We start from the raw sequence: 57,671 nt of genomic DNA, 5'->3' as shown, positions 1-57,671 counted from the left end.
ATCTGCTGGCGATGGAAATATGGATGCAGGCAATATCCTCAAACCTGCCCTTGCCCGTGGTGAATTGCAATTGGTTGGCGCTACTACTCTCAATGAATACCGTATCATTGAAAAAGATGCTGCTCTAGAGCGCCGTATGCAGCCTGTCAAGGTAGATGAACCAACTGTCGAAGAAACCATTACCATCCTCAAAGGGATTCAAAAGAAATACGAAGACTACCATCACGTCAAGTACACAGACGCTGCTATTGAAGCTGCTGCAAATCTTTCCAACCGCTACATCCAAGACCGTTTCTTACCTGACAAGGCTATTGACCTTTTAGACGAAGCCGGTTCAAAGATGAATTTGACGCTGAACTTTGTTGATCCTAAAGTGATTGATCAACGTTTAATTGAAGCTGAGAATCTCAAGGCTCAGGCTACACGAGAGGAAGACTTTGAAAAAGCTGCCTACTTCCGTGACCAGATTGCCAAGTACAAGGAAATGCAAAAGAACAAGGTGACCGATCAGGATACTCCAATCATCAGCGAGAAAACCATTGAACATATCATTGAGCAGAAAACCAATATCCCTGTTGGTGAGCTCAAAGAAAAGGAACAATCTCAGCTTATCCATCTAGCAGACGACCTCAAAGCTCATGTCATTGGTCAAGATGAAGCTGTCGATAAGATTGCCAAAGCCATCCGTCGTAATCGTGTTGGACTTGGTACTCCCAACCGCCCAATCGGAAGTTTCCTCTTTGTCGGACCAACTGGTGTCGGTAAGACAGAACTTTCCAAACAACTAGCCATTGAACTTTTTGGTTCTGCTGAGAGCATGATTCGCTTTGATATGAGTGAATACATGGAAAAACACAGCGTGGCTAAGTTAGTCGGAGCCCCTCCAGGCTATGTCGGCTACGATGAAGCTGGTCAGTTAACGGAAAAAGTTCGTCGCAATCCCTACTCTCTCATCCTTCTCGATGAAGTTGAAAAAGCCCACCCAGATGTGATGCACATGTTCCTCCAAGTCTTGGACGATGGTCGTTTGACTGATGGGCAAGGACGAACAGTTAGCTTTAAGGATGCCATCATTATCATGACCTCAAATGCGGGTACTGGTAAGGCCGAAGCCAGCGTTGGTTTTGGAGCTGCTCGTGAAGGTCGAACGAACTCTGTTCTCGGTGAACTCGGCAACTTCTTTAGTCCTGAGTTTATGAACCGTTTTGACGGCATCATCGAATTTAAACCTCTCAGCAAGGACAACCTTCTCCAAATCGTCGAACTCATGCTAGCGGATGTCAACAAACGCCTCTCTAGCAACAACATCCATCTCGATGTGACAGACAAGGTCAAGGAAAAGTTAGTTGATTTGGGATACGATCCAAAAATGGGAGCACGCCCACTCCGTCGTACCATTCAAGACCATATCGAGGACGCCATCACTGACTACTACCTTGAAAATCCAAGCGAGAAAGCCCTCAAAGCAGTCATGACAAGCAATGGTAAGATTCAAATCAAATCTGCCAAAAAAACTGAAAAAACAGAAGAGATTGCTTCTGAAAAAGAAGAATAAAACGATCTAACAGGTGCAGGAAGTCCATCAATTTCTGCACCTTTTTTTACTAAAATAACTGTTTATTCTTGACAGCTCGCCCCTCGTCCATTATGATAATAATAAAGATACTAGAGAATGAGGAAAATGCGATGGCAAACCCAACTTTTGGTGAAAAAAGAGAGAATGTGACCTACCTGCCCCGCTACGGCGTTTACGTAGTTATTCCTGATCCAGAAAAAAAACAAATTGTCTTAGTTCAAGCTCCCAATGGGGCTTGGTTCTTGCCAGGTGGAGAGATTGAAGCGGGTGAAGACCATCAAGAAGCACTGAAGAGAGAACTAATCGAAGAACTTGGCTTTACAGCTGAAATCGGAACCTATTACGGACAAGCTGATGAGTATTTTTACTCTCGCCACCGTGACACCTACTACTACAACCCAGCCTACCTCTACGAAGCCACTTCTTTCCAAGAAGTACAAAAACCATTGGAAGATTTTAATCATATTGCTTGGTTTCCTATTGATGAAGCAATTGAAAAACTCAAACGTGGTAGCCATAAATGGGGAATTAAATCCTGGAAAATACAGCATGGAATTGACTAAAATACACGATTTTATCCAAAAAGTGCTATAATAGAGTTAGAAAATCGGAGGAACTATTATGAAGCTTATCAACACGACTAATTCACACTCGCAACTTGTTAAAAGCCAATTAGAAAGTACTGACGCAACTCTTGTTGAGGTCTATTCTGCTGGAAACACAGATGTGATTTTCACACAAGCTCCGCTTCACTATGAAATCCTCATTTCCAACAAACACCGCGCTATTCGTGAACCAGAAATCGAAACCATTCAAGATTTCTTCATGAAACGCAAGATTGATAAACAAAAAATTGATGAAGCTAATATCAAGACACTTTATTCAGATAAACTGATTGAAATTTCTATTCCTACAAAATAAGAAAGCCAGCCTAGAGCTGGTTTTCTTTTGCAAAAAGCTTGGTAATATTACCAAGCTTTTTCATTTTATTTCACAGCTTCTTTCAAAGCATCTACCTTATCCAAACGTTCCCACGGAAGGTCAATATCTGTACGTCCCATGTGTCCATAAGCCGCTGTTTGACGGTAAATTGGACGTTTGAGGTCCAGCATTTGGATAATTCCTGCTGGGCGAAGGTCAAAGATTTGACGGGCTGCTTTTTCAAGTTTGCTTTCAGCTACTGTTCCTGTACCGAAGGTATCGATACGGACAGAAACAGGCTGCGCAACACCAATAGCATAGGCCAATTGAACTTCTGCTTTCTTGGCAAGACCCGCTGCAACGATATTTTTAGCAATATAACGTGCCGCATATGAGGCTGAGCGGTCCACCTTCGTCGCATCCTTACCAGAGAAGGCACCACCACCGTGACGAGAGTAGCCACCATAAGTATCCACGATGATCTTACGACCAGTCAAACCGGAGTCTCCTTGAGGTCCACCGATGACAAAGCGACCAGTTGGATTGATGAAGAATTTGGTTTGTTCATCCAAGTAAGAGGCTGGAATCACCTCTTTGATAACCTTGTTAATCACATCATTGTGAATTTGTCCATTGCTGACTTCTGGGTCGTGCTGAGTTGAAATAACGACTGTGTCCACACGTACTGGACGGTCATTTTCATCATACTCAACAGTAACTTGTGATTTAGCATCTGGGCGAAGATAGCTGATTTCACCAGACTTACGAAGTTCTGCCAAGCGACGAACCAGTTTGTGGCTGAGTGAAATTGGCAATGGCATGAGTTCTTCTGTTTCATCCACTGCGAATCCAAACATAAGACCCTGGTCACCTGCTCCAATCAAGTCAAGTGGATCTTGATCTGCATTTCCACGAACCTCCAAGGCTTCGTTGACCCCTTGGGCGATATCCGGTGACTGCTCAACAAGCGATGGATGAACTCCAACTGTTTCCGCAGAAAAACCATACTCTGTATTGGTGTAACCAATCTCTGCAATGGTATTACGAACCACACGGTTAATATCCACATAGGCATTTGTAGAAATTTCACCAAAAACGTGGACAGAACCAGTGTATACAGCTGTCTCAGCAGCAACGTGCGCTTCTGGATCCTCTGTTAAAATAGCATCCAAAATCGCATCTGAAATTTGGTCTGCAATCTTATCCGGATGCCCCTCAGATACAGATTCAGACGTGAATAATTTACGTTCTGACATAAAAATGTCCCCCCTTAAAAAATATTGTTATAGAGTTACAAAGTACTGATAGAAATTTCTACCATCTTATCGGGACTATATAACCTTATCATTATACCACTTTTTACTTTTTTTTGCAGTATTTTTGAAAATTCATAAAACGAAGTTAGAAAAAGGAGCCATTCAGCTCCAATTTTATCCTTAAAATGTTTGGCGTTTGGCTTTACGCTCGGCACGGCCACGTGCACGATTTTCAGCACGCTTGGTTTTGCGGCGTTTTTCATCCACCGCCCATTGAATCTTCTTCTTATAGCCCGGTTTGACTTTTTTCTTTTTCTTTTTAACCAAGCCAATCATTTCAATATCAAGCTTATCCTGCTTCTTTTCACGATTGGCACGACGATCACGGTCATAGGTATCTTGAAACTCTCCGTCTTTGACCATCTTAGGAGTAAACTTGATGCCTAATTTTTCCAACTCACGGATATCCGAGTCATCACTTGGCTGGTAAAGGGTAATAGCTGTACCAGGTAGACCGTTGCGTCCAGTTCGTCCAACACGGTGTACAAAGAAGGACAAGTCTTGAGGAATGGCATCATTGATGACATGACTAACACCTTCAATGTCAATTCCACGCGCTGCCAAGTCCGTTGCGACAATGTACTCAAAATCCAGATTTTTCACCTGGTTCATGATCCGCTTGCGTTCACGAGGGGCAATATCTCCATGAATCTTTGCTACCTTCAATCCTTGGGCAGTCAAGTAGGCATGCAATTCATCAGCACGCGTTTTTGTGTTAACAAAGATCATTGCCAAATAAGGCTGCATCAACTGAGTCAACTGATAAATTTGAGCGTTCTTGTCACGGCCCTTGGTCGAAACCAACCAGTTTTCAATGGTATCAGAGATGACTGTTTTTGTTTTGATTTTCTCCATGACAGGATTTGACAAATATTTTTTCAAGAAGGGCTGCAACTTCTGTGGAATAGTTGCTGAAAAGACCATGAATTGCAAGTCTTTTGGAAGACTTCCAGCAATCTTATCAACGGTTTCCAAGAATCCCATATCTAAGGTCATATCGGCTTCATCGACAACAAAGGTCTTGGCCTTGTGAATGGCTAAATCGCCAGATTTGACCAAGTCATAGATACGCCCTGGAGTCCCGATGACAATATGGGGTTGGCTACTGGCAAGTTTTTCAATCTGACGCGCCTTATCCGTACCACCCACATAATTAACCACACGGACTTCGACATCTGAGTGAGCTGCAATCTGACGAGCTGCTTGATAAATCTGAGTAGCTAACTCACGACTTGGAGCAGTGATTACAGCTTGCACACTATCGCTAGTTTCATCCAATTGCTGGAAAATGGGTAGCAAGAAAGTGTGGGTCTTCCCTGAACCTGTTTTTGACTCACCGACCAAGTCACGACCTGCCAAGACAATAGGAATTAACTTATCTTGAACCTCTGTCGGAGTTGTAAATTTCAACTCCTCCAAAGCCTTTTCTATGTAGTTTTTAAACTGAAATTTCGTAAATGACATATTATCCTCAATTCTATTCTTCCAACCATTATACCATATTTTGTTCTTTTTCTGTAGCCACACTTATCTGACCGATCATAAGGCTCTCAACTTCTCCAAATACCAATCTTAGACTTGAGATCACACATTTGCTTTCTATCCAAAATGCAAAAAGAGAAGACCAAATTGGTCTTCTCTCAGCCTTTAGCTTGCGACTCAGATAGATTTGTCGAACAGTCAAACAGTTGTTGTAAAAGTCGAAAGCTTCTAGATAAAATTAGTACTTAATCATCTTCACGCTTGCGACCAAGAAGCAACGCTGCTAGACCTGCAAGAAGAGAGCTAGTCATTAGACCAGTGAGTGAAAGTGGTGCAGTGCTACCTGTATTTGGCAATGTAGCTTGTTTTTCCTTTTCTCCTGCTGGACTTTGAGCTGGTGGATTCTCTTCAGGTTTTCTTGGTTGTTCTGGTTGATGTCTATCTGCCTGATTATTATCAGCCCCCTGCTCTCCCCCTGGATTCACTGGTGGAACTGGATTTGGTTGAGGTGCTGGTTGTGGCGTTGGTGCTGGTTGTGACGTTGGTGCCGGCTGTGGTTGTGGACTAGGATCTTGCTTAGCTTCAAAGACCCACTTACCGACGAAGGTTAGAGTTGCCCCCTCTTCCACTTTTTCGTAGCCCACGAATTTCCAAGTACCATTTGCAACAGCAACTCCTACAGGCATCGGTGCTTCTGGAACGAAAGCAATCGCTGCAGAAGAACTTGTAGTATATGTTCCACTTTGTGGAAGTAAGCTCAATACTTCTGCTGGCAAGTTGTTGTCTGCGGTTGCACTTTCGAAACGATAAGTCACTTGATAGGTTTCAGTTACCGGTGCAGGTAAAACATTAACTGGTACAGGAACTTCAGTAGAAGAACCATCTGGATAGTCAACTCGTACCTTACCTGTGTAAGTTCCTGGTTTTGTTGTGTCAATTTGACCTGCAGGTGTAATATCCACTACTTTAGTGCCAGCTGGAAGGCTTGACAAGTTCGTCACATTATCGGTCAAGTCAGGTGTTTGTCCAACCTTGATAGTTTCTTCCGTTACTTGAGGCGTATAAGTTTCAGCATTTGTCGGATTCGCCTTGAATTCCCACTTACCGACGAAGACTACATTAGCCTTGTTGACAACGGCGCTAGCTGCGTCGTAACCCTTGAAGGTCCATGTGCCGTCGTTCACTGCGTCGGTGTATGTAGTTTGGGATGGTTGCTTAGCGGAAACAGAGGCACCATTCACATACGAATCACTGTCGCTTGGGGTCAATGCTGCAATGGCTGCTGGAAGAGCCTTACCTGATGTCTCGCTCTCGAAGCGGTAACTTGCTTGGTACTTGTTAGCTTCAAAGGCCCATTTCCCTACAAACTCAACATCGGACTTATTGACTACAGCGCTAGCTGCGTCATAACCCTTGAAGGTCCAAGTGCCGTCGTTGACAGTATCTGTGTATGTAGTTTGGGATGGTTGTTGAGCGGAAACAGTATCACCATTCACATATCTTGCACTGTCACTTGGAGTCAAGGCTGCGATGGCTGCTGGAAGTGCTTTTCCTGCTGTCTCACTCTCGAAGCGATAAGTAGCTTGGTACTTCTTAGCTTCAAAGGCCCATTTCCCTACAAACTCTACATTTGCCTTGTTGACAACGGCGCTAGCTGCGTCATAGCCCTTGAAGGTCCAAGTACCATCGTTCACACTATCTGTATAAGTGGTTTGGGATGGTTGCTGAGCAGAAACAGTGTCACCATTCTCATATGTTGCACTGTCACTTGGAGTCAAGGCTGTGATGGCTGCTGGAAGAGACTTACCTGCTGTCTCGCTCTCGAAGCGATAAGTAGCTTGGTACTTGTTAGCTTCAAAGGTCCATTTACCTACAAACTCTACATTTGCCTTGTTGACAACGGCGCTAGCTGCGTCATAGCCCTTGAAGGTCCATGTGCCGTCGTTCACTGCGTCGGTGTAAGTGGTTTGGGATGGCTGTTGAGCGGAAACAGAGGCACCATTCACATAAGTTGCACTGTCGCTTGGAGTCAAGGCTGCGATGGCTGCTGGAAGTGCTTTTCCTGCTGTCTCACTCTCGAAGCGATAAGTAGCTTGGTACTTCTTAGCTTCAAAGGCCCATTTCCCTACAAACTCTACATTTGACTTGTTGACCACAGCGCTAACTGCGTCGTAACCCTTGAAGGTCCATGTGCCGTCGTTCACTGCGTCGGTGTAAGTGGTTTGGGATGGTTGTTGAGCGGAAACAGAGGCACCATTCACATAAGTTGCACTGTCACTTGGAGTCAAGGCTGCGATGGCTGCTGGAAGAGTCTTACCTGCTGTCTCACTCTCGAAGCGGTAACTTGCTTGGTACTTGTTAGCTTCAAAGGTCCATTTTCCTACAAACTCCACATTTGCCTTGTTCACGACTGCATTGGCTGCGTCGTAACCCTTGAAGGTCCAAGTGCCGTCGTTCACTGCGTCGGTGTAAGTAGTTTGAGATGGTTGCTGAGCGGAAACAGAGGCACCATTCACATATCTTGCACTGTCGCTTGGGGTTAATGCTGCGATGGCTGCTGGAAGAGCTTTTCCTGCTGTCTCGCTCTCGAAGCGGTAACTTGCTTGGTACTTGTTAGCTTCAAAGGTCCATTTACCGACGAAGGATACATCAGCCTTGTTGACAACGGCGCTAGCTGCGTCGTAACCCTTGAAGGTCCATGTGCCGTCGTTCACTGCGTCTGTGTAAGTGGTTTGGGATGGTTGCTGAGCGGAAACAGAGGCACCATTCACATATCTTGCACTGTCGCTTGGAGTCAAGGCTGCGATGGCTGCTGGAAGAGCTTTTCCTGATGTTGCGCTCTCGAAGCGGTAACTTGCTTGATACTTGTTAGCTTCAAAAGCCCATTTACCTACAAACTCTACATTGGATTTGTTGACAACGGCGCTAGTTGCATCGTAACCCTTGAAGGTCCATGTGCCGTCGTTCACTGCGTCTGTGTAAGTGGTTTGGGATGGTTGCTGAGCGGAAACAGAGGCACCATTCACATAAGTTGCACTGTCGCTTGGAGTCAAGGCTGCGATGGCTGCTGGAAGAGCTTTTCCTGATGTTGCGCTCTCGAAGCGGTAACTTGCTTGATACTTGTTAGCTTCAAAAGCCCATTTACCTACAAACTCTACATTTGACTTGTTGACCACAGCGCTAGCTGCGTCGTAACCCTTGAAGGTCCAAGTGCCGTCGTTGACAGTATCTGTGTATGTAGTTTGGGATGGTTGTTGAGCGGAAACAGAGGCACCATTCACATAAGTTGCACTGTCACTTGGAGTCAAGGCTGCGATAGCTGCTGGAAGAGCTTTACCTGATGTTGCGCTCTCGAAGCGGTAAGTAGCTTGATACTTGTTAGCTTCAAAGGCCCATTTCCCTACAAACTCTACATTTGACTTGTTGACCACAGCGCTAACTGCGTCATAGCCCTTGAAGGTCCAAGTGCCGTCGTTGACAGTATCTGTGTATGTAGTTTGGGATGGTTGTTGAGTGGAAACAGAGGCACCATTCACATATCTTGCACTGTCACTTGGAGTCAAGGCTGCGATAGCTGCTGGAAGAGCTTTTCCTGCTGTCTCACTCTCGAAGCGATAAGTAGTTTGGTACTTGTTAGCTTCAAAGGTCCACTTACCTGTGAAAGTCAAATCAGCTTTTTTCACAATCTTACTTTTGGCATCGTAACCAACGAAAGTCCATGTACCATCGTTCATATCATCTTTGTAAGTCGTTTTAGTCAACTCTTCTGGTACAACTTTTTGCATGTTGTAATAGCTTGAGCTATCTTTTGGTGCTTTCTTCTGGATAAATTCAGGCAAATCAACACCAGCCGTAACACTTACAAAAGTATAGCTTACATGATGCGGTCTAGGCGTTACTTCCCAGATACCCGTAAATGTCACACGCTTGCCATTATACGTCGCATTCTTCTGATCATAACCTTTGAAGGTCCAGACATAATCTTTTTCTTCGTCAACTACCGATTCTTTAGCAGGTTGTTTGGCTACAATGGTGTCTCCAACCTTATAAGAAGCCTCATCATTTGGAAGCATTCCCAAAACACTTTGTGGCAATGGAACACCTGCTTTAGATGATTTGAATACATATTCTGGATTTGGAGTAGGTACCCAGCTTCCAAGGAAAGTCTGTCTGCCTTTTCCTACAACGATTTTTTCTTTATCGTATCCTGCAAATGTCCAAGTTACCTTGTTTGCTGTATCAACATAAGTCGTCTCACTTGGTTGCTCAGCATCTACTTCTGTAAGGAACAGACCGCCCATCTTATAATCAATTGGGTTTTTCGGAGTCAACTTGGTGATATGATCTGGTAATACGAAATCAGGATTGGTTGATTGGAACTGATAGTCTATACCATTTGGCGTAAAGCTCCAAGTTCCTGTGATGGTCTTCACTTTCGTACCTGCAATAGCTTTTCCGTATTTATCTGCATCAAAACCATGGAAGGTCCATGTACCTGTCGGAACAGTTACTGTGGTGGTGTCAAGTTTGCTTGCATCTTTGTAATCATCAGCTCGTGCAACGAAATCAGTGCCAGCTGGAAGCATCTCGCGAATCTTATTTGGAAGAGGGTAGGCAGGAGTCGAGTTAGTAAATTTATACTCCACTCTGTAGATCGTATCAGACTGATTGGTAGGAACCAAAATCCATTTCCCTCTAAAGATAACGTCTCCTGCCTCGACTGTTTTCACACGTGGAGAAATAGTCGTATTATCATCTTCATAGTAGTCATCAAAGACCCAAGTTCCTCTGCCATCAGGATCCTCAAATCTTGTTTTAGATGGCATTTTAACGCGAGCTTTTTCACCCTTGACAAATTCTCTTTCGTAAGTGATTAGATTATACAAAGTTGATGGCGGATAGATCGTTTGACCAGAATCATCTTTTGAATCTGTATAGAAGTCATAGTAAACACTATGCTTGGTCGGTAAAAATTTCCAATGAACAGTGTAGGTAGAATCCTCATCGTCAGCTGGCTTCTCAACTTCCTCCTTTTGCTGAGGAATCTGCTGAGCAACCCATGTACCATCATTTTCATTATCGACGTATGAACTGAGATATTGAATTTCATTAAAGACATTGGCAGAATAATCTGATGGAGAAGTCGTGATAGGAGCAGGGATTTGGGCCTTCAAATCATCAGGAATGGTCTTCCCTGGAGTATCACTGACAAAGTCAAAGGAAACTGTCTTATCTCTGTGTGGTGTGAAGGACCAACTACCTGTAAAGAGGACGCCAGCTTTATTGACTACCTTTTTATCCTTGTCATAGCCTTCAAATTTCCAAGTACCTTTATTCTCAAAGTCCATGTAAGTCGTCTTCTCAGGTTTTTTTGCCTGAACAGTAGCACCATCAACATATGTCTCTGTGCTGATTGGCGGGAAGGTTCTGAGTCCATCTGGTAGAGCTAGGCTAGGGTCTTTGCTGACATACTCATAGTTTTCTGGGTACTTTTTCTCTTCAAATGTCCAAGTACCTGTGAACTTGAGATTCCATCCATCGTGCTCCCAGTCGCTCACTGGTTTTTTAGTAAAATCGTAGCCTTTAAAATGCCAAGTCCCCTTCTTATCCTTATCTTCATAGGTTTCTTGAATTGGTCTAACAGACTGAACTATATCCTTGCCTTTCGGGTATTTCTTTCTATCTGCATACGCCCACTCATCCATATAAACAGGCTTCAGATTATTAATCTCAGCAGGTAGTTCTTTGCCAGCCGTTCCACTGACAAACTCATAAGTCGGTTTCCGAGGAACTGGTGTAAATTTAAACATCAATGGTATTGTAACTTTTGGTATTTCCCCATATGTAGCCGCCCGCTCTAGTTCACGACTGAAGGTTAAATCTACTACATCTTCCTCAAAGGTCCAATTTCCTTCATTTTCCGCATCATAAAAGGGTTTGTAGACACCTTGAACTTCATCGTAGCGAAGCAAGGCTGCTCGCGTATCCAGTATATCTTTAGGTAAATACTCATCACGTTTATCAAACTGATTGAGAGAAAGCTTGTAATCGTATAGCTTACTTTCTAGATCCTTTATCTCCTTAGGAAGAGGTAATTTATATTCGTCACGTGAGGTCTTAGGACTACTTGGTAAATGATAAAAATTCTCAAAATCGTGCTGGTTCATAGGTTTGTAGGATACAGTGACATCCTCAAAGTATTTCCAAGTTCCTACGAACTCTACATCGCCATTGTTTGCCACTTTACTTGGAGCATCAAAGCCAGTCAAAGCCCAATAGCCTTTTCGGTTAGGATATTCTTCTGAAGTATAAAAAACATAGTGAAATTCTTGTGCTTTTACTACTTCACCCTCAGCAAATCTTCTTTTATCTTCTGGGCTCCAATTTGCAACATAAGATGGCAAAGTTTTTCCAGGTGAGCCATTAACCGCTCTATAGGTTGCCTTATATGGTGTCGGTGTAAATTCCCACTTACCTGTGAAGAAGACATCATCTTTGTCAATCACCTGACTATCATAGTCATAGCCCTTAAAGGTCCATCTGCCACTTCCATCATTCTCTACATAAGTTGTTTCAGTTGGCTGGATGGCCTTTACTTTATCGCCCTTTTTGTAGATTTTTGTGTCTTCTGGCTTTAAGTAGCTCAGTCCCCACGGAGCTGATTTTCCTGGTGTAGCACTTTCAAACTCATAAAGTGCTGTGTGAGGAGTCTTATCCTTGTCTGGGATGAACTTCGGATTTTTATCACGAAGGCCTGAATTGACAAAAGTCACGAGATTGCGATAAACTTTATCAATTTCTTCTTGCTTTGTCGCAGTTTGAAGCACACCATCGGCAGCCGTCATCACGCCATTCAAGATTTCTAGACTATCGTCTGTCTTACTTGAAAAGTCCTTGCTACGCAACTCTTTGAGGTAGTTCTCCAAAGTGCTCTTATTGAGACTAGCATTTGCTGGAGTTGCTTGAGCAGTGGCTGCAGCTGGCTGACTTGTACCTGTAGCTGGCTGAGCATTTTTGAAAACAGTCGAATCTGTTGCTTGACTTGTCTCTGTCGCAGCAGGTGCAGCAGACTTCAAAGTAACTTGGCTTTCTTTCTGGGATTCTGCTTGCTCTGTTGCAGAAGAGACCACCGAGACCTGATTCTCTGCTTTATTCTCCACTTGTTCAGTAGTTGCAAGCTCATCAGCTTGAGCTACTTGAGCGGCTCCAAGCGCCGCAGGCGCAAACAAAAATCCAATCGCAAGTGACACAGTAGCAACTGACAATTTGCGGATTGAATATTTTATCTTTCTATCCTGAAAAAACATTCCAGTCCTCCTTTTATTTCATAATTTTTATTCTATCATAAATAGTTAATATTATCTATTTTTTGACCGTAAATTTTTAAAAACTTATTTGTGGATATTCCCTCATAATATACAAATATACAAATAAACAAATAACTCCTTCTCCAAAATAGTAATTATAGGAATTTTTGTAAAAAAATGAAAGGAATCGCTCCCTTTCATTTTTTTCTTTTATTTCCAATTTAATACCGCGTTCAAACCATAGTGGTCACTGACTTGTGGACTATTCTGACCATCAAAAACTACATGCAAACTTTCTACTTCTAACTCTTTCGTTGTAAAGACATAGTCAATTCGAAGCGGTTCGGTATTTCCTTTCCAACCATCAATTTCTGGTGGAACGGTATAGCTACCGCTTCTCTCTTTAGCAACTTCAAAAGCATCTTGTAACTCTAGAGGACTAGCTAAAATCGCTTGGTAGCCTTCCTGACCAGCTGGATTATTAAAATCACCTGCTAAAATCAGAGGTTTGTTCAACTCTTTTAGTACAGCCTCAAATCGTGCCCATTCTTCTTTGAAACCTTTATCCCACCAAGAGAGATGAACACTTGCAAGAGCAAGTTCCTTGCCTTCAACCTCTGTTTCAGCCAAGGCGACACGGCGAGTATGGTAGTCCGTTGGGTCATCTACATCAGACACTAAAATTTCACGCGCCTTAATAGGTGTTTTGGATAATATAGCTACGCCTTCATGGTAGCGGTCATAGCCGATATGGTTGTAAGCCCAAGTCCAGTAGTAGTTTTTCCCTTTCTCAGCCAATTTTTCAACCAAAAGTCTCACATAGTGGTCTTGATGAATGGGTTCTGCCGCTGGTAAAGCTTGATAAAGATCATCAACCTCCACTTCTGGAGAAGTAATTTCTTGATTGATTTCTTGGAAACAAATCAAATCATAGTCTTTTTCAAGAATATCCTGGAGCAAGAGCTGGAATTTTTCTTCTGCTTCCTTCTCCATCCAACTGTGGGTATTGAGTGTTAAAAATTTCATGCTTTTCTCCTAAAACAAGAGGTTGGAAAACAGCTTCCAACCTCAAGTATATTACAATTCTACTTTAGCAACTGCTGTTTTAGCTGCAAGAGAACCAGTTTGTTCTAATTTAACAGATTTAAGAACATCTCCATTTGTGAAGACAACCACTGTTGAAGTTTCACGACCTGCTGCACGGATAGCATCCAAGTCAGCTGTGACAAGAAGATCACCAGCAGCAACCTTTTGTCCTTCAGAAACGTGAACTGTGAATGGTTTACCTTCAAGGCTTACAGTATCCAAACCGATGTGAACGAGTACTTCAAGACCTGCTTCAGTCACAAGACCAAGAGCGTGTTTTGTTGGGAAGATACTTGATACAGTCCCAGAAACTGGAGATACGATATTTCCATTGGCTGGTTCTACCGCAAATCCATCACCCATCATTTTTTGAGCAAAAACTGGGTCTTTCACTTGTTCCAAGGCAATGACTTGACCGTCAGCTACTGAGTAAACTTCCTCAGTTACACCCTTGAAATGTACAGTATTCTGTTGAGTTTCTGTCATTTGACTTGGAAGAGTTTCAGGAATAACCTCACCTGAGTCAAGGATATCTTGGATATCAGATTTCAACACGTCAGCTTTTGGTCCGTAGATAGCTTGGACACCTTGTCCTTTCATGACAAGCCCCATAGCTCCTTCAGCTTTCCACTCTTCTTCTGTACCAACACGATCTGCATCTTTAACAGTTACACGAAGACGAGTCATACATGCATCCACATCTACGATATTTGCACGACCACCAAGAAGGTTAATGATATTTACAGCTTGAGAAGCAGCTGCAACTTTTGGTTCACCTGAAGCAACTTCTTCTGATGCTCCTTCAGCAGTTTCGTAGTTTCCGTTACGTCCTGGAGTTGCGTAGTTGAATTTCTTGATCATGAAGTTGGCAATGAAGTACATGATAACCGCAAAGAGGACAGTTACCCAGATAAAGTTAACGATATCCATACCAATACCAGCATTAATTGCTAGCGGTGTACGAGTCAAGAATTCAATTGAACCGAATGAGTGCACACGAAGGTTCACGACGTCAGCCATAGCGAAGGCAGCACCTTGAACAAGTGAGTAAACAAGATACATAGGTGTTGCGATGAACATGAACATGTACTCGATTGGTTCAGTAACCCCTGTCAAGAATGTTGCAAGAGCTGTCGCAATCATCATACCTTTGTATTGGTGTTTCTTGTCAGCATCAACATTACGGTAGATAGCCACAATCACACCCATCAAGATACCGAATGAACCGATCATTTGTCCAACTTTGAAACGAGCTGGGTGAACAGTATCTAACAATTGTTGGTAGTGACTTGCATCTGTACCTTTAAGGTTAACAAGGTCTGTTACCCATGCAAGCCATAGTGGGTCTTGACCAAATACTTGAGTGCCTTTAGCTGCTCCAGTAAGGATTTCGTATGTTCCACCAAGAGCTGTATAGTTCATTGGGATAGTGAGCATGTGGTGAAGACCAAATGGCAAGAGCAAACGTTCCAAGGTACCATACAAGAATGGTGCGAGAACTGGCGCAGTTTCTTGTGAGTTGGCAATCCAGATACCGAAGTTGTTGATACCTGTTTGAACTACTGGCCAGAAAGCAGCAAGTGCAATCGCTGCAATAGTTGATCGAAGAATAACGACGAATGGTACAAAACGTTTACCATTGAAGAATGAAAGGGCATCAGGAAGTTTACGGTAGTTGTAGTATTTGTTATAAGCTGTTGCCCCAACAAAACCAGAGATAATCCCTACGAAAACCCCCATGTTAAGCGCTGGAGCCTCAAGAACGCTGATAAAGTAGTCAGCAACCTTGATTGAGCCACCAAAGAGAGTAGTGACCATAGCCTCAGGGTTTTTCAGCATATCACTTGTAACTCCAAAGATAGTACCTGTGATACGGTTAATCAAGATGAAGGCAAGCCCGGCTGCAAATGCACCACCTGCACGTTCTTTTGCCCAACTTCCCCCAATAGCAAGGGCAAACAAAATATGAAGGTTACCGATAACCCCCCAACCAATTTGCTCAAGGATTCCACCTGTAATCACTAGAGGAGCAAGATTTGGGTCGATCATCACGATTGATTTACCGATTGAGATCATCAATCCAGCCGCTGGCATAACGGCGATAACCACCATTAGAGCCTTACCGAATTTTTGCCAAAATTCGAAAGACAAGACATTTTTGAATGTAGCTTTCATCATTCAAATCTCCTTTATTTTATTTAGGCAAACGTTTTACGAAAACGTTTGCACTTGTTTATAATTCAATTATACCACTTTATTTTTTTTTGTAAAGGCTTTTATAAAAAAATTTTCCGTTTTTCTTAAATTTTTATACAAGCGCTAAAAGAAAAAAGAGAAGCTCAAGAAAACTTCTCTTTTAAAATTGTATTATTTCTGATTTGGTCTGCAAGTTGCATTTATATCCAACTAGATCTTTAAGAATCGACGCATTGAAATGCCTGATCCAATTGCCCCAATGAAAATACCAATCACAAACAATAGGACTGTCATCACAGGGATAAACACATCTGGTGTAATCATTGACAAGTTTTGACCTACCAAGGATTTATTGACAGATTGATAAACCATATTGTAAACAAAGAATACAAGGACTGAAGGAATCGCTGCACCAAATAAACCGATAAAAGCACCTTCCAGCAAGAATGGGCCACGGATATAGCCATTTCTCGCTCCTACTAGACGCATAATTTGAATTTCACGGCTCCGAGAAATAATGGTAATACGAATGGTATTGGAAATCAGAAAGACTGCAATAAAAATCAAGAGCCCTGCAATAACCAATCCCCAAACACGGATAAAGGAAGCCAGTTCGAAAAGTCGTTGAGTGTTGGCACCACCGTCTTGAACCTCAGATACCCCTTCAATTTTCTTGGCCTCTTCTGCTACTTTAGGAACATCACTCGGAGTATTGGTATCAACGATATAGGCATCATAGAGAGGATTGGCATCCCCTTCAAAGACCTTCCAGTCATCCCCCATCGTTTCAGTCAATTTTTGATACTGCTCTTCCTTGCTTGAAAAAGTGACATTCTTAACACCTTGCATGGCTTTTAAGGCATCATAAACCTTGTGATAGTCATTATTGGTAACTGTCTGACCTTCTTTTTCAATCGTTTCACTATTATCTGCTACATCCTTACGAATGTAAACCATGACACGAACGTTGTTTTCAATATCGGTAGCCAGTTTCGCTGTATTAAAAATTACAGATGCAAACAGGGCAACGAGTGTCAAGGTAATCATAACCGAACTCACTGCTGCCACTGTCATCCAGCCATTTCGTTTTAAACTTTTGAGTGATTCAAATAAATGGCGAAAAAATCTACTAATCATCGTATCCATATTCTCCTTTTGCTTCGTCACGAACGACACGGCCATTTTCAATGGCAATGACACGGTGGCGCAAGGTATTTACAATCTGGCTATTGTGGGTCGCCATCAAGACAGTCGTACCTTGGAGATTGATGCGTTCCAACAGATTCATAATTTCCCATGAATTATCTGGGTCCAAGTTTCCTGTCGGCTCATCGGCAATCAAGACCTTAGGATTGTTCACAATCGCACGGGCAATGGCAATCCGTTGCTGCTCTCCACCTGAGAGTTCGTTAGGGAAAGAGCGAACCTTATGTTTCAAACCAACCAGGTCCAACACTTCCATAACCCGTTTCTTAATATTGCGGCGGTTCTCTCCGATAACTTCCATTGCGTAAGCAATATTTTCATAAACGGTTTTCTTTGGCAAGAGTTTATAATCTTGGAAGACTACCCCAACACTGCGACGGAGTAGAGGGATATCTTTCTTCTTGATTTTAACCAAATTAAAGCCTGCAACTGTTAGGCTCCCTTTTTCAATCTTTACTTCCCGATATAAAGCTCGAATAAAGGTTGACTTCCCTGCTCCAGAAGGCCCAACGATATAGGCAAATTCTCCTGGTTCAATACTAAGAGAGACTCCACGAAGAGCAGTCGTTCCGTTATCGTATTTTTTGACAACATCTCGCATTTCAATGATTGACATGTGAGTTCCTTTCTATTCTTAGCTGATTCGCCACTTGAGATAAGCGTCGATGAAACCATCAAGATCTCCATCCATAACCTTATCTACCTGAGCGACTTCAAAGCTCGTACGGTGATCTTTTACCATGGTATAAGGTGTGAAGACATAAGAACGAATCTGACTTCCCCAAGTGATTTCTTTTTTCTCACCTTTGAGGGAATCGACTTCCGCAGCTTTCTTTTCTTGCTCCATCTGATAGAGCTTAGCTTGCAACATCTTCATAGCACGATCTCTATTTCCATACTGGGTACGATCGACTGTCGATTGAACGACTGTCCCCGTAGGAATGTGTGTCAAACGCACACCTGTTGAAACTTTATTGACGTTTTGTCCACCAGCACCACCTGAACGGAAGGTATCCATCTTAATATCATCCTCACGGATTTCCACTTCGATGGTATCATCCAACTCGGGCATGACTTCCACGGATGTAAATGAAGTATGACGACGTTTGGCAGAGTCAAATGGTGAAATACGTACCAGACGGTGAACACCCATTTCCGACTTGAGAAGACCGTAGGCATTTGGACCTTCAAAGGACAAGGTCACAGACTTGATGCCCGCTTCATCACCTGCTTGGTAATCCAAGACCTCTACTTTAAAGCCTTTGGCATTTCCATAGCGAGTATACATACGGAGCAACATATCACCCCAGTCCTGAGCCTCTGTACCACCAGATCCTGGATGGATTTCCAAGATGGCATTATTATGGTCATAAGGTTCTGACAAGAGAAGCGTCATCTCGTAGCTGGTCATTATCTTATCCAGTTCTGTCAACTGTTCGACCAGTTCATCATGGACTGACTCGTCTTCTGCTAAAAAGTCCAATAAAATTTCAACTTCATCCTGCAACTCTTCCATTTTACGGAAGGTGTTGTAGGTGTTTTTTAATTCATTTAATTCTTGCGACGTTTTTTGGGCCGCGATATTATCGTTCCAAAAATCAGGTTCCGTCATCTTGTTTTCCAAGATGGCAATCTCTTCCTCTAGTCCTTCGAGGTCAAAGAGACCCCCTGAAAGAAGCTAATTTTTCACGATTTGCGTCAATTTTTTGACGAATTTCTGAAATGTCCATAAATACTCCTTTATTCACATCGTTTTATTATACCACATTCTCTCATTTCTTTCCATATTTTGCTTGTTATTTCAATTTGTATACAAAAAAGAGGGCTTTCACCCTCCATTTTATAACTTTTTAGCAGAGGTTCGAGCAATCTCCTCTACTTGGATACCTTGCGCTTCAAATTTCTCCTTCAGGAAGGTTAAATCAATCGTCCCATCAATTTGAACCTCAATCACGACCTTGCCATCCTTGCGTGGAATATTGACTGTGTGTGAAATATTCAGATTTTCTTCTACAATCAAGGTCACAATCTTGCCCAAAACCCCGACTTCATTTTCCGTAATAAACCGAACACGAATTCCTTCCTCGCCGTAGCCAGCAATTTCTAGAAAGGCTTGAAAAACATCACGATCTGTAATCACACCGTAAACCTGCTGGTTGTCCACAACTGGAAGAATACCGATCTTATTCTTCAACATGAGATAGGTCGCATCTTCTAGACTTGCATAACCTGACACTGTGATGACATCCCGAATCATGACGTCTTTGACTTTGGTCTTATTGAGAAGATAATTCATCTCATAGATAGAGAGGCTGGTTGCTTTAGATGGGCTGGCTTCCGCAATGGTTCCTTCTGTTACAAGACCAACCAATTGATCATTTTCGATAACAGGTAAACGGTGCAAGCCTTGCTCGCGCATCAAATCTGCTGCATGTGCTACAGTCGTATCTGGACTGATATAAACTACCTTGCGGGTCATAAAATCTTTAACTGCCATGAGACTTCTCCTTCTTTATTGCTACTATAATTATACACTTTCTTACAAAAACTATCAAACGCTTTCATCTCTTTTTCAAGATTTTGTAACATTCAATCACAAAAAAAGAGAGAAACAGCCTTCTCTCTTAAACTTAAATCGTAACGGAATCTTTATCCTTAATCATATAGCATTTTAAAGGAGTTAAGCTAGCTAGCCAGTACAATAGACCACCAAAGATCGCAGTAAAGCCACTACCAGTTGTGAGCAAGAACATAGGACTCTGGATATGCTTTGTTATAGGGTTGTAAACAAATAGTACTGCAACTAACAAGGAAATGATTACACAAGATAATCCTACCAGATTAAATCCTTTGGTAAACTCATAGGCGTCATGTCCTTCAAGGAAATAGGCTGAACGCAAATCGAGTTTTCGTTTTCTTAAGATAAAATAGTCAACAACGATCATTCCGATAATGGGTCCTTGAATATAGGCCGCCAGCGAGATGAAGGAACCGAAGTATTCATCCACTCCTCCCCAAATCGTAAGTAGGCTCACATAAACCATGGCAATCCAAACCATTAGTTTATAACTTACTTTGGGCATCCCGCTTTTTACAATCATACAGTTCACATACGATCCTGTACCCTGAGTTCCAATATTGGCAAAGGCTACTAATAGTAAACTTAAAAGCGCAAAGGCTGGTGTGCTTAGAGTTGAAAGCATGGTTGTTGGGTCACTTTCATAGACACCTGTTTTGACAAACATAGCCAAAGCCATGACTCCACCTGTCGCAGCAAAGAATGGCGCAACAACCCCGTATGACAAGGCTGTAGCCCAATAGCCACTGCGTTCTGATTTTGCCAAACGTGGTAAGACAAAGGCTTGTGTAGACCAAGAAAAGGCTACGGCCACATTTCCTTCCCCTGACATCATAAAACGTTCAATCGGTGTCAAATTTTCTTGGATGGCAGGTTGGACATTCATAATATCCGTTATAGGAACGGCGACAAAGCAGATTCCAACGATGATTAGCCCAACAAATAACAAGGCAACCACCAGAAAGCGATTAGTGCCTTTAATTACCTCTGGCCCCCCAAGAGCAATCAGCGTTCCAAGGAGAACACAGAGGGTACCTAGAATCGGTGCCCATACTCCCTTGTCTAAACCAAGCCCAAAATTATTTGCCAAATGAATCATGGAGCTGGCAAAAAGATTAGCGGTAACAGCGTACCAACCAAAATTTGCCAGACTAATCACGGTTGATAGAACGGCCACCCCTTTTCTACCTAGAACGGCTCTCAACCAAATCCATAAATCAATTCCATATTTAACCGCAAACAAGATTGGGAGACATTCAATAAAGACCCAGATAATGTTGAAACTAAAAATATTAATCAACATTTGATTAAAGGTCAAATATTGAGCCACATAAGCTCCTTGGGTATAACACCAAGTTGCGATGGCAAAACCACTTGTCGATAAGAAGAGATCCCAGAAAGAATACTGACGATCCTTGTTGGTCATGGGAACGATTCCCGTTATGGTCTCCTGTTGAATGAAGTCATTCATCTTGGACATTTTATTGAATACCTCCTGTCATGGCTAGGATAATCAGAATATGATTAACTAGAATCATATCAATTACTTATGTAAAATAAACTTTTAAGAAAGGGGAGATAAATACACATAGATTAAGGCTTTCATTTTTCTAGTCATTTTTTAGTTTCACCTACAACTAATTGTTCAAGTTCAATACCAATTCTCATTTTGTCAGTCCTCCGACTAAAAATTAATTTTAGTTGACCATACTGCCCACTATAGTTGTACTAAATATAGAGAAACTTTCCTAATAGATTTACTTAAAATAACCCTCACAAAAGAGTGATAGTATGATGTTCCAAACACCTGAGCTAGATAGCTGTATTTCGTTTTCACGTTTGGAATTTCTTCTACAGAAATTTCAAATACCTGTTCAGCCTATTCTACCTTATCAATAAAGATTTTATAAATTCTCTAGTAAGGGGGACGTTTCTAATCAATCCTCTATCCTTAAATCGTAACGGAATCTCGATCCTTGATCATATAGCGTTTTAATGGAGTTAAGCTAGCTAGCCAGTACAATAAACCTCCAAAAATCGCAGTAAAGCCACTACCCGTTGTGATTAAAAAGATTGGGCTTTGAATCTGTGCTGTTACAGGGTTATAAACAAATAGTACCGCTACCAATAAGGAAATAAATACGCAAGACAAGCCAACCAAGTTAAATCCTTTAGTAAACTCGTAAGCATCGTGTCCTTCAAGGAAATAAGCTGAACGCAAATCGAGTTTTCGTTTTCTTAAGATAAAGTAGTCAACAACGATCATACCAATAATTGGTCCCTGAATATAAGCGGCTAGTGAAATGAAGGAACCGAAGTACTCTTCTACCCCTCCCCAGATAGTGAGTAGACTCACGTAAACCATAGCAATCCAAACCATTAGTTTATAGCTTACTTTTGGCATCCCGCTTTTTACAATCATACAGTTCACGTACGATCCTGTCCCCTGGGTTCCAATATTGGCAAAGGCTACTAGTAGTAGACTTAAGAGGGCAAAGGCTGGTGTGCTTAGAGTTGATAGCATGGTTGTTGGATCACTTTCATAAACACCTGTTTTGACAAACATGGCTAGAGCCATGACTCCACCTGTCGCAACGAAGAATGGAGCCACAACTCCGTATGATAAGGCTGTAGCCCAATAACCACTGCGTTCTGATTTTGCTAAACGTGGTAAAACCAATGCCTGTGTAGACCAAGAGAAGGCAAAAGCAACATTTCCTTCTCCAGAGAGCATGAAGCGTTCTAATGGCGTTAAATCTCCTTGAGTGGCTGGTTGGATATTCATAATATCCGTTATAGGAACGGCGACAAAGCAGATTCCAACGATAATCAGACCGACAATCAACAGGGCGATTACCAAGAATCGATTGGTCCATTTAATCACTTCTGGACCTCCAAGGGCAATTAGCGTTCCAAGAAGAACACAGAGTGTACCAAGAATCGGTGCCCATACTCCCTTGTCTAAACCAAGTCCAAAATTATTTCCCAAATGGATCATAGAATTGGCAAAAAGGTTAGCCGCAACGGCGTACCAGCCAAAGTTAGCCAAGCTAATAATAGTTGACAGCAAGGCTACTCCTTTTTTTCCGAGGACAGCTCTCAACCAAATCCACAAATCAATTCCATATTTAACCGCAAACAGAATTGGGAGACATTCAATAAAGACCCAGATAATGTTAAAACTAAAAATATTAATCAACATCTGATTAAAAGTCAAATATTGAGCCACATAAGCCCCTTGGGTATAACACCAAGTAGCAATGGCAAAACCACTTGTTGACAGAAAGAGATCCCAGAAAGAATACTGACGATCCTTATTGGTCATGGGAACAATTCCCGTTATCGTCTCCTGTTGAATAAAGTCATTCATCTTAGACATTTTATTGAATACCTCCTGTCATGGCTAGAATAATCAGAATAAGGTTAATTAGAACTAAGACGATGACTATAGTAAAATCACTTTTTAGAAATGGCTGAGCAAACACATAGTTTGGAGATTCCATTTCTTCTAGCCTTCTTTTCGTTTCATTTGCTATTAATTCTTCAATTTCTGATGTCGGTTTCATCTCAATTCTCCTCTAAGTATAAATCTAATGCAAGTTTTCCATACTGCTTGGTATAACGATACCAGATATAAAGAAATTCGCCTACTGGTTTTCCAACGCTTTCTTGGAATAGGGCCCACAAGAACCAATAATATGAAGTTACTGATACATAGGCAAAATAGTGACGTTTGGTTTTCTTATCTGGAACCTCTTGTAGATAGATTTCAAGTACCTTTTCGGCTTCTTCTACTGTATAATTTGAACATCCAATAAAGGTCCCTAAATCTCCTGCTGGATCTCCCATACCAGAATATTCCCAATCAATCAGGCTCATTTCGCCAGCTTCATTCAACAAGAAATTCGGGCTATAAGAATCTCCGTGGCAGAGAACCTTTTTCGCTTGATCTTCTTGTAAAAGCTTCTCGAGAACTGAGACATTCTGATCCAACTCTTCAAGTCCATCAAATTCAAAACGATTGCTAGCCTTTAATTTTTGTCTAAAATCATCAATTCCCTCAAATTGGTCAAAGGAATGTCCCGTTTTTTCTCCAGATTGGTGCAAGCGTCTCAAGAGTTCCATTGCTTTTGCTACATCATCCCAATTATCATAATCTAGTTGCTTGGCGTTAGGGATAAATTCTGAAATTTTCCAGCCCTCATCCTTGTTCATGGCAACAAAGGTACGGTCAATCTTCAATTTTGCAGCAATTTCCATGGAAGCCGCTTCACTAGCACGATCAATATAATTCTCCGTTCCTCTACCTGGATGACGGTAAACATATTTCTTCCCTAGGCAGTCAAATGAAAACGAAGTGTTGGTTAAACCGTCTTTTAGAGGTTTGATATTGACAATATCTGAAGCTACACATCCCAATGTCTTACAGATGTTATCAATGATTTCCGAATTAGTATTCACCAAATAGTGTTCATCAAACTGACGCAACTCATCTAGTGAATCAAACTCCTTAACAATGTCTGCTGAATAATGCCGAGCTTCCAAAGGAAGTTCCTTGACGTGACGACTATAATAATCTTCCCAGAGCTGTTCGCGATATGGTTCGTGCTTAAATTCAGTTTCTAAAATATCTACGAACTTTTCACTAAATGCACGATCAAAATAAACGTGCCCCACCATAGCCCAAGTATTCGTCCCACCGATTTGAATATCGATAATCGTGTGATTGGAGTCTTCCTTAGAGCAGTATTCGTCTGTGTCCCCTTCTGCAAATATAGTCGAATAATAACCTCTGTAAATGTATCGCTCAAACGGATTTTCCACAAAATAATTATCCGAAGAGCAAATATAAGTGTTAGAAAGTTGATCTCTGACTAGCATGAGAGAAGAACAGTTGTTGTACTTGTAGTAATCATTATTTACAACGATTTTAACACCAAATTTTTCTGCCAGATAGAACATTTTTTCTTGCAGATATCCTACAATAACTGTAATGTCCTCTATCCCAGCTTCTTGCAATTGCTTGATTTCTCTCTCAATCAAACGCTCACCTTTAACTTGAAGCAATCCTTTAGGTAGCTCATAAGACAAAGGAGCAAAGCGGCTACTCATACCTGCAGCCATGATAATGGCATTCTTCACCTGATACGGAGCCAAAGCCTCCTCACCTAAGTCAGTTAAGTGATTTTCCTCACTGATCCACTTCTCTTCTTTACATTCCTTGAGAAGATTATTTACCGTCCCCAAAGCGATGTCTAGCTGTTCAGCCAATTGTCTCTGCGTAAAGTTTTCGTCTTTGTGAGTCAACAAAAAACGTAAAAGTTTAAATTGTTTTTCTGATAGCATATCTTCAGCCTCTTTGTTCAATATTTTTGTTTATTTAATTATATAATGAACACGTGCTTTTGTCAAGTTAGATTCTATATTAAGAAAACGGATGCTCAAATCAGGCCCATCAAAATAGTAAGCAAACGAAAAAAGAGCCCCAAATTGGAGCTCTCCAAACTTATACGCCAACTAAAACAATCCACTGGATTTGACGATTGCTTGCACAATCTCCATCTGTGACCTAAACTAGTCTCCCAGACTATATGAAAATTGCTTCCGCAACTCTCATCCACCGGCTAAAACAATCCAGTGGATTGGATGATTGCTTACGTAATCCTTATCTGCCGACTAAAAAGGTCCCCCGGTTTATAGGGGAATTGCTTTCGCAACTCTCATCCACCGACTAAAACAATCCACTGGATCTGATGATTGCTACGCAATCTCTATCTGCCGACTAAAAAGGTCCCCCGGACCTTTTTAGCCACCTAGATATGCTTTTCTGACTTCGTCTGATGCTGCGAGTTCTTTTCCTGTTCCTGATAGGACAATCTTACCTGTTTCAAGCACATAACCTCGGTCAGAGATAGCAAGGGCCTTGTTAGCGTTCTGTTCAATTAGGAGAACCGTTGTTCCTTGCTTCTGAATATCTTGAATGATATCAAAAATTTCTTGGATAAAGATAGGAGCAAGTCCCATTGATGGTTCGTCCAAGAGAAGAAGCTTAGGCGTAGACATGAGAGCGCGTCCCATAGCCAGCATCTGCTGTTCACCACCTGAAAGGGTCGCCGCATCTTGGTTTTTGCGTTCTTCAAGACGTGGGAAGCGTGAGAAAACTTTTTTCAAGTTAGCTTGATTTTCTTCACGATTTTTCTTCAAGAAAGCTCCCATTTCTAGATTTTCCATAACAGTCAAGCCTGGAAAAACATGGCGTCCCTCAGGAACTTGTGAAAGGCCACCTGCCACGATTTTTTGCGCTGGCATCTTTTGAATTTCTTTTCCTAAAAACTGAATTTTACCAGCACTTGGACGAACCAAACCTGAAAGGGTACGAAGAATGGTTGTTTTACCAGCACCATTGGCACCAATCAAGGAAACAACTTCACCTTCATTAACCTCGAAACTTACATCACGAACTGCTTGGATCATACCGTAATGCACAGAGAGGTTTTCAACTTTTAACATAGACATTAGGCTTCACCTCCTAGATAAGCTTCGATAACGCGTTTGTTGTTCTTGATCTCATCTGGAGTCCCATGAGCGATCAAACGACCATATTCAAGAACATAGATACGCTCAGTGACTTCCATAACCAAATTCATGTCATGTTCGATAAGCATGATGGTAATTTTAAATTCATCTTTGATACGACGGATCAATTCTGTCAATTCAGCTGTTTCTTGTGGATTCATCCCAGCTGCAGGCTCATCCAAAAAGAGGATTTTAGGTTCAGTTGCCAGAGCACGAACGATTTCTAATCGACGTTGTTGACCATAGGCAAGATTCTTAGCAAGAGTATCTGCGTCACTATCCAAATCAAAGATCTTCAGCAAGTCCAAAGCTTTGCTTTTTAATTCTTCCTCATTCTTATAAAAAGCTGGCAGACGTAGAAAGCTCGCAAGGACATGCTGTTTATGATGATTGCTAAATGCAATCAAAACATTTTCCAAAACTGTCAAGTCCTTGAACAAACGAATATTTTGGAAAGTACGACTGAGACCAAGTGAAGCAATCTTATAGGGAGTTTTCCCATTTAGGAGGTGACCATCTAGTGTCACCGTACCTTCGCTTGGTTCATAAACGCCAGTCAGGAGATTGAAAAGGGTTGTTTTACCTGCCCCGTTTGGTCCAATCAGACCAACCAACTCTCCCTCGTTCAATTCAAGAGTGACATCTCCAACAGCTGTTAGACCGCCAAAATGTTTGGTTAACTGTTTAACTTCAAGTAATGCCATTAGTTTTGTCCCTCCTTCTTAGATTTTTTAAAGAAACGTGATAGACTCAATTCCCATGTCCCAAGAAGTCCACCTGGTCTGAAAATCATCACCAATACAAGAGCCAAAGCGTAGATGATCATACGTACGCTAGCTACATCTTGAAGGAGCATATTTAAAATTCCTAAAACAATCGCTGAAACGATGGTACCAGTAATAGACCCAAGTCCACCAAATACAACGATAATCAATACGTTGATGGAATTAATAAAGGTGTAATCTTTTGGGACAACAGATCCGATAAAACCAGCCTGAAGTGAACCAGCAATACTTGCTGTAATAGCACCAAAGACAAAAGCGATAATCTTGATCTTTGTAGTGTTTACCCCAACGGACTCTGCAGCAATCTCATCCTCACGAACAGATAGAGTAGAGCGTCCAATTGGACTACGTAAGAAGTTGAGGGTTGCAATAGTTGTGATAATTACAAAAAGATAAACCATCTGCCAGTTGGTAAAGTTTGGAATACCCAAGATACCAGCAGCACCGTTGGTCAAACTTCCACCGTTAATGATAAAGATACGAATGATTTCTGAAACACCTAGTGTCGCAACAGCCAGGTAGTCACCCTTCAAACGGAGTGTCGGAATCCCAACGAGCAAAGCGACTGCACCAGAAATCAAGGCACCCAAGACCATTGCTCCAAAGAAGGCACCATAGGTTGGTGATTTTGAGCCAATAATCGCTGCTGCATAAGCCCCAATCGCCATAAAACCTGCATGACCGAGTGAGAATTGTCCTGAAAAACCAACAATTAGGTTCAAACCTACTGCAAGGATGATATTAATCCCAATTTGTTCTAAAATTTGGACATGGAATAGATTGAGAACACCAGCAGAAACCAATACGCTAATCAATCCATAACCCGCTAACAGAAGGAATAACCAGAGAATATTTACTTTAAGATTTGTCTTCATTGTTTACACCTTCTCTTTCACATTCTTGCCGAGGATACCTGCAGGACGAACAATCAGAATCAAAAGTAAGATTCCATATACGATAGCATCACGGAAATCAGACATACCAAAGGCAGTTGCAAATGTTTCCAACAAACCAATAACAAATCCCCCTAGAGCTGCACCAGGAATAATCCCGATACCACCAAGAACGGCCGCAACGAATGATTTTAGACCTGGAGTCACACCCATCAACGGTTCAAGAGAGTTGTAGTAAAGGGCAATGAGGACACCTGCTGCACCAGCAAGAGCTGAACCCAAAGCAAAGGTAAAGCTGATTGTACGATTTACATTAATTCCCATCAATTGAGCAGCGTCACTATCAACTGATACCGCACGCATGGCTTTCCCCATTTTTGTTTTTTGAACAATCACTTGCAATAAAATCATCAGGAGTAAGGAAACTGCTAAAATCATTAACTGGACGTTTGTCAAGCTGATTGGCCCCAAATCATAGCGAACTGTTTGAATGGCTTGAGGAAAGGCGCGAGTATTGGCACCGACCAAGTAAACCATCCCGTATTCCAGTAGGAAAGACACTCCGATGGCAGTAATCAATACAGCAATACGTGTAGAGTGTCGCAAAGGACGGTAGGCAAGAAATTCAATCACAACACCAAGCAGTGCGGTTCCTACCATTGAAATAATCAAAGCTAAAAAGAAATTCATTTGGAAAGAATTAATCAAAAAGTAACCAATAAAGGCACCCATCATATAAATATCACCGTGGGCGAAGTTGATGAGTTTGATAATTCCATAAACCATGGTATAACCCAGGGCCAAAAGTGCATAAACACTACCCAGAATTAAACCATTCACAAGTTGTTGGAGCATAGCATTCACTCTTTTCTATCGTTATTTTTAGAAAATTTCTCAATTTTCACAAGTTCATAAACACCGAAACAGGGAGTGAGTCAAAGGCTCATTCCCTATTTCAGCTACTATTCTAATGTTATGGTTTTACAACTTCTGCTGCTTCCACTTTACCATTGTTCATGGTCATCATGTAAGCAGTTTTCACTGTGTTGTGATCTGCATCAAAGCTCGTTTGACCAGTCACACCATCAAAGTCTTTGGTTTTAGCAAGGTTGTCCTTGATTTCACCTGAGTTTTTAGCACCTTTTGCAGCATTAGCTACTAGGTAAACTGAGTCATAGGCCAAAGCTGAGAATGTTGAAGGTTCTTCATTGTATTTAGCACGGTAGGCTTCAAGGAAAGCTTTAGCTTTTGCAGAAACATCAACTGTAGTTGAGAATCCTGAGATGAAGTAAATGTTTGATGCTCTTTCAGCAGTTGCTTGTTGAACAAATTCTTCACCGTTAAAGCCGTCACCACCAACGATAGGTTTATCAATTCCCATACCACGCGCTTGGTTTACGATTTTACCTGCTTCTGTGTAGTAACCTGGAACAACGATAGCGTCAAACTCTTTCCCTTTCATTTTAGTAAGGGCTGCTTGGAAGTCTGTATCACCTGCCACAAAAGTTTCATCTGCTACAATCTCACCCTTGTAGGCTTCGCGGAAAGATTTGGCAATACCTTTAGCATAGTCACTTGCATTGTCCGTATAAAGAACAACCTTCTTAGCATTCAATTTATTTGTCACATAGTTTGAAATAATCTTCCCTTGGAAGCTATCTTGGAAAGTTCCGATAAATAGATATTCTTGACCTTTGGTCAATCCATCTTGAGTCGCACTTGGTGAGATCAATGGCACTCCTGCTTGAGTAGCGTTGGCTACAGCTGCAGCAGTTGCACCAGATGTCGCAGGTCCTACGATAGCTGTAACTTTTGATTGGGTAACTAGGTTAGTTGTAACAGAGGCAGCCTCAGCAGTTTCAGATTTGTTATCTTTATCCACAACTTCTATTTGTTTTCCATCGATACCACCTGCAGCATTGATTTCATCAACAGCAAGTTGAGCACCTTTTTGTTCAGAAGTACCATAGGCAGCTACAGCACCTGTTTCTTCAAAGTTAAAACCGATTTTGATAGTCTTTTCGTCTACTGGGTTACCAGTTGTATTTGACGCTCCTGACTTGACCTCTCCACAAGCAGCGAGAAGAGCTACGCTAGCAAGAGCCACAAAAGATAGGGCAAATTTTTTCTTCATTTTTAATCTCCTTATAGTTGTTTCAAAAATAGTATGTTAAGAATATACCGAATTATCAGAAAATTGTCAACACATTTATCTCATTTTTTAAATGATAACGTTTTCCTCAGTGCGATAGAGATTGCCAACAAAGGGAGTTTCTAACTCTTGAATGTGGCAACGTCTTATTTTTTTGATAAATCTTTCCTTACCTAATCTCTCAACTAAGTCATCTAGCTCCTCAGTTGGAACATAGAGCTGCAAGTAACGATGTTTTTTGGAATGGTAACAGATATCACCGTATTCCTGAAGTTTTTTTGCATCACGATTATAGTAAAGATAGATGATTAATCCTGATCGATTTGTTTTTTCAAGCATGAGGGATCCTCTTTCTAAGAAATCTTCCCCTATTATACCAAAAAAAGCAAACTCCGTCGAGTTTGCTTTCTAGGTTGCTTAGCTCAAAGAATTGTTGGCCATGATTTCATCAATGAAGCCATATTCGAGCGTTTCTTGGGCACTCATCCAGTAATCACGTTCAGCATCTGCATGAATTTGCTCAACTGATTTACCTGAGTTAGTCGCAAGGATTTGCTCCAAAGTCTTACGAGTTTTGAGCAAGTGTTCTGCAGCGATTGCCATATCTGTTTGTTGGGTACCACCACCTGTACCACCCATTGGTTGGTGAATCATGTACTCTGCATTTGGAAGCATGAAGCGTTTGCCTTTTGCTCCACTTGATGCAATAACAGTCCCCATAGATGCAGCCATTCCCATCACGATGGTTTGGACATCTGCCTTGATAAAGTTCATGGTATCAACGATTGCCAAACCAGCTGACACAGAACCTCCAGGTGTATTGACATAAAGGTAAATATCCTTTGTACTATCTTGGGCATCCAAGAAAAGTAATTGGGCGATAACGGAGTTGGCCATGTTGTCTTCGACTGGCCCAGTTAGCATGATGATGCGGTCTTTCAGAAGACGAGAGTAAATGTCATAGGAACGTTCTCCACGGCTTGTTTGTTCAATAACTACAGGAATCATTCATTTCTCCTTTTAATGTTGAATTTTCTTAGTCATGCGACTCAATACAGAACTATTATATCTTTTTGGTCAAAAAAGGTCAAATTTTTGCTCTATACTATCGACAGAATCAAAAATTCAACCTCCTCGCGAAATTAGAAACATCCTCCAATTTCATCTTTAAGACTCTATCTGAGTCTTATTTCGTACCGAACAAGCGGTCTCCAGCATCTCCGAGACCTGGAACAATATAGCCATGTTCATTCAAGTGTTCGTCCAGAGCTGCTGTAAAGATTTCGACATCTGGGTGAGCTGCTTGAAGAGCTTTCACTCCTTCTGGAGCAGCTACTAGGCAGACAAACTTGATGTTTGATGCCCCACGTTTTTTAAGCGAGTCAACAGCCAAGATAGCTGATCCACCTGTTGCAAGCATTGGATCGACGACAAAGATTTGACGTTGGTCAATATCCTCAGGCAATTTCACCAAGTATTCAACTGGTTGAAGGGTTTCTTCATCACGGTACATACCAATATGACCAACTTTTGCTGCTGGAACCAAGCTCAAGAGTCCATCTACCATCCCGATACCTGCACGCAAGATTGGGACAATCGCCAATTTTTTACCAGCCAATTGTTTTTGAACGGTCTTTGTGATAGGTGTTTCGATTTCCACGTCTTCAAGTGGAAGATCACGAAGTACTTCATATCCCATCAACATTGCAATCTCATCTACTAGCTCACGAAAAGCTTTTGTAGAAGTGTCTGTACGACGCAAGATTGACAATTTATGCTGAATCAGTGGATGATTAATGACTTCAAGTTTTCCCATTTTCTGAATTCCTTCTTTCAATTTATTCTTCTTATTATATCAAAAAACGGTTTAAAAAGCTTTCTAAACCATTTATTTTTATTAATTTCTAAATCAAATCTGCCTCTTGAAGAGCCGTCTGAACAGTCTCTAATGGTAAATGGGTCAACTCGGTGCCTTTTTCTTGATAAAGATACTGGGCATAGTCATCCATTCGGTACTGGTTGATATAAACCACGCGCTTGCAACCAACTTGTAGCAGTTGTTTGGTACAGTTCAGACAAGGAAAATGGGTCACATAGGCTGTAAATCCTCTTGGAACCCCTCGTTCAGCTCCTTGCAAGATGGCATTGACCTCGGCGTGAAGGGTTCGGACACAGTGACCTTCAATGACCAGACATTCGTGGTCGATACAGTGCTCCGTTCCTGATACAGAACCATTGTAACCTGTTGAAATGACCTTATTATCCTTAACGAGGACAGCTCCTACTTTGGCACGTTTACAGGTTGAACGATTGGCAATCAGTAAAGCCTGGGCTGCAAAGTACTCATCCCAAGCCAGTCTTTTTTCTGTCATAATTCTTCTCCTTATCCCCTATTTTTTGAAAAATGGCAAGCGTAAATCTGCAATCTTTTCAGCTGGAACCTTCATGCCATCCTTGATCCATTTGAGCAGAACCGATACGATGGCAGAACTCCAAAAGGAATGAAGGTAGCTGCTAACACCTTTTGATTTTCCGTGGTATTTTTCCAGAAATTCCTGCATAGCTTGGACAAAAATCTTTTCCAAGTGGTAGTCCAGAGCGAGTTGGATAACCTTGGCTTCTTTTTTTGCTGCGCGGAAAAGGTGAACCCAGACTAGATAAAGGTCGGTTTTGACATCGTAGTGGCTCAACTGTTCCATTATATTATGAACACTGCGTTTAAAAACACTTTCTAAAATTGCTTCTTTAGAATCATAATTGCGATAAAAGGCAGCGCGTGAGACACCCGCCCGCTTGACCAACTCTGAGATACTAATCTTAGCCAAGTCTTTTTTCTCCAGAAGTTGCAAAAGAGCCGTCTCAATTGCTTCTCTGGTTAAAAAATTGGATTCTTGATTGGATTTTCTGAGATTTTCAAGAGATTTTTCAGATATTTTACGTTCAGACATAACAATTTCTTTCTACTTGTGACAACAGAGAGGTGGTACTTTTGTTTCAAGGGCTTTCATGATATAATTGTAAAAAAAGACAGAACCTTTGTCAATGTATAAGTGACAAAGATGGAGAATTTCTATGACTTGGAAGATTGTAGCTGACTCTGGTTGTGATTATCGTCAATTGGTAACTCCCGCTATCGATACTGAATTTGTCAGTGTTCCTTTAACTATTCAAGTGGCTGATCAGGTCTTTATTGATGATGCCAATCTCGACATTGACTACATGATGAAAACCATGTATGCGACTTCTGAGGCTTCAAAATCAGCTTGCCCTAGCCCTGATGATTACTTGCGTGCATTTGAAGGTGCTAAGCATATCTTTGTCGTTACCATCACTGGTACTCTTTCTGGTAGCCATAACAGTGCACAGCTCGCTAAAAACATCTACCTCGAAGAACACCCTGACACTCAGATTCATGTGATTGATAGTTTATCTGCAGGTGGGGAGGTTGACTTGATTGTCGAAAAAATCAATGACTTGATTGACCAAGGACTTTCTCATGAGGAAGTTGTTGAAGCTATTACAGCCTACCAAGAAAAAACGAAGTTGCTCTTTGTTCTTGCTAAAGTTGATAACTTGGTCAAAAATGGTCGTTTGAGTAAGCTTATCGGTACGGTCGTTGGCCTTCTCAACATCCGTATGGTTGGAGAAGCAAGTGAAACTGGAACCCTAGAGCTTCTTCAAAAGGCTCGTGGTGCTAAAAAGTCCCTTCAAGCAGCTTATGAAGAACTCATCAAGGCTGGCTATGCTGGTGGTCGTATCGTCATGGCCCATCGCAGCAATGAAAAATTCTGTCAGCAATTGTCAGAACGCTTGCTGGAAACATTTCCACAAGCCAATATCAAAATCCTCCCAACGTCTGGTCTCTGCAGTTTTTATGCAGAAGATGGCGGTTTGTTAATGGGATATGAAATTAACTAAGATCATCCGTAACAAGAGATGCCAAGCATCTCTTGTTTTTTGTGGTACAATAGAGCTATGAAACATTTTGATACTATTGTCATCGGTGGTGGACCTGCTGGCATGATGGCTACGATTTCCAGTAGCTTTTATGGTCAGAAAACTCTTCTCATCGAAAAAAATCGCAAACTTGGTAAAAAATTAGCTGGAACTGGTGGTGGTCGTTGTAATGTAACCAACAATGGAACTCTAGACGACCTACTGGCTGGCATCCCTGGGAATGGGCGCTTTCTTTACAGTGTCTTCTCCCAGTTTGATAACCATGATATCATCAACTTTTTTACGGAAAATGGAGTTAAACTCAAGGTTGAGGACCACGGACGCGTCTTTCCTGCTAGCGACAAGTCTCGAACCATTATTGAAGCTTTGGAGAAGAAAATCACTGAACTTGGTGGGCAAATTGCCACTCAAACGGAGGTTGTTTCAGTTAAAAAAGTGGATAACCAGTTTGTCCTGAAGTCTGCAGATCAAACCTTCACTTGTGACAAACTGATCGTCACAACTGGTGGTAAATCCTATCCTTCCACTGGATCGACTGGATTTGGCCACGATATTGCCCGTCATTTTAAACATACCATTACCGAGCTTGAAGCTGCTGAAAGTCCATTGTTGACAGATTTTCCACATAAAGCTTTGCAAGGGATTTCGCTTGACGATGTGACCCTAAGCTATGGCAAACATGTCATCACTCATGATTTGCTCTTTACCCACTTTGGTTTATCTGGCCCTGCTGCCCTACGCATGTCCAGCTTTGTCAAGAGTGGTGAAATCCTCTCACTGGATGTCTTGCCTCAACTTTCTGAGAAGGACTTAGCTGCATTTCTAGAAGAAAATCGGGAAAAATCCTTGAAAAATGCTTTAAAAACTTTACTTCCAGAACGCTTGGCAGAATTTCTTGTGCAAGGCTATCCTGACAAAGTCAAACAGCTGACTGAGAAAGAACGGGAGCAACTTCTCCAGTCCATCAAAGCACTCAAAATCCCTGTGATTGGAAAAATGTCCCTTGCCAAGTCCTTTGTTACTAAAGGTGGCGTCAGTCTCAAAGAAATCAATCCTAAAACTCTGGAAAGCAAACTCGTTCCCGGCCTCCACTTTGCTGGCGAGGTACTGGATATCAATGCCCACACGGGTGGGTTTAACATCACTTCTGCCCTCTGTACCGGCTGGGTGGCAGGCTCAAATCCAATAAATACCAAATAAGAAAGGAAGTCCTTTGGAACATATTGTTTTACTAAGAGGCGTTACTCCTAATGGAAAAAATGCTATCCCGAAAATGTCTTATTTGGCAGATATTTTGACAGAAGCTGGGTTTCAACACGTTCGAACCTATATTCAAAGTGGGAATATCATTCTTGAAAGTGACTTGGATTTGGAAGAAATACGAGAACGCGTTCATACTCTGATAAAGGAAAAAATTGGAGCTGACTTAAAAATGGTTATCAAGAATAAGGACGATTTTGAAAAGATTGTTCAAGAGAACCCATTTAGAGAAGACTATCTTCATGATCGTGTACATGTGATTCTTTATCAGGGATTTATCCAAAGTCTGCCATTAGAAAATTTGAAAGCTGACTACGGTGAGGAAGAAATTTGTGTAGGCGATCACTGTCTCTACCTCTATCTCCCTAGAGCTGCAAAACGAAAAAAGCTCAATACCAACTATCTTGAAAAACTTTTTGGCGTGGATTTGACCATGCGAAAGTTAAACGTCGTGGAAAAGTTACTAACAAAATAGGAAAAACAATATGAACAGACGAGAATTAGTCGAATTTGTCAACATGTGCATGATTAAAAACGGTGACAAGGTTCTGGTCCAAGATCGAGTTAGTCCCGACTGGCCCGGCATCACTTTTCCTGGTGGTCATGTAGAGCGTGGGGAATCTTTTACCGATGCAGTTATCAGAGAAGTCAAAGAAGAAACTGGACTAACCATATCCAAACCTCAACTTTGTGGTATCAAAGACTGGTACGATGACGAGGATTACCGCTATATCGTCCTTTTTTACAAGACAGAACACTTTACTGGTGAACTCCAATCTTCAGATGAAGGTCCTGTTTGGTGGGAAGAATTTGAAAATCTGTCTCATCTGAAACTTGCAACTGAGGATATGTCAGACATGCTGCGTGTTTTTTTAGAAGACGATTTAAGTGAATTCTTTTACTACAAAGACGGTGACGACTGGCTTTATGAGTTAAAATAAAAGAGCAGAAAAAAATGACCTGAGCTTCAAACTCTAACTTTTGAAGCTCAGGTCATTTCTTAGTTCTTTTTAATCTGATAATAAATAAGTTCCGCAACGTAGTCTTTTCTCTCCACACCATTGGTAATAGTCTTTAGATAGGACATTCCAGCCTTTTCCATAACACGGCCTGAAGCTGGATTGAGACTTGCATAACGAGCTCTGACCTTTTGAAAGCCTGCTTGAGTAAAACAGAAGTCTAGCACGGCTTTCAAGGACTCCGTCATCATACCACGACCCCAATATGCCTTGCCTAGCACATAGCCAATTTCACAACAAGAATCATTCTCATCCATTGCAACGATGCTGATATCTCCAATCACTTGCTCTGGTTTTTCCTTTAGACAAATGGCCCATTTGTAATAGTTGGGATTGGTATAGGAGGCAACCCAATTTCGAATCGAGTTTCGAGTCACCTCGACATCAGGATGGGGATCCCAGCTGACATAGGTCAGATTCTCAGCAGACGAAGCCCAATTTTGAAACATGGCTTCCGCATCACTCTCCACAAATCTTCTCAAAATCAAACGTTCTGTCTGTAATATTTGCGTACCGATTGCTTTCATAATGTTACCTCGCTTTCTCAGCTTAAGGCAAGACGCTGAAAAGGTTCAATAGAACCTTCTTCGCTTACTTATTTCTAGATTCAGAGTAAAAACCTCCACTGGATCTTCTTCGCTTTCTCATTTCTAGGCTCAGGGTAAAAAGGTCCCCCGGACCTTTTTACTCCCAAAAGTCATCAAATACGGTGATTGGTAGGTGGCGTTTGTGTTGTCCTTTATGCCACCAGTTTTCGATAGTCGCTTGGGCTTCTGGGCTGATTGTTTTGCCTTCTAGGTAGTCATCAATCTCTTCATAAGTGACTCCAAGGGCGACTTCATCAGCCAGCCCTGGTTTTTCTTCTTCCAAATCTGCTGTTGGGATTTTTTCATAAAGGGTTGGGTCTGCACCAAGCTCCTTCAAGAGTTGTTTTCCTTGACGTTTATTGAGGCGGTAAAGAGGGAGAATGTCTGCACCACCATCACCAAACTTGGTAAAAAATCCTGTGATATTTTCCGCAGCATGGTCTGTTCCAATAACCGCTCCGCTATGGGCACCCGCAAGGGCATATTGGGCAATCATACGGCTACGCGCCTTGATATTTCCCTTGTTGAAGTCTGAAACAGTGCTTCCTGTCGCTTCAACTGCTGCTGTCATGGCATCAGCTGATTCCTTGATATTCACAACCAAGCTGACATCTGACTGGATGAAAGCAAGAGCTTTTTGAGCATCTGCTTCATCAGCTTGCACGCCATATGGCAGGCGGACAGCGATAAAATGGTAGCTGTCATCTCCTGTCTCTGCTCGCATTTCTTCCATAGCTAATTGCGCCAAACGCCCTGCCAATGTTGAATCCTGACCCCCAGAAATCCCTAGTACAAAGGTTTTAAGGAAGGGGTGTTTTTTCAAGTATCTTTTTAAGAAATCAATCGAAAGACGAATTTCTTCCTGGGCATCAATCACTGGTTTGACGCCCAATTGCTGGATAATGGTCTCTTGCAAACTCATTCTTCCTCTCCTTCACCAAGGGCTTCCTTGCGCATCTTATCAATCAAGTCCATCTTGTCTTGCCAAATATCACGCGCCAAGTCCACTGGATAATGTTGCGGATTGAGTACCCGTTTATACTCATCCCAAAGCTTGTCAAATTCTTTGCGAGCATAGGACTGAATCTCAGTCAAACTAGGCAAATCGTAAACCAATTTCCCTTCTTTAAAGATATCCACCAAGAGAGGAACGGCATCAAAATTACGAACGGTCTTTTTGATGTAGGTATAAGTTGGATGGAACATCTTGATTTCTGTCATGCCACTCACATCCACACCATCATAGGTGATGTAGTCACCTTCTGACTTGCCTTTTTCACGACTGGTAATGCGCCATACCTGCTTCTTACCTGGCGTCGACACTTTTTCAGCATTGCTTGAAAGCTTGATGGTGTTGCGCATCTTACCATTTTCATCTTCAATAGCAACAATCTTATAAACTGCGCCAAGAGCAGGCTGGTCATAAGCCGTAATCAGCTTGGTCCCAACACCCCAGACATCAATTTTAGCGTGTTGCATCTTGAGGTTGAGAATAGTATTTTCATCAAGATCATTGGAAGCGTAAATCTTAGCATCTGGATATCCAGCCTCATCCAACTGTTGACGGACTTTCTTGGAAATGTAGGCAATATCCCCTGAGTCGATACGAACGCCTTTAAAATTGATTTTATCACCCAGCTCACGTGCCACCTGAATAGCAGCTGGCACACCGATACGAAGAGTGTCATAGGTATCCACAAGAAAGACACAGTCACGATGGGTCGCCGCATAAGCCTTGAAGGCTTCATAGTCGTTTCCATAAACTTGTACCAAGGCATGGGCATGAGTCCCCAAGACAGGGATACCAAAGAGCTTCCCTGCTCGCACGTTGCTAGTTCCGTTGGCTCCACCAATCACGGCTGCGCGTGTTCCCCAGATAGCTGCATCCATTTCTTGCGCACGACGTGTCCCGAACTCCATCAAGGGTTCATCCTCAATGACCGAACGAATACGTGCTGCCTTAGTCGCTATCAAGGTTTGAAAGTTAACAATGTTTAAGAGAGCCGTTTCGACTAATTGACATTGGGCTAGAGGGCCTTCCACCTGCACAATCGGTTCATTAGCAAAGACCAAGTCCCCTTCCTGGGCAGAACGAACCGTCAACTCCAACTTGAAGTTGCGGAGGTAATCTAAGAACGCCCCATGATAACCAAGCGACTCCAAGTAGGCAATATCGCTATCTGAAAAGCGCAAGTCTTCAAGATAGTTCACAATTCTTTCCAAACCAGCAAAAACTGCATAGCCGTTCTGAAAAGGTTGCTGGCGGAAGTAAACCTCAAAAACCGCCTTCTTATTGTGAATTCCTTGGTCAAAGTAAACTTGCATCATGTTAATCTGGTACAAGTCCGTGTGCAATGTCAAACTATCATCTGGATACATCTGTTTTCCTTCTTCCTACTTTACAAAGGTATGAACGTATTCTACCACTTTCACACCGTCCGATAAATTAGTACTATTATAACACATTTTACCGAGATTGATAAAAAGATAACAAGCTATTCTCCGTTCTCCAGTTCATCCATATCTTGCTCAAACTTTTTTTGAGCCCATTCTCCAAAATTTCTTAAAGTAAGGTTTCCAATAAAAACCCATGGAAGATAGAGAAGATAAGTAAGGATCCAAGCAGACAGATATTTAAAATTCAAAGGATTATGCTGATAAATCTCAATATTGAACTGGTAGTTCTGTAGCATCAAGATGGCTGTAATTGCAAGAGTCACTACTAAGCATCCCAAAATCGTAAAATGAAAACGACTGTAGTAGGTCACTCCAAGTTTTCGTGCACGATTGAAAAAGAAGAAAATTCCTAAAAGAAGGGTAACCAGAAGAATATTAGAATTAAAAAGAGCAGGTGCTAATACTGCCACCAAATAACTTAGCAGAATGAGCCCGATAAACACATGAAAAGACTCTGTCCCAGCTTTGTTGATCAGTTGCTCTTCTCTTTCGTCTAGTAATTGATAATAAAAAAATCTATTCTTCATCTTCTTCCTCCCAAACTTGCTGATTTCTGCGATTCAAGTATAGGATAACTCTATCCATAGAATAACTCCCAACGAGATAGATGATAACTGCTAGAACCACTTTTAGGGAGTACTTCCAAGTCAATAGACTGACCAGTTCCTCGCGATTTCCTATGATATCAATCAATAAAACCACTATAGAAAATCCCAAAGCAGATAAAATTCTTTCTTTTCCAGTATTCTCAACAATATCTCGAATGTCAATTCCAACATACATGCGGCGAATAATGGCATACAAACCGACTCCAATCAATAAAAGTAATTCTGGTAAATAGGACAGAAGTGTTAAATTGAAAATATAAAGTTTGGCAAAAATTCCCAGTGCCAAAAATAGGCACATTCCCAAGAGAATTTCTCCTGAAATCTTTTCATCCAATTTTTCCGTACGTTCATCTTTGATCACAAGTTTTTTTCTATTTTTCATCTTCTTCCTCCCAAAATAGTTGGTCTAATGTTTTGCCCAAGCATCTGCAAATGGACTGACAAAGCGAGAGACTGGGATTATATTTCCCAGCTTCAATCAAGCCTATAGTTTGCCTAGTAACCCCTACAGCCTCTGCCAAATCGCCTTGTGTTAAATCAAGCTCCACCCGAGCTAATTTTAATTTTAAATTTTTAGCCACAAGCGTCCTCCTTCAAATTTTTAAAAAGTTGCGCTTCTTTTAAAAACATTATACCATATATCTAACTTAATGCAATATATAAATGTCATTTTGTAATGTTTTATTAACAAAAAACTCTCTATCGTAAAAAATAGAGAGTGTTACCTTTAAACATAGGATTTCAAAATATCGACGACATCACTTCTTTTCTTGATCTGATAAGCCCTGATGCCCAATTTCTCAGCTGCGATTGTATTGTCCTCAATATCGTCAAGAAAGACACAATTTGCGGGATCTAGCTGGTATTTGTCAAGAATCTCCTTAAACATTGCCAAATCAGGCTTTATAGCTTTTATATCACAGGATAAAACAAAGCCATCCAAAAGATCCTTTAAGGGAGATAGTTGTTCTTCCAGTAAGTCATAAAATACCTTTGAGGTATTGGACAAGACAAAGATGCGATCCCCCTTTTTCTTTAGTTCTGACAAAACAGGGAATACTTCCCTATAAATATCAATGTAGCTAGGCCAGTTCCAGATAACTTCCTCGACCTTCTTTTGATAGATACTTCCAATCATCGACACAACTTTAAGCACTAATTCTTCTCTCGTCATAGTCCCAAGATCTAATCTTTCCCAAAGCCCCGACTGAAAAATGGTCTTATCTAAAATCAGATAATCTTTCTTCAGCTCCGAAACGCCTTGTAAAATCTTATCCTTGTTCCATTCTAATAAGACGTTGCCCATATCTAGTATGATGTCCATTAGCCCACCTCCTTGGTTATGTGAAGAATTACTCTCTATATATATTTCTCCATTTTCACCTTACAAACCTTTTTGGTAATAGTATCTTTGCCCTGTGTAGGGATAGTCTTGCAAGGTAAAGACCTCCTTGTAGCCATGCCTTTTATAAAAATCTGGCGCTTGAAACTGGTAAGTATTGACAAAAGCAAAACGACAGTTTCGATTCTTAGCTTCACTTTCTGCTTGCTGCAATAGTTTCGAACCGATTCCTTGTCCCCTTAATTCCTCTTTCACAAACAAATATTCGATTTCCAGCCAATTTCCGAAAGTCTCAGCTACTAAGCCCGCCATGAGTTTGCCCTTTTCGTCTTCGAGATAAAGATTCAGTGGCTCGCTCTCAGCCTCTTCTCTTTTGGAACGATTATAAGCACGAATCAAATCCCCTATTTCCTGCGCTTTATGCAACTCCTTATTTTCCAATCTAATGTGCATCCAAACCTCCTAATAAACTACTACAGCTTGATTATAGTCTTATTTCGATGGACTGTCAAACTAGAAAAACTCACCAAATAGAGTTGATGAGTTCATGATTTATTTTCTAAATTTCCACTGACTATAAATCCCAAAAACAAGAATCCAGATGGCAGAACCAACTGCCCCCATGAAGGTAGATTCTTGTAAAAAGAGGGTTACAAAGACAAAGATAAAGAAGAGCATGGTTAAAGGATTTAAGAAACGATACTGAGGCATGAGGTAGCCATCCGCCATGAAGTCTTGTGACTTGCGGTATTTGAGATGAGCCACCATGATCAAGATATAAATCGCGATGTAAACACCTGATGAAGACGCCGTAATCAAAGCAAAAGCATCGGAAACGCCTGGCAACACATTGATAAAGGCAGCCAGAGCAATCAAGATTGCTGAAGCAATAATGGCATTTTGTGGAACATTATGGCGAGAAAGAGTATCTGCCTTGATTGCTTTTAAGAAGCGATTGGGTGAATCATGGGCAATCTGGTAAAGGTGTCGCCCTGTTGAATAGAGGGTTGAATTAAGAGCAGATGCTGCCGACGTCAAAACAACGAAGTTAATCAGAGCTGCCGCCCACTTGATACCTGCTAGCTCAAAAACCGTTACAAATGGTGAATCTGAAGAAGCAAGTTCTCTCCAGGGAATGATAGACATAATGGCTAATAGGGCTCCACCATAGAAGAAGACAATTCGGAGGGGAATTTCCTTAACTGCTTTTGGCAAAACCTGACGAGGATTCTTCGTTTCAGAAGTTGTCACTCCGATAAATTCAATCATCAGATAGGCAAAAAATACCATTTGAAAGGCCATGACAAAGTTCATAACACCGTTTGGGAAAAGAGAGAACTGATCGCTGATATTTGCCAAACTTGCAGTACCATGCGGTGTCTCAAATCCAGTTAAAACCATAAAGGCTCCCGTTGCAATCATAGCTAAAATAGCCACAATTTTAACCATAGCAAACCAAAACTCGACTTCTCCAAAGAGCTTAACCGCAATCAGATTGACCAAGGCCAAAATCGTTAAAAAGACAATCTGAATCAGCCAACTAGGCCAGCTAGGAAACCAAAACTGAACATAATGCGAAATCGCGGTGATTTCTGCCATACCGATAAAGACGACAGACAACCAATAAGACCAAACTGAGAAATAACCCCAGCCTTTCCCCAAATGACGGGTGATAAAGTTGATAAAGGTATGCTGTTCTGGATCCTGATACAGCATCTCTCCAACAGCCCTCATCATCAAAAACATAAAGGCTCCTGTAATCATGTAAATCAGGATGATAGAAGGTCCAGTAAGGCTGATAGAACGACCAGCACCTAGGAAAAGACCTGTTCCGATTGTTCCCGCAATAGCCATCACCTGAACATGACGATTGGTTAATCCACGATCCATCTTATTTTTTTTCTTATTTTCACTCATATAGTCTCCTATTTTATTCAAAAAACCAAAAAGGAGTTGAGCAAGGCAAAGCCTCTACTACTCCTTTTTCATTCTATTTAGGCTGTTTTTTCAACCTTTAAGATTTTGACATCATAGCTACCAACTGGTGTTTCAATGGTCGCTGTATCACCAGTCTTCTTGCCGATCAAGGCTTGTCCAATTGGGCTCTCATTTGAAACCTTACCAGCAAAAGCATCTGCACCTGCAGAACCGACGATGATATAGATCTCTTCGTCATCTTCACCGATTTCTTGGATCGTTACAGTCTTACCGATAGCCACTTCATCTTGGGCAACTGCATCGCTATTAACGATTTCAGCATAGCGGATTTTTGTTTCTAGACTTGAAATTTGTCCTTCAACAAAAGCTTGCTCATCCTTAGCTGCTTCGTACTCGCTGTTTTCTGAAAGATCTCCATATGAACGAGCAATTTTGATACGTTCTACCACTTCAGGACGACGAACGAGTTTCAACTCCTCTAATTCTTTTTCTAGTTTTTCCTTTTCTTCAAGGGTCATTGGGTAAGTTTTTTCTGCCATTTTTCTCAACTTTCTTTTCTTAATTTGTTTTTAAAACAAAATTATGTGGAAAACCACATAATTTTAGTTTGAACTACTTGATTGTGTCAGTTTGCTATTGATGTGTTCTGCAACGTTTTGATCATGTTCTTCTTTGGACGTTGCAAAGTACACTTTACCATCTTCGACATTGGCTACAAAGTACAAGTAGTCACTCTTTGTCTGATTTACACTTGCTTCGATGGCATCCAGACTTGGACTGTCTACTGGTCCAGGCATGAGGCCAAGGTGTGTATAAACATTGTATGGTGAATCAATCGTTGTATCAATTCCAGCGTCATCTGCTAGACTAATCTTTTGACCAAGCTTGCCTTGGGCATACAGGATAGCGATATTACTTTGAAGCGGCATACCGAGATTTAGGCGGTTATAGAAGACACCAGCAATCTTCTTGCGGTCTTCCGTCTTGGCACCTTCTTTTTCAACAAGAGAAGCGATACTGAGCAATTCATTGACAGTCAGATTCTTTTCTTTGATCGTAGCGTAATATGGTGACATAGCCTTATCCATAGCAGCTACCATCTCATCAATCAAACTTTCAACTGTAGTGCTTTCTTTGATGGTATAAGTTGCTGGGAAAAGATAACCTTCTAGGCGATAACGAACCCCACTATCTTTTGTTGGTAGACTTCCAAGTAAGTTTGGATACTTAGCTACTAATTGCGAGATAAAGGTCTCATCTTGAGCTTTTGCCAAGAAAGCATCCGCAGTAAGAGGTTCTTTAAATTCACCTTGAAGTTGTCCTACTGTTTGAGCGATTTGCTCCAATGTATAGCCTTCTGGAATTGTCAGACTTGCAAGAGATGGTTCTTGAGGTTCAGGTGTCCCACCTTTTTCCAATTCTTGAATCAACTCATCCGTACTCATACTCTTCTTCAAGTTGTAATAACCTGATTTCAAGTTGGCATGGCTATAGTATTTAGCATAAAGGCTAAAGATAAGTCCATGTTTAACCAAACCAGATTTTTCCAAAGTGCTTCCAATTTCTTGAACATTTGCACCGTCTGGGATTTGAACCGTCACATAGTCCTTAGAACTTGCATCAACTGGTTTCAAGGATTCTTGAACGTATCCATAACCAAAGAATCCACCAATACCTACGAGCACTAGGAGAACTAGGAAAGTTAGCAAGCAACCTTTGGCTTTTGATTTCTTCTTTTTCTTAGCTGGTTTTACTCCTTCACGACGACTACGACTTGGAGCATCTGTTAGGTTATCAACTTTCTCAACTGGAGCAGGGACTACATTCTCCACAACAGGAGGGACTGATTCTTCTTTTTTGACATCCGTTTTATAGGAAACAGCCACTTTAGTCGGAGTAGTATTAAACTCTTTGTCTTCCTTTTTAGGCTCTACAGCATCAATCTTGGCTGGTGCGGGCTCTTCTAGTTTTGACTCTTCTGGTTCTGGTACTGTCACTTCGCTTGATTCAAAACTTGGGCGTGGTGGCACACTTGGGGCATTTTTAAGGATTTCATCCACAGTTGACAGAGAGTCTACCATTAAATCTTCTGTGGCAAGATTGGATTCTTGTTCAGAAGGAGCGGGTGGAGTTACTTGAGAAGATGGAGTTGGGGTGGTAGGACTTTCCTCTTCTTTCCCTCTTCTTTCTCTCTCTCTGACTCTCTCTAAATCGCGTAAAATCTGTTCTTTAAAGCTTAACGTTTCTTCTCTTGATTTCTCGCTCAAAAGCTTTACCTCCTTGTTGGCAATCCATAGTATTATATCCTAAAAGTCGCAGAAAAGCAACAAAAGATACCTTTCTCCAACTATATTTCTTGTTTTCAAGGCTTCCAAACCATATCATACCATGTTTCCCCAGCAAAGCTTGACTGGGATATTCCTTCATTAACAAAACCATGTTTCTCATAATATGAGATAAGATAATCATGACAAGTCAGGTTAATGCCTTCTCTTTCGTGTTCCAAAGCGACTTCTTTTAGAGCTGTCAGTAGTTTTTTCCCCACTCCCAAAGCTTGCGCTTCCTTAGCTATGGAGAGACAGATCACAGAAATATAACCTCCAGGTCGATGGCTATAGTCTTCTACTTCTTCTGTAAAGGACTGATCTTGTAGATGACGATGTGGGACGACCGGACCTTCAATGTACCCAAGGATACGTCCCTCCCTTTCAGCTACAAGAAAACTGGTCTGAATTTCCCGCAAATGCGCCTCAAAGACCGATCGAGGAATCGCTTCCTCAAGAGAAAAATTTTCTATCTCTATCTCTAAGATTCGATCTAAATCCGAAAATCTTGCTTGTCTGATTTTCATACTTCCTCCTGATAAAAAGGATTAGCCCAAGTCAGATACCATTCAGAACCACTGCCATAATGACTCCCTGTCACTTCTTCCTCAACAAAGCCATTCATTTCAAAATATGATAGTAACTCATCAGGACTTTGCAAAAGAATACCTTGGTAATCTAGCTCGACAGTCACCTGTTTCAAGGCTGCAAGAAGAAGAGTTCCCAGCCCCTGTCCCCAATGGTTCGGATGAATAGTCAATGATTTTATTTCTATCCATTTGGGATGAATAGACTGAGCTTCTCCTAAAATATAGCCCACGAGCTGATTTTCATCCCCAGCTACAAGAAAGGTACCCGCAGTCTTGCGGATACTCTCTTCTAAGGATTGGCGGCTAAGTGCCTCTTCTAACGAAGGATTGGCTTCTTCATTCGCCAACATTTCTTCTAAATCTGATAAGGTGGCTTGCCTTATAGTGATTGGAATTTCCATCTGTTTTTCTTATTGGACGTTGCTTGTCAAGTTAGACAAGAGACGTTCAAATGAATATTCATAGGTTTGGATGTCTCCCGCCCCCATAAAGACATAGACAGCATTGTCATGGTCTAGGAGTGGAGAAACATTTTCAACTGTGATGACTTGGTTTTTCTTAGTGATCTTGCTTGCTAGGTCTTCTACCTTGACATCTCCGTGATCTACCTCACGTGCTGATCCATAGATTTGCGCTAGGTAAACGGCGTCTGCCTGATTCAAAGCGTGGGCAAATTCGTCCAACAAGGCGATGGTTCTAGTAAAGGTATGAGGTTGGAAGATTGCTACGATTTCCTTGCTTGGGTATTTCTGACGAGCCGCATCCAAGGTTGCAATGATTTCTGTTGGATGGTGGGCAAAGTCATCAATAATCACTGTATCATTGACAATTTTTTCAGTGAAACGACGCTTAACACCTGCAAAAGTTTTCAAGTGTTCACGCACCAAGTCCAAATCAAATCCTGCTGTGTAAAGCAATCCGATAACAGCTGTCGCATTCATGATATTGTGACGACCAAAGGTTGGAATGTGGAATTGTCCTAATTCTTGACCACGGAAGTGAACTGTAAAGGTCGAACCAGTCGTAGAACGTAGGAGATCGCTAGCTACAAAGTCATTGCCCTCAGCTTCAAAACCATAGTAATAGATTGGCGCATTGGCTGTGATTTTACGCAACTCAGCATCCTCACCGTATACAAACAAACCTTTGGTAATTTGTTTGGCATAGTCGTTAAAGGCATTGAAAACATCCTCTAGGCTTGTAAAGTAGTCTGGATGGTCAAAGTCAATGTTGGTGATGATAGAGTATTCTGGGTGGTAAGGCATGAAGTGACGCTCATATTCGTCAGATTCAAAGACAAAATATTTGGCATTGGCTGAACCACGACCTGTCCCGTCACCAATCAAGAAGCTGGTGTCTGTGATGTGAGACAAGACATGTGACAACATACCTGTTGTTGAAGTTTTTCCATGAGCTCCTGCCACTCCCATGCTGACAAAGTCGCGCATAAAGCTACCTAGGAATTCGTGGTAACGTTTGTAGCTAATACCATTTTGATCTGCATAGGCGATTTCAACGTTGTTATCTGGACGGAAGGCATTCCCCGCGATAATCTCCACATCACCTTGTAAGTTCTTTTCATCAAAAGGAAGAATCGCAATCCCTGCCTGCTCTAGTCCACGTTGAGTAAAGTAGTACTTTTCAACGTCTGACCCTTGAACCTTATGCCCCATTTGGTGCAACATCAAGGCTAGGGCACTCATACCTGATCCCTTGATTCCAATAAAATGATATGTTTTTGACATGCTTTTCTCCCCTACTCAGTAATTCTTGTCAGATTCAACTCTTGGGCAACCTGACGTTCCTGTTCTGTTTGCTTATTCTTTTTATTATAGATTTGACTCTTCTTTAGAAAATCATAGTTGTTCTTTTTAGCTTTTCCCGTTTGGGTTTTCGGAGTTGGAGTCGCCACTTGCCCAACATCCTCAGCTAAGATATAGTGAGACTGGCTCAAGTTTTTACTAAATTTGGCAAACTCACCTGGATTTTCCTTTTGAAATGGTGCTGTTGGTTGGTTTCCTTGACGAACAAGTGTTGAACCATTGTGTCGTCTGGTATGACTAACATCCTGAGTCAAATACTTGGCTGAACGTTTCTTCTTCAAATCCGCACGCGCCTCTTCTCGAGCCAATTCAGCATACGTTTTTTCAACTTTTTTAGGTTCTGGACTTGGCTTTGGCTCCTTGCTAACTACTGGAGAAACTACGGTTTCTTCCTCATTGATAGGAGACCATTCCAAATAGTTCTTATCGCGGTAATCACCTTTGATATTGCTAATAAAGTCTGACTCATCGTACAAGTCCATGACTGGCATTTCGGTCAGCATGATCTCATCATCTGACACCAATGGAAATCGATCTTGTTTCATTTTGTATTTCCTTTCAACACTTCATTATAGCGTATTGTCTTGATTTTTCAAGTGCTGGCTTCAGAAATTCCCAAAATTTCACGAATTTCTGCCAGACTGAGACTCGCACGCGACTCCGTACCATCTAAAACTTGGGAAACCAAATGTTTTTTCTGCTCTTGAAGTTCTTGAATTTTTTCTTCAATAGTCCCCTTGGTAATCAAACGATAGACCTCGACCATCTGCTCCTGCCCCATTCGGTGGGCTCGTCCGATGGCCTGGGCTTCGACAGCGGGATTCCACCAAAGGTCAACCAAAATAACCGTATCAGCTCCCGTTAGATTAAGACCAACACCACCCGCCTTAAGGGAGATGAGAAAGGCATCTCTCTCCCCTTGGTTAAAGGCCTTGGTCATCTCCTGTCTGTCATGAGCAGGAGTTGAACCTGTGATTTTGAAGGAGTTCAAGCCCAAGTCTGGGAGTTCTTGCTCGATTTTTTCCAACATTCCTTTGAACTGGGAGAAAATCAAGACCCGATGCCCACCATCAGCCACTTGTAGCAATAAATCTCGGAGACTATCCAATTTACCGCTGGCTCCCTGGTAATCGTCCATGAAGAGGGCTGGCGTATCACAGATTTGACGCAAACGCATGAGTCCAGATAAGATTTCTACCCGACTTCTCTGGAATTCTTGATCTGTCACTTGCGCTAGGCGGTCTCGCATCTGTTGCAACTGGGCTAGATAGATGGCCTTCTGCTGGTCTTCCAGTTCATTTTTATAGACGACTTCGATTAGATCAGGTAGTTCTGTCAGGACTTCTTCTTTCTTACGCCTCATGACGAAGGGCTTGATAAACTGCGCGACTCGGTCAGCTGGTAATTTCATAAACTCCTTTTTACTTGGCAAGAGCCCCGGAAGCACAATTTGAAAGATAGACCACAACTCTCCTAAATGATTTTCAATGGGCGTACCTGACAAAGCAAAAACTGCTGGCACCACAAACTGGCGCAAACTCTGAGCAATCTTGGTTTGGGCATTTTTCATGACCTGGGCTTCATCTAAGAAGAGAAAATCAAAAGCCATCTCTTGATAAAGCTCGCTGTCTTGACGAAAGGTGGCATAGCTAGTCACATAGATTTGGTGATTTTCAGAAAGAATCGCTTCTCGATTCGCTTTCAAACCATGAACGACAGCCAAATCCAACTGTGGGGCAAATTTTCTAAATTCATCTGCCCAGTTGTAGATCAAACCTGACGGCGCTAAAATCAAGACCCGACTGTCTTCTGTCACCTGACTGGTCAAAAAAGCAATAGTTTGCAGTGTTTTTCCCAGTCCCATATCATCGGCTAGGATGCCACCAAAGCCATAGTGATGAAGCATCTGGAGCCAACGGACACCTTTTTCCTGGTAGTCTCTCAAACTCGCTTGCACCCGTATATCTCCCAAAGGAAAGTCCTCTGGATGGGTCAAATCATGAGCTAAATGCTGAAATTCTTCCGAGAAGGAAATCCTGTCTCGACCTTCAAACAACTGAGACAGACTGTAAGCCAGAGATTTTCGCGCTTGAAAAGAACCATCTTTTAGCTCAACCCCCAGTTCCTGCAAATTTTGACGAATCTGCTTAGTTTCCTCATCAAAAAAGTACACTTGGTCAGAAGAACTGATATAGAAATCCTGATTACTGGTCAGGGCTTTAAGAGCTTTATCAATCTCTTCTTGACCAATCCCTTGGAAGTCAAACTGAATTTCCAGCAGTCCTCCCTTGGACTCAATCTGAACCTGAGGAGCTTGGACGCTGTAGAGCTGATTGATTTCATCAGACAAGAAAACCTGACCCAATTTCTCAAAAGCTGGAATCGTATGGTGAAAGAAAGAATAAACTGCCTCTGGCTTCAAAGTCTGTCTCCAAGACTGAAAATCAGCCTCAAATCCAGCCCCTAAACAGACTTGAAATAGCTGGTTTTCCAAGACGGCATCGCTTGAAAATGGTAATTGTTCCAGCTGTTGACGACTAGTCACCTTAACATCTCCATAGTCAAACTGAATATCCAAGCGGATGCGGTCGTCATCCTCCCTATCAAAGTAAAAGATTGGTGAAAAGGCTCTGATTTGCAAGCGCTCAGGAGCAGAAACTGTGCCCAGCTGTCCAAACAAAGGCAGGCAGGCGGCTAGGCGATCACGATCACTGTTGTCAAACTGGAGGCATTTTCTCCCTCTTTCTTCCTGAGGGAGCTCCTTGATTTCCTTTAGTAAGCTGATTTGTTTAGTGTTTAAGAGATAAAGATTCCCCTTACGAAAGAGAACCGCTCCTCCATAGAATACGTTGACTCGCTCAGTCTCAGAGATTTCCATCTCAAAATAATCGGGATACTCCTTCACAGAAAAAGAGAAAAGTTCTGCATCAGGTTCTAAATCATGAAAGAGAAGATTTTCATAACTAGTAATCTGATGTTCAAAATGAAAATCCTCCAAGTTCATCAGCAACTCCACTCCCTGCTCAAAAAAGGTCAGAGGGAAAAAGAGGTGACGACCTTGATTGGGGAAAAAGAGGTCTTGACTCAGTCCCTCCTCAATCAAGCCACATAAAAAAGTAAGAACTTCTTGACTAGCTGTATCAAAAGCATCCCAAGACAAGTCGTTTTCATAGTGTTTCCCAATCATATATGGCTTTCGATGGACTAGGACCTTCAAAAAGAGAGGGATGTCACGAATGACATAATATTTTTGACTATCAATTAAACCAATTCGGAGAGTCCAAAGGAGGCGATTGGTTCCAGCTTCTACCTGACCTTGAGCCGACAAAGTGTAGATTTTATCTCGCTTCTGAAGTTGGATACGCTCCAAAAAACTACCACCAAAACTAACCTTGGTTTCGACCTCTTCTTGCTCTTCATATCCTTTTTCTAAGGCTTGTAAAATTACCTGGCCTTCTTCATCATTTTTCAGATAATGCTCGAGCGCCGCGAGGTGAACACAGTAACCTCTTTTTTGGAAAAAATCGCAAGCACAAAAAACCAGATCATCCTCTAAACTGTAGCGCAAGTCTTCTCCCACCACACGAGTATAGAGGAGATTCCCTTTTTCCTTGATAATCTCAATGTTGCCTGTCTCATAGAGAGTAACACCCTCCATGCGCAACTTTCCTGGAATCAATTTAGCCATAGTTACCCCTTTATCTTATCTTTTCATTATACCACATTTTCCCCTACGAAAATAGCCTTCTAGGAAGACTTTTCTCCTAGAAGGCTGGATTTTTAAAGTGTAGCAAAAGTGGTCACGATGCGTTGACAAACCTCTTCTAGTACTGACTTCGGCATAGCCACATTGAGGCGGGCATGAAGAGCTCCCTCCTCCCCAAAGTCCAAACCTCGGTTCAAGATAACCTTGGCTTGATTCTTCAAAAGCTCTTGCAAGCGGTCATCCGTTAGGTCATAGGCTGAAAAATCAAGCCAAATTAAGTAGGTACCTTGCGGTTTCATGACCTTAATCTTGGTTTCGTTGCCCAAAACATCCACTACATAGTTAATGTGGTCCTCGATGACTTCTTTTAGTTCTCCTAACCAGTCCTTACCATAACGGTAGGCAGCTTCTGTCGCCAAATACCCCAAGCCTGAGATTTCATGTTGGTTATTGGCCAACTGGCGTTTTTGGAAAGCCAGACGAAGCTTGGGATTTTCAATAACTGCATAGGAATTCTTGGTTCCAGCAATATTAAAGGTTTTAGTGGCACTGCTCAAGATAAGGGCAAAGTCTTTAAAAGCAGGATCAATGGTGTTGAATGACTGGTGTGTGTGACCAAAGAGGGCCAAATCTTGGTGGATCTCATCTGAAACCAACAAAACACCATGTTTTTGGCAGAGATGGCCAATCTTTTCTAACACTTCCTTTTCCCAAACACGTCCACTAGGATTGTGGGGATTGCAAAGGATATAAAGCTTCACATCCTCTTCTACCAATTCCTTCTCCAACTGGTCAAAGTCAATCTCAAACAGCCCATCCTTTTCTACCAAAGAATTGCTAATCAATCTGCGATTGTTCAGTTTGACACTGCGAGCAAAAGGTGGATAGACTGGTGTGTTAATCAGAACAGCCTCTCCCTCTTTTGTAAAGGCTTGAATGGCTGTTGAAATAGCTGGTACCACTCCCTCGATAAAGACGAGGGCATCTTTGTCAAAGTGATAACCGTGTTGGCTGGCTTCCCATTCTTGAACCGACTCAATCAAAGCGTCGCTTGCATAAGTATAACCATAGACCAACTGATCCGCATAGGTTTGTACGGCTTGTCGAATCTCAGGTAAGACTACAAAGTCCATATCCGCTATCCAGGCTGGTAGAACTTCTCGATCAGCTTCTGCCTCTTTCCATTTATAGGTATGGTGCCCAAAACGATTGGGCAGGCTTGTAAAATCATATTTTCCCATATCTATCTTATCCTTTCAAAGCTTGGCGCAAGTCCGCAATCAAATCTCTAGCATCTTCAATCCCAATTGACAAGCGCAAGAGGTCATCTGTTAAGCCATAGGAATGGCGCACTTCTGCTGGAATATCCGCATGGGTTTGAGTCGTCGGATAGGTGATCAGACTCTCCACCCCACCCAAACTTTCCGCAAAAGAGAAGACCTTCAAGCTATTTAAAATATGAGGAATACGTTTTTCATCCACTACTTTAAAGGAAATCATACCCCCACGTCCAGTATAGAGCACTTCCTTGACAGCAGGTGAATCCTTCAAAAAGGCAACCACTTCTTGGGCATTGGCTGTAGAACGTTCCATACGAAGAGGTAGAGTTTTAAGACCACGAATCAATTGATAACTATCAAACGGTGACAAGACTGCACCAGTCGTATTCAAATTGTAGAAAAGTTGCTCATATAGTTCTAAACTATTAGTCACAACCACCCCAGCTAAGACATCATTGTGCCCTGCTAAATACTTGGTGGCAGAATGAAGAACGATATCCGCACCTTCTTCAATCGGACGTTGGTAAATCGGACTGTAAAAGGTATTGTCCACCACTACCTTGGCACCCTTGGCATGAGCTAGTTTGGCTAGTTTTGCAATATCAAATTCCAACATCAAAGGATTGGTTGGCGTTTCGATGTAGAGAACATCCACATCATTTTCCAGCTCAGCAATCAACTCTGCTTCCGTATTGGCATAGGTAAAATGGAAACGGCCTTCTTGCTCCACTTGGTTGAACCATCGGAAAGAACCCCCATAAAGATCTCGCACAGCCAAGACTTTACTTCCTACTGGAAAAACACTAAAAGCCAGTACAATCGCAGCCATACCTGAGCTCGTCGCTAGGGCATAGTCTGCTGATTCGATTGCCGCCAAGACTTCCTCCGCCTTACTGCGAGTTGGGTTTTTAGTACGGGTATAGTCAAATCCAGTAGACTGACCGAACTCTGGATGCTGATAAGTTGTTGAAAAATGAAGCGGCGTTACCAAGGCACCTGTTGCCTTATCTGACTTGATTCCCGCCTGGGCCAAAATTGTGTTGATGTGTAGTTCTTTGCTCATACAATACCTCCAAATCTATAGTAACTATTGTACCACTTATTTTCACTAACTCATTTTCTTCTTTTCAAGAGCTAGTTATAGTTTCAAACTATATAAAAACGATAGTTCCTTGAGAAACTATCGCTTTTCCTGTTGAATAGACTGGTTATTTAACGTGTTTTGCCAATTCTTCTTGGGCTTTCTTATTTGATTCTTCTTTTTCTTTCAGCCATTTTTCTTTCGCTTTTTCATACTCATCAGTCGTTACAGTCTTATCTTGCAACTTGAGATACTTGTATGATTCGACACCCTTATTTCCTGCTTGTGAGAATGGCGCTGAGAATGGAACTGTCTTTCTCAAGCTAGGTGTTCCACCAAGGGAAACGTTTGGAATAGCAAGAGCACTATCAACGAGCCAAGCTTGAATTTCAGCATACTTTTCATAACGTTTTGCAGGATCTTGCTCTTTATTGGCCTCTTCCAACATTTGAGTATAGGTATCAAGTCCAACTGCCTTAGCCTTGTCATTAACTTCACCTGGCTCTAGACCAAGGTTTTGCAACATACCGCCGTTATTGACATTTAGGATATCTAGATAGCTTGATGGATCCAAGTAGTCAGCACTCCAACCGCCATTATAGATATCAAAGTCTTTTTGAGCTGCCGTTTGAGCGAGGTAGCTAGAATTATCGAAGTCATCTGTTGATAATTGTTGGATATCAATAACCACATTCTCAGCTCCTAGAACAGATTCGATGGATTGTTTTAAAGAACTTGCTTCAAGTACACCTTTTTTAGCTGATTGGTCAACTGATACATCCAAGTGAATTGGGAATTGCACACCCTTAGCTTCCAATTCTTTCTTAGCTTCTGCAAATTTAGCTTTAGCCTTGTCAGGATTGTAGTATGGATCTTGCGCGTCTGCAAAGTTGATTCCTTGCCATTCTTGACCATAGTTGACCATCTTTTCTGAGACAACATCGCCAAAGTCTTTTCCGTTGATACTTACAAATGTAGGAGGTACCACTAGGTTACGAATAATCTTCGTTGCTCCATCTTCCCCTTGAGATTGAGCTCCATAGGCTGTACGGTTATAAGCATAGTTGAAGGCTTGACGGAAGTTTTTATTCAGAACTGCTTCTTGTGTTGATTTCTTTTCGATATCTGAGGACTTAGAAGTGAAGTTATAAGATTTTCTGTCCAAGTTGAAGTTCAAGTAATAAGAAGTTGCGGTTTGCATACTATAGATGATGTTATCCTTGTTCTTCTCTTTAATTCCTTCAAAGCTTGAGCTATTTGGATAGAGACGCGCGTAGCTGTAGACTCCTTCTACAAAGTTACGAGCTAGGGCATCTTGGTCACTACCATCATAGTAGGTCAATTTCACATCGTCCACAAAGACATTTTTAGCATCCCAGTAGTTCGGATTTTTCTTGTATTCGATAACAGATTTTGAAACAAAGGACTTCATCAAGAAAGGTCCATTGTACAAAATGCTAGAAGGGTCTACCTTACCAAAATCATCCCCTTTTGATTTCAAGAAATCCGCATTGACAGGGAAGAGAATAGTTGAAGTTGTTTTAGAGTTCCAATAAGATTCTGGACGTGTCAAAGTGTACTGAACTGTTTGGTCATCAATCGCCTTCACACCGACAGTTGAAAAGTCTGTTGTTTTACCGTTGATATAGTCATCCAAACCTGCTACAGAGTCTTGAACCAAGTACAAGGCTTCAGATTTTTTATCTGCCGCATATTTCAAACCTGTCACAAAGTCTTGAGCAGTTACAGGTGCGTATTCTTCACCTTCGTATGTATACCACTTGGCATCTTTACGAAGTTTGTAGGTATAAGTCAAACCGTCCTTGGAAACGGTCCAATCCTCTGCCAAAGATGGAACATAGTTACCATATTGGTCATTTTCCATCAGGCCATCAACCAAATTGGTAACAATATCATTGGTTGTTGCACGGTTCTCTGCTAGATAGTTCAAACTAGATGGATCACTAGAATAGACATAGTTATATGTTTTAGATGAACTTGCTGAGTTCCCACATGCGCTCAATAGGATACCTGCGCTTAACACGACACCTGCCAGTGTCAGATACTTGGCCTTAGACTTTTTCATTTCCAGAACCTCCTGTTTTAGATATTTGCCTTATTATACAGCTTTAGTTTTATTTAGTCAAGCAATTCCTGTCACAAAAGGTCGAAATTATATTATTTTCTCTACAAATTTTAGATTTTTATCTATTTCGTTAGGTATATGCAATGAGTAGTGTAATATTTTTACCTCTTATTCCTAAGTGCTTTAAAAGCTGTCTTGTAATTCGGATATTCTCTTTGATAGTGATTAATAACCAGTAAGACATCATTAAGTTCTTTAGAACATTTAGAGTGATAATTCTCGTTACTTTGAATGTTAGAAAAAAGAGAACCAATCTGATTCTCTCTCATGCTTAATTAGATGTCACTCTCCACAGTTGACAAAGAGCCAAAAACCCCAGATAGCCTTGAGCTATCCGGGGTTCTTGTTTTCATCGCTAAAATGATATCAACAATTTCATTTTAGTCGATTTTTGGGACTTAGTCTTCTAAATCCATTTCAGAAGCTGCTGATTTCTTCTTCTTGCCAAGAAGAGAGGCAGTTGCCAAGGCAGCTACTCCTAATCCAAGACCAGCAAATTGGTTACTTGCAGTTCCTGTATTTGGAAGTTTTCTACCGTTTGAACGTCCTGGTCCAGCAGGTTGTTGGGCAGGAGCTTGTGAGTGGTTCAATGCACTTGAGATTGAAGCACTGTCAGACAAGCTAGCTGAGGTACTTGCGCTATCGCTCAAGCTTGTGCTTGTTGAAACTGATTCACTTGTGCTGATTGAAGCACTTACGCTGTTGCTCAAGCTTACTGAAGTACTTGCTGAAGTTGAGGCATCACCTGAACCATTGCTTGTGCTTGTTGAACCTGAACCGCTACCTGAGTTGTTGCTTGCACTGATTGAAGCTGAAGCTGATTGGCTAGCTGATACAGATGCTGAAGTGCTTTGACTTGCAGATACTGATGCGCTAGCTGATTGACTAGCTGAGTCATTGCTTGTGCTTGTTGAACCTGAACCGCTACCTGAGTTATTGCTTGCGCTGATTGAGGCTGAAGCTGATTGACTAGCTGATACAGATGCTGAAGTGCTTTGACTTGCAGATACTGATGCGCTAGCTGATTGACTAGCTGAGTCATTGCTTGTGCTTGTTGAACCTGAACCACTACCTGAGTTGTTGCTTGCACTGATTGATGCAGAAATGCTGTCACTCAAGCTTGCGCTTGTTGAGACTGACTCACTTGCGCTGATTGAAGTAGAAGTACTATCGCTCAATGATACACTTACTGATTTGCTGAGTGAAACTGACTCACTTGCACTTACAGATTCAAGGTAGCTAGGAAGGTTAAACTCTGGCTTAGACTGGCTTTCTGGTTCACCCTTACTATAGCTGAATGAGTTAGATTGTTGTGACGCACTTGTACTCAAGCTGCTTGAAACGCTATTGCTCAAGCTTACTGAAGTACTTGTTGAAACTGAAGTACTACTTGAGTTGTTGCTTGCTGATTCAGATGCACTGATTGATGCAGATACGCTGTTGCTCAAGCTTGTGCTTGCTGATTGGCTAGCACTGATT

At 41.7% G+C, this 57,671-nt stretch carries 50 protein-coding genes (1 of these 50 running past the window's edge); 7 read left to right on the top strand and 43 right to left on the bottom strand.

The window, feature by feature from the left end:
- The 3 genes from HT680_RS05005 to HT680_RS04995 all read left to right on the top strand — a co-directional run.
- On the top strand, positions 1–1,555 hold the 3' portion of the coding sequence (locus tag HT680_RS05005; RefSeq protein WP_173258727.1) for an ATP-dependent Clp protease ATP-binding subunit. The gene continues 704 nt to the left of window position 1, outside the view; the window shows 1,555 of its 2,259 coding nt (coding positions 705–2,259); its start codon lies beyond the left edge, outside the window; the stop codon is at positions 1,553–1,555.
- A 131-nt stretch (positions 1,556–1,686) separates the two neighbouring features.
- Positions 1,687–2,139, top strand: coding sequence for an NUDIX hydrolase (locus HT680_RS05000; RefSeq protein WP_173258724.1), 453 nt, complete (start codon positions 1,687–1,689; stop codon positions 2,137–2,139).
- A 58-nt stretch (positions 2,140–2,197) separates the two neighbouring features.
- The gene (locus tag HT680_RS04995) at positions 2,198–2,497 is read left to right on the top strand and encodes a DUF1827 family protein (protein WP_173258722.1); all 300 of its coding nucleotides are present in this window, start codon (positions 2,198–2,200) and stop codon (positions 2,495–2,497) included.
- A 65-nt stretch (positions 2,498–2,562) separates the two neighbouring features.
- On the opposite strand, the gene metK is transcribed toward HT680_RS04995, so the two are convergent.
- From metK to HT680_RS04880, 23 genes are all read right to left on the bottom strand, one after another.
- The gene (gene metK / locus HT680_RS04990) at positions 2,563–3,753 is read right to left on the bottom strand and encodes a methionine adenosyltransferase (RefSeq protein WP_173258720.1); all 1,191 of its coding nucleotides are present in this window, start codon (positions 3,751–3,753) and stop codon (positions 2,563–2,565) included.
- Between the two features lie 180 nt (positions 3,754–3,933).
- Positions 3,934–5,277 (bottom strand): DEAD/DEAH box helicase, encoded by a 1,344-nt coding sequence (locus HT680_RS04985; protein WP_173258718.1) that lies wholly within the window; start codon positions 5,275–5,277, stop codon positions 3,934–3,936.
- Between the two features lie 263 nt (positions 5,278–5,540).
- A complete protein-coding gene (locus HT680_RS04980; protein ID WP_173258716.1) occupies positions 5,541–12,602 on the bottom strand; it encodes an SHIRT domain-containing protein in 7,062 nt (2,353 codons plus the stop codon).
- A gap of 210 nt (positions 12,603–12,812) precedes the next feature.
- Positions 12,813–13,628 carry an endonuclease/exonuclease/phosphatase family protein gene (locus tag HT680_RS04975; protein ID WP_173258714.1) on the bottom strand — a complete coding sequence of 272 codons (816 nt, stop codon included), beginning with the start codon at positions 13,626–13,628 and terminating at the stop codon, positions 12,813–12,815.
- A gap of 51 nt (positions 13,629–13,679) precedes the next feature.
- On the bottom strand, positions 13,680–15,866 hold the full coding sequence (locus HT680_RS04970; RefSeq protein WP_173258712.1) for a PTS transporter subunit IIBC: 2,187 nt from the start codon (positions 15,864–15,866) through the stop codon (positions 13,680–13,682).
- Between the two features lie 228 nt (positions 15,867–16,094).
- Positions 16,095–17,021 carry a permease-like cell division protein FtsX gene (ftsX, locus tag HT680_RS04965; protein WP_173258710.1) on the bottom strand — a complete coding sequence of 309 codons (927 nt, stop codon included), beginning with the start codon at positions 17,019–17,021 and terminating at the stop codon, positions 16,095–16,097.
- The gene (gene ftsE, locus HT680_RS04960; protein ID WP_000022257.1) at positions 17,014–17,706 is read right to left on the bottom strand and encodes a cell division ATP-binding protein FtsE; all 693 of its coding nucleotides are present in this window, start codon (positions 17,704–17,706) and stop codon (positions 17,014–17,016) included. The genes ftsX and ftsE overlap by 8 nt, the downstream gene beginning before the upstream one ends.
- 18 nt (positions 17,707–17,724) lie before the next feature.
- Positions 17,725–18,820 (bottom strand): peptide chain release factor 2 gene (gene prfB / locus HT680_RS04955; protein ID WP_173258708.1). Its coding sequence is split into 2 segments (ribosomal slippage): positions 17,725–18,747 and positions 18,749–18,820, totalling 1,095 coding nucleotides; the frame shifts between segments, so codons are not numbered across the junction.
- Between the two features lie 110 nt (positions 18,821–18,930).
- Positions 18,931–19,587 (bottom strand): CBS domain-containing protein, encoded by a 657-nt coding sequence (locus HT680_RS04950; RefSeq protein WP_000268641.1) that lies wholly within the window; start codon positions 19,585–19,587, stop codon positions 18,931–18,933.
- Positions 19,588–19,720: 133 nt separating this feature from the next.
- On the bottom strand, positions 19,721–21,148 hold the full coding sequence (locus HT680_RS04945; RefSeq protein ID WP_173258705.1) for a cytosine permease: 1,428 nt from the start codon (positions 21,146–21,148) through the stop codon (positions 19,721–19,723).
- A 471-nt stretch (positions 21,149–21,619) separates the two neighbouring features.
- Positions 21,620–23,047 carry a cytosine permease gene (locus tag HT680_RS04940; RefSeq protein WP_125448114.1) on the bottom strand — a complete coding sequence of 476 codons (1,428 nt, stop codon included), beginning with the start codon at positions 23,045–23,047 and terminating at the stop codon, positions 21,620–21,622.
- A 1-nt stretch (position 23,048) separates the two neighbouring features.
- Positions 23,049–23,234, bottom strand: coding sequence for a hypothetical protein (locus HT680_RS04935; protein WP_060805305.1), 186 nt, complete (start codon positions 23,232–23,234; stop codon positions 23,049–23,051).
- A gap of 1 nt (position 23,235) precedes the next feature.
- On the bottom strand, positions 23,236–25,014 hold the full coding sequence (locus HT680_RS04930; RefSeq protein WP_173258703.1) for a phosphotransferase: 1,779 nt from the start codon (positions 25,012–25,014) through the stop codon (positions 23,236–23,238).
- A gap of 459 nt (positions 25,015–25,473) precedes the next feature.
- Complete coding sequence (locus HT680_RS04925) at positions 25,474–26,184, bottom strand: ABC transporter ATP-binding protein (protein ID WP_000062210.1); 711 nt, start codon at positions 26,182–26,184, stop codon at positions 25,474–25,476.
- Positions 26,184–26,948, bottom strand: a complete 765-nt coding sequence (locus HT680_RS04920) for an ABC transporter ATP-binding protein (protein WP_061418122.1) — start codon at positions 26,946–26,948, stop codon at positions 26,184–26,186. The genes HT680_RS04925 and HT680_RS04920 overlap by 1 nt, the downstream gene beginning before the upstream one ends.
- Positions 26,948–27,904 carry a branched-chain amino acid ABC transporter permease gene (locus HT680_RS04915; RefSeq protein WP_000856261.1) on the bottom strand — a complete coding sequence of 319 codons (957 nt, stop codon included), beginning with the start codon at positions 27,902–27,904 and terminating at the stop codon, positions 26,948–26,950. Before HT680_RS04915 ends, HT680_RS04920 begins: the two co-directional genes overlap by 1 nt.
- Positions 27,905–27,907: 3 nt before the next feature.
- Positions 27,908–28,777 carry a branched-chain amino acid ABC transporter permease gene (locus tag HT680_RS04910; protein WP_000941418.1) on the bottom strand — a complete coding sequence of 290 codons (870 nt, stop codon included), beginning with the start codon at positions 28,775–28,777 and terminating at the stop codon, positions 27,908–27,910.
- A 118-nt stretch (positions 28,778–28,895) separates the two neighbouring features.
- Entirely contained in the window at positions 28,896–30,056 is a 1,161-nt protein-coding gene (locus tag HT680_RS04905) for an ABC transporter substrate-binding protein (protein WP_000726138.1), read from the bottom strand.
- An 87-nt stretch (positions 30,057–30,143) separates the two neighbouring features.
- Positions 30,144–30,413 (bottom strand): YlbG family protein, encoded by a 270-nt coding sequence (locus HT680_RS04900; RefSeq protein WP_125424566.1) that lies wholly within the window; start codon positions 30,411–30,413, stop codon positions 30,144–30,146.
- Between the two features lie 78 nt (positions 30,414–30,491).
- Positions 30,492–31,082, bottom strand: coding sequence for an ATP-dependent Clp protease proteolytic subunit ClpP (gene clpP / locus HT680_RS04895; protein WP_000613470.1), 591 nt, complete (start codon positions 31,080–31,082; stop codon positions 30,492–30,494).
- Between the two features lie 178 nt (positions 31,083–31,260).
- Positions 31,261–31,890, bottom strand: coding sequence for a uracil phosphoribosyltransferase (upp, locus tag HT680_RS04890; protein ID WP_084926127.1), 630 nt, complete (start codon positions 31,888–31,890; stop codon positions 31,261–31,263).
- An 88-nt stretch (positions 31,891–31,978) separates the two neighbouring features.
- Entirely contained in the window at positions 31,979–32,446 is a 468-nt protein-coding gene (locus HT680_RS04885; protein ID WP_000136994.1) for a cytidine/deoxycytidylate deaminase family protein, read from the bottom strand.
- An 18-nt stretch (positions 32,447–32,464) separates the two neighbouring features.
- Positions 32,465–33,022: a TetR/AcrR family transcriptional regulator gene (locus HT680_RS04880; protein ID WP_084946898.1), complete on the bottom strand. Its 558-nt coding sequence runs from the start codon at positions 33,020–33,022 to the stop codon at positions 32,465–32,467.
- Between the two features lie 124 nt (positions 33,023–33,146).
- Between HT680_RS04880 and HT680_RS04875 the strand changes: the two genes are divergently transcribed.
- From HT680_RS04875 to HT680_RS04860, 4 genes are read left to right on the top strand one after another with little or no spacing between them, the layout of a single operon-like run.
- On the top strand, positions 33,147–33,992 hold the full coding sequence (locus tag HT680_RS04875) for a DegV family protein (protein ID WP_173258701.1): 846 nt from the start codon (positions 33,147–33,149) through the stop codon (positions 33,990–33,992).
- A gap of 57 nt (positions 33,993–34,049) precedes the next feature.
- A complete protein-coding gene (locus HT680_RS04870; protein WP_345890219.1) occupies positions 34,050–35,231 on the top strand; it encodes an NAD(P)/FAD-dependent oxidoreductase in 1,182 nt (393 codons plus the stop codon).
- Between the two features lie 13 nt (positions 35,232–35,244).
- Positions 35,245–35,766 (top strand): DUF1697 domain-containing protein, encoded by a 522-nt coding sequence (locus tag HT680_RS04865; RefSeq protein ID WP_173258696.1) that lies wholly within the window; start codon positions 35,245–35,247, stop codon positions 35,764–35,766.
- A 10-nt stretch (positions 35,767–35,776) separates the two neighbouring features.
- Positions 35,777–36,232 (top strand): 8-oxo-dGTP diphosphatase, encoded by a 456-nt coding sequence (locus tag HT680_RS04860; protein ID WP_173258694.1) that lies wholly within the window; start codon positions 35,777–35,779, stop codon positions 36,230–36,232.
- 59 nt (positions 36,233–36,291) lie between these two features.
- Here HT680_RS04860 and HT680_RS04855 read toward each other — a convergent pair whose 3' ends face one another.
- The 20 genes from HT680_RS04855 to HT680_RS04760 all read right to left on the bottom strand — a co-directional run bounded on the left by HT680_RS04855 (position 36,292) and on the right by HT680_RS04760 (position 57,670).
- Positions 36,292–36,837 (bottom strand): GNAT family N-acetyltransferase, encoded by a 546-nt coding sequence (locus HT680_RS04855; RefSeq protein WP_173258691.1) that lies wholly within the window; start codon positions 36,835–36,837, stop codon positions 36,292–36,294.
- Positions 36,838–36,994: 157 nt separating this feature from the next.
- Positions 36,995–37,819, bottom strand: a complete 825-nt coding sequence (gene nadE / locus HT680_RS04850) for an ammonia-dependent NAD(+) synthetase (protein WP_173258689.1) — start codon at positions 37,817–37,819, stop codon at positions 36,995–36,997.
- Positions 37,816–39,276, bottom strand: coding sequence for a nicotinate phosphoribosyltransferase (locus tag HT680_RS04845; protein ID WP_173258687.1), 1,461 nt, complete (start codon positions 39,274–39,276; stop codon positions 37,816–37,818). The genes nadE and HT680_RS04845 overlap by 4 nt, the downstream gene beginning before the upstream one ends.
- Positions 39,277–39,392: 116 nt before the next feature.
- Complete coding sequence (locus HT680_RS04840) at positions 39,393–39,881, bottom strand: DUF6773 family protein (protein WP_173258685.1); 489 nt, start codon at positions 39,879–39,881, stop codon at positions 39,393–39,395.
- The gene (locus tag HT680_RS04835; RefSeq protein ID WP_173258683.1) at positions 39,871–40,344 is read right to left on the bottom strand and encodes a DUF6773 family protein; all 474 of its coding nucleotides are present in this window, start codon (positions 40,342–40,344) and stop codon (positions 39,871–39,873) included. The genes HT680_RS04840 and HT680_RS04835 overlap by 11 nt, the downstream gene beginning before the upstream one ends.
- The gene (locus HT680_RS04830; RefSeq protein ID WP_001107495.1) at positions 40,334–40,543 is read right to left on the bottom strand and encodes a helix-turn-helix transcriptional regulator; all 210 of its coding nucleotides are present in this window, start codon (positions 40,541–40,543) and stop codon (positions 40,334–40,336) included. Before HT680_RS04830 ends, HT680_RS04835 begins: the two co-directional genes overlap by 11 nt.
- A gap of 146 nt (positions 40,544–40,689) precedes the next feature.
- The gene (locus HT680_RS04825; RefSeq protein ID WP_125415015.1) at positions 40,690–41,286 is read right to left on the bottom strand and encodes an HAD family phosphatase; all 597 of its coding nucleotides are present in this window, start codon (positions 41,284–41,286) and stop codon (positions 40,690–40,692) included.
- Between the two features lie 60 nt (positions 41,287–41,346).
- Entirely contained in the window at positions 41,347–41,757 is a 411-nt protein-coding gene (locus HT680_RS04820) for a GNAT family N-acetyltransferase (protein WP_173258681.1), read from the bottom strand.
- Between the two features lie 99 nt (positions 41,758–41,856).
- Positions 41,857–43,221 (bottom strand): amino acid permease, encoded by a 1,365-nt coding sequence (locus HT680_RS04815; RefSeq protein WP_173258679.1) that lies wholly within the window; start codon positions 43,219–43,221, stop codon positions 41,857–41,859.
- 77 nt (positions 43,222–43,298) lie between these two features.
- Positions 43,299–43,781, bottom strand: a complete 483-nt coding sequence (greA, locus tag HT680_RS04810) for a transcription elongation factor GreA (RefSeq protein WP_173258677.1) — start codon at positions 43,779–43,781, stop codon at positions 43,299–43,301.
- Between the two features lie 63 nt (positions 43,782–43,844).
- Positions 43,845–45,509: an endolytic transglycosylase MltG gene (mltG, locus tag HT680_RS04805; RefSeq protein WP_173258675.1), complete on the bottom strand. Its 1,665-nt coding sequence runs from the start codon at positions 45,507–45,509 to the stop codon at positions 43,845–43,847.
- 95 nt (positions 45,510–45,604) lie between these two features.
- Positions 45,605–46,093, bottom strand: coding sequence for a GNAT family N-acetyltransferase (locus HT680_RS04800; protein WP_173258673.1), 489 nt, complete (start codon positions 46,091–46,093; stop codon positions 45,605–45,607).
- Positions 46,090–46,557, bottom strand: a complete 468-nt coding sequence (locus HT680_RS04795) for a GNAT family N-acetyltransferase (RefSeq protein WP_173258670.1) — start codon at positions 46,555–46,557, stop codon at positions 46,090–46,092. Before HT680_RS04795 ends, HT680_RS04800 begins: the two co-directional genes overlap by 4 nt.
- A gap of 9 nt (positions 46,558–46,566) precedes the next feature.
- Positions 46,567–47,901, bottom strand: a complete 1,335-nt coding sequence (gene murC, locus HT680_RS04790) for a UDP-N-acetylmuramate--L-alanine ligase (protein WP_173258668.1) — start codon at positions 47,899–47,901, stop codon at positions 46,567–46,569.
- 11 nt (positions 47,902–47,912) lie between these two features.
- On the bottom strand, positions 47,913–48,524 hold the full coding sequence (locus tag HT680_RS04785; protein ID WP_173258665.1) for a cystathionine gamma-synthase: 612 nt from the start codon (positions 48,522–48,524) through the stop codon (positions 47,913–47,915).
- 47 nt (positions 48,525–48,571) lie between these two features.
- The gene (locus tag HT680_RS04780) at positions 48,572–51,667 is read right to left on the bottom strand and encodes a DEAD/DEAH box helicase (RefSeq protein ID WP_173258663.1); all 3,096 of its coding nucleotides are present in this window, start codon (positions 51,665–51,667) and stop codon (positions 48,572–48,574) included.
- A 92-nt stretch (positions 51,668–51,759) separates the two neighbouring features.
- Positions 51,760–52,926, bottom strand: a complete 1,167-nt coding sequence (locus HT680_RS04775) for a MalY/PatB family protein (RefSeq protein WP_173258661.1) — start codon at positions 52,924–52,926, stop codon at positions 51,760–51,762.
- Positions 52,927–52,933: 7 nt separating this feature from the next.
- Positions 52,934–54,028: a cystathionine gamma-synthase gene (locus HT680_RS04770; protein WP_173258659.1), complete on the bottom strand. Its 1,095-nt coding sequence runs from the start codon at positions 54,026–54,028 to the stop codon at positions 52,934–52,936.
- Between the two features lie 145 nt (positions 54,029–54,173).
- Complete coding sequence (locus tag HT680_RS04765) at positions 54,174–56,132, bottom strand: peptide ABC transporter substrate-binding protein (protein WP_173258657.1); 1,959 nt, start codon at positions 56,130–56,132, stop codon at positions 54,174–54,176.
- A gap of 458 nt (positions 56,133–56,590) precedes the next feature.
- On the bottom strand, positions 56,591–57,670 hold the full coding sequence (locus tag HT680_RS04760) for an LPXTG cell wall anchor domain-containing protein (protein ID WP_345890218.1): 1,080 nt from the start codon (positions 57,668–57,670) through the stop codon (positions 56,591–56,593).
- Between the last annotated feature and the right edge of the window lies 1 nt (position 57,671).

The organism is Streptococcus sp. 5905 (genome assembly GCF_013276505.1).
Classification (GTDB): Bacteria; Bacillota; Bacilli; order Lactobacillales; family Streptococcaceae; genus Streptococcus.
This window is presented reverse-complemented; position numbering and strand designations above follow the sequence as displayed.

Excerpts from the sequence above, each read along its gene's own strand:
- murC (WP_173258668.1), bottom strand. The coding sequence starts at position 47,901 with ATGTCAAAAACATATCATTTTATTGGAATCAAGGGATCAGGTATGAGT.
- HT680_RS04975 (WP_173258714.1), bottom strand. The coding sequence starts at position 13,628 with ATGAAATTTTTAACACTCAATACCCACAGTTGGATGGAGAAGGAAGCA.
- HT680_RS04915 (WP_000856261.1), bottom strand. The coding sequence starts at position 27,904 with ATGAAGACAAATCTTAAAGTAAATATTCTCTGGTTATTCCTTCTGTTA.
- greA (WP_173258677.1), bottom strand. The coding sequence starts at position 43,781 with ATGGCAGAAAAAACTTACCCAATGACCCTTGAAGAAAAGGAAAAACTA.
- clpP (WP_000613470.1), bottom strand. The coding sequence starts at position 31,082 with ATGATTCCTGTAGTTATTGAACAAACAAGCCGTGGAGAACGTTCCTAT.
- metK (WP_173258720.1), bottom strand. The coding sequence starts at position 3,753 with ATGTCAGAACGTAAATTATTCACGTCTGAATCTGTATCTGAGGGGCAT.
- HT680_RS04950 (WP_000268641.1), bottom strand. The coding sequence starts at position 19,587 with ATGGCAGTTAAAGATTTTATGACCCGCAAGGTAGTTTATATCAGTCCA.
- HT680_RS04880 (WP_084946898.1), bottom strand. The coding sequence starts at position 33,022 with ATGTCTGAACGTAAAATATCTGAAAAATCTCTTGAAAATCTCAGAAAA.
- HT680_RS04875 (WP_173258701.1), top strand. The coding sequence starts at position 33,147 with ATGACTTGGAAGATTGTAGCTGACTCTGGTTGTGATTATCGTCAATTG.
- HT680_RS04780 (WP_173258663.1), bottom strand. The coding sequence starts at position 51,667 with ATGGCTAAATTGATTCCAGGAAAGTTGCGCATGGAGGGTGTTACTCTC.
- HT680_RS04970 (WP_173258712.1), bottom strand. The coding sequence starts at position 15,866 with ATGATGAAAGCTACATTCAAAAATGTCTTGTCTTTCGAATTTTGGCAA.
- HT680_RS04800 (WP_173258673.1), bottom strand. The coding sequence starts at position 46,093 with ATGAAAATCAGACAAGCAAGATTTTCGGATTTAGATCGAATCTTAGAG.
- HT680_RS04840 (WP_173258685.1), bottom strand. The coding sequence starts at position 39,881 with ATGAAGAATAGATTTTTTTATTATCAATTACTAGACGAAAGAGAAGAG.
- HT680_RS04795 (WP_173258670.1), bottom strand. The coding sequence starts at position 46,557 with ATGGAAATTCCAATCACTATAAGGCAAGCCACCTTATCAGATTTAGAA.
- HT680_RS04870 (WP_345890219.1), top strand. The coding sequence starts at position 34,050 with ATGAAACATTTTGATACTATTGTCATCGGTGGTGGACCTGCTGGCATG.
- HT680_RS04775 (WP_173258661.1), bottom strand. The coding sequence starts at position 52,926 with ATGGGAAAATATGATTTTACAAGCCTGCCCAATCGTTTTGGGCACCAT.
- HT680_RS04770 (WP_173258659.1), bottom strand. The coding sequence starts at position 54,028 with ATGAGCAAAGAACTACACATCAACACAATTTTGGCCCAGGCGGGAATC.
- HT680_RS04845 (WP_173258687.1), bottom strand. The coding sequence starts at position 39,276 with ATGTATCCAGATGATAGTTTGACATTGCACACGGACTTGTACCAGATT.
- HT680_RS05000 (WP_173258724.1), top strand. The coding sequence starts at position 1,687 with ATGGCAAACCCAACTTTTGGTGAAAAAAGAGAGAATGTGACCTACCTG.
- HT680_RS04920 (WP_061418122.1), bottom strand. The coding sequence starts at position 26,948 with ATGGCATTACTTGAAGTTAAACAGTTAACCAAACATTTTGGCGGTCTA.
- HT680_RS04925 (WP_000062210.1), bottom strand. The coding sequence starts at position 26,184 with ATGTCTATGTTAAAAGTTGAAAACCTCTCTGTGCATTACGGTATGATC.
- HT680_RS04825 (WP_125415015.1), bottom strand. The coding sequence starts at position 41,286 with ATGGACATCATACTAGATATGGGCAACGTCTTATTAGAATGGAACAAG.
- HT680_RS04835 (WP_173258683.1), bottom strand. The coding sequence starts at position 40,344 with ATGAAAAATAGAAAAAAACTTGTGATCAAAGATGAACGTACGGAAAAA.
- HT680_RS04900 (WP_125424566.1), bottom strand. The coding sequence starts at position 30,413 with ATGCTTGAAAAAACAAATCGATCAGGATTAATCATCTATCTTTACTAT.
- HT680_RS04765 (WP_173258657.1), bottom strand. The coding sequence starts at position 56,132 with ATGAAAAAGTCTAAGGCCAAGTATCTGACACTGGCAGGTGTCGTGTTA.
- HT680_RS04785 (WP_173258665.1), bottom strand. The coding sequence starts at position 48,524 with ATGAAACAAGATCGATTTCCATTGGTGTCAGATGATGAGATCATGCTG.
- upp (WP_084926127.1), bottom strand. The coding sequence starts at position 31,890 with ATGGGAAAACTTGAAGTCATTAATCATCCACTGATTCAGCATAAATTG.
- HT680_RS04860 (WP_173258694.1), top strand. The coding sequence starts at position 35,777 with ATGAACAGACGAGAATTAGTCGAATTTGTCAACATGTGCATGATTAAA.
- HT680_RS04815 (WP_173258679.1), bottom strand. The coding sequence starts at position 43,221 with ATGAGTGAAAATAAGAAAAAAAATAAGATGGATCGTGGATTAACCAAT.
- HT680_RS04940 (WP_125448114.1), bottom strand. The coding sequence starts at position 23,047 with ATGTCTAAGATGAATGACTTTATTCAACAGGAGACGATAACGGGAATT.
- HT680_RS04985 (WP_173258718.1), bottom strand. The coding sequence starts at position 5,277 with ATGTCATTTACGAAATTTCAGTTTAAAAACTACATAGAAAAGGCTTTG.
- nadE (WP_173258689.1), bottom strand. The coding sequence starts at position 37,819 with ATGAGTTTGCAAGAGACCATTATCCAGCAATTGGGCGTCAAACCAGTG.
- HT680_RS04820 (WP_173258681.1), bottom strand. The coding sequence starts at position 41,757 with ATGCACATTAGATTGGAAAATAAGGAGTTGCATAAAGCGCAGGAAATA.
- HT680_RS04935 (WP_060805305.1), bottom strand. The coding sequence starts at position 23,234 with ATGAAACCGACATCAGAAATTGAAGAATTAATAGCAAATGAAACGAAA.
- HT680_RS04905 (WP_000726138.1), bottom strand. The coding sequence starts at position 30,056 with ATGAAGAAAAAATTTGCCCTATCTTTTGTGGCTCTTGCTAGCGTAGCT.
- ftsE (WP_000022257.1), bottom strand. The coding sequence starts at position 17,706 with ATGTCAATCATTGAAATGCGAGATGTTGTCAAAAAATACGATAACGGA.
- HT680_RS04885 (WP_000136994.1), bottom strand. The coding sequence starts at position 32,446 with ATGACAGAAAAAAGACTGGCTTGGGATGAGTACTTTGCAGCCCAGGCT.
- HT680_RS04945 (WP_173258705.1), bottom strand. The coding sequence starts at position 21,148 with ATGTCCAAGATGAATGACTTCATTCAACAGGAGACCATAACGGGAATC.
- ftsX (WP_173258710.1), bottom strand. The coding sequence starts at position 17,021 with ATGATTAGTAGATTTTTTCGCCATTTATTTGAATCACTCAAAAGTTTA.
- HT680_RS04995 (WP_173258722.1), top strand. The coding sequence starts at position 2,198 with ATGAAGCTTATCAACACGACTAATTCACACTCGCAACTTGTTAAAAGC.
- HT680_RS04980 (WP_173258716.1), bottom strand. The coding sequence starts at position 12,602 with ATGTTTTTTCAGGATAGAAAGATAAAATATTCAATCCGCAAATTGTCA.
- HT680_RS04855 (WP_173258691.1), bottom strand. The coding sequence starts at position 36,837 with ATGAAAGCAATCGGTACGCAAATATTACAGACAGAACGTTTGATTTTG.
- HT680_RS04910 (WP_000941418.1), bottom strand. The coding sequence starts at position 28,777 with ATGCTCCAACAACTTGTGAATGGTTTAATTCTGGGTAGTGTTTATGCA.
- HT680_RS04930 (WP_173258703.1), bottom strand. The coding sequence starts at position 25,014 with ATGCTATCAGAAAAACAATTTAAACTTTTACGTTTTTTGTTGACTCAC.